The organism is Zhongshania sp. (assembly GCF_047636175.1).
Classification (GTDB): domain Bacteria; phylum Pseudomonadota; class Gammaproteobacteria; order Pseudomonadales; family Spongiibacteraceae; genus Spongiibacter.
In genome coordinates this window covers 1-57,671 of record NZ_JBLIKC010000002.1, presented here as the reverse complement: position 1 = coordinate 57,671, position 57,671 = coordinate 1, and the positions used below count along the sequence as shown (strand labels likewise).

At 48.2% G+C, this 57,671-nt stretch carries 42 protein-coding genes (1 of these 42 running past the window's edge); 22 read left to right on the top strand and 20 right to left on the bottom strand.

Going from position 1 to position 57,671, the window contains the following annotated elements; all coding sequences use genetic code 11:
- Positions 1-9, top strand: partial view of a helix-turn-helix domain-containing protein gene (locus ACI955_RS01315; protein ID WP_415241930.1) — the end only. 993 nt of this gene lie to the left of the window's left edge; 9 of the gene's 1,002 nt are visible here — the last part of the coding sequence; its start codon lies off the left edge, out of view; the stop codon is at positions 7-9.
- A gap of 146 nt (positions 10-155) precedes the next feature.
- On the opposite strand, the gene ACI955_RS01310 is transcribed toward ACI955_RS01315, so the two are convergent.
- The 7 genes from ACI955_RS01310 to ACI955_RS01280 form a co-directional block, all read right to left on the bottom strand.
- On the bottom strand, positions 156-782 hold the full coding sequence (locus ACI955_RS01310; protein WP_415241929.1) for a thrombospondin type 3 repeat-containing protein: 627 nt from the start codon (positions 780-782) through the stop codon (positions 156-158).
- Between the two features lie 22 nt (positions 783-804).
- A complete protein-coding gene (locus ACI955_RS01305; RefSeq protein WP_415241928.1) occupies positions 805-1,128 on the bottom strand; it encodes a hypothetical protein in 324 nt (107 codons plus the stop codon).
- Between the two features lie 15 nt (positions 1,129-1,143).
- Positions 1,144-3,207 (bottom strand): lipoxygenase family protein, encoded by a 2,064-nt coding sequence (locus tag ACI955_RS01300; protein WP_415241927.1) that lies wholly within the window; start codon positions 3,205-3,207, stop codon positions 1,144-1,146.
- Positions 3,208-3,375: 168 nt separating this feature from the next.
- On the bottom strand, positions 3,376-5,835 hold the full coding sequence (locus tag ACI955_RS01295) for a TonB-dependent receptor (RefSeq protein ID WP_415241926.1): 2,460 nt from the start codon (positions 5,833-5,835) through the stop codon (positions 3,376-3,378).
- A gap of 610 nt (positions 5,836-6,445) precedes the next feature.
- Entirely contained in the window at positions 6,446-7,015 is a 570-nt protein-coding gene (locus ACI955_RS01290) for a hypothetical protein (RefSeq protein WP_415241925.1), read from the bottom strand.
- A gap of 106 nt (positions 7,016-7,121) precedes the next feature.
- Positions 7,122-8,312, bottom strand: a complete 1,191-nt coding sequence (locus ACI955_RS01285; protein ID WP_415241924.1) for a hypothetical protein — start codon at positions 8,310-8,312, stop codon at positions 7,122-7,124.
- A gap of 122 nt (positions 8,313-8,434) precedes the next feature.
- A complete protein-coding gene (locus ACI955_RS01280) occupies positions 8,435-8,947 on the bottom strand; it encodes a hypothetical protein (protein WP_415241923.1) in 513 nt (170 codons plus the stop codon).
- Between the two features lie 664 nt (positions 8,948-9,611).
- Between ACI955_RS01280 and ACI955_RS01275 the strand changes: the two genes are divergently transcribed.
- Positions 9,612-12,077 (top strand): TonB-dependent receptor, encoded by a 2,466-nt coding sequence (locus tag ACI955_RS01275; RefSeq protein WP_415241922.1) that lies wholly within the window; start codon positions 9,612-9,614, stop codon positions 12,075-12,077.
- Positions 12,078-12,365: 288 nt separating this feature from the next.
- Here ACI955_RS01275 and ACI955_RS01270 read toward each other — a convergent pair whose 3' ends face one another.
- A complete protein-coding gene (locus tag ACI955_RS01270) occupies positions 12,366-12,827 on the bottom strand; it encodes an IS6 family transposase (protein WP_415242064.1) in 462 nt (153 codons plus the stop codon).
- A gap of 374 nt (positions 12,828-13,201) precedes the next feature.
- On the opposite strand from ACI955_RS01270, the gene ACI955_RS01265 reads away from it, so the two are divergent.
- Positions 13,202-14,893 carry an AMP-binding protein gene (locus ACI955_RS01265; protein WP_415241921.1) on the top strand — a complete coding sequence of 564 codons (1,692 nt, stop codon included), beginning with the start codon at positions 13,202-13,204 and terminating at the stop codon, positions 14,891-14,893.
- Between the two features lie 586 nt (positions 14,894-15,479).
- Positions 15,480-16,784, top strand: a complete 1,305-nt coding sequence (hflX, locus tag ACI955_RS01260) for a GTPase HflX (RefSeq protein WP_415241920.1) — start codon at positions 15,480-15,482, stop codon at positions 16,782-16,784.
- 138 nt (positions 16,785-16,922) lie between these two features.
- On the opposite strand, the gene ACI955_RS01255 is transcribed toward hflX, so the two are convergent.
- From ACI955_RS01255 to ACI955_RS01245, 3 genes are all read right to left on the bottom strand, one after another.
- Positions 16,923-17,552, bottom strand: a complete 630-nt coding sequence (locus tag ACI955_RS01255; protein WP_415241919.1) for a class I SAM-dependent methyltransferase — start codon at positions 17,550-17,552, stop codon at positions 16,923-16,925.
- Positions 17,553-17,557: 5 nt separating this feature from the next.
- Entirely contained in the window at positions 17,558-17,728 is a 171-nt protein-coding gene (locus ACI955_RS01250; RefSeq protein ID WP_415241918.1) for a hypothetical protein, read from the bottom strand.
- A 227-nt stretch (positions 17,729-17,955) separates the two neighbouring features.
- Complete coding sequence (locus tag ACI955_RS01245; protein ID WP_415241917.1) at positions 17,956-18,882, bottom strand: LysR family transcriptional regulator; 927 nt, start codon at positions 18,880-18,882, stop codon at positions 17,956-17,958.
- A 198-nt stretch (positions 18,883-19,080) separates the two neighbouring features.
- Between ACI955_RS01245 and ACI955_RS01240 the strand changes: the two genes are divergently transcribed.
- From ACI955_RS01240 to ACI955_RS01220, 5 genes are all read left to right on the top strand, one after another.
- A complete protein-coding gene (locus ACI955_RS01240) occupies positions 19,081-20,523 on the top strand; it encodes an NADP-dependent isocitrate dehydrogenase (protein ID WP_415241916.1) in 1,443 nt (480 codons plus the stop codon).
- Positions 20,524-21,109: 586 nt separating this feature from the next.
- Positions 21,110-21,685: an HD domain-containing protein gene (locus ACI955_RS01235; protein WP_415241915.1), complete on the top strand. Its 576-nt coding sequence runs from the start codon at positions 21,110-21,112 to the stop codon at positions 21,683-21,685.
- 121 nt (positions 21,686-21,806) lie between these two features.
- Entirely contained in the window at positions 21,807-24,419 is a 2,613-nt protein-coding gene (locus ACI955_RS01230; protein WP_415241914.1) for a flavin-containing monooxygenase, read from the top strand.
- A gap of 44 nt (positions 24,420-24,463) precedes the next feature.
- Complete coding sequence (locus tag ACI955_RS01225) at positions 24,464-24,646, top strand: hypothetical protein (protein WP_415241913.1); 183 nt, start codon at positions 24,464-24,466, stop codon at positions 24,644-24,646.
- A gap of 496 nt (positions 24,647-25,142) precedes the next feature.
- Entirely contained in the window at positions 25,143-26,372 is a 1,230-nt protein-coding gene (locus ACI955_RS01220) for an NAD(P)/FAD-dependent oxidoreductase (RefSeq protein ID WP_415241912.1), read from the top strand.
- A 187-nt stretch (positions 26,373-26,559) separates the two neighbouring features.
- Here the strand turns inward: ACI955_RS01220 and ACI955_RS01215 are convergent, their stop codons facing one another.
- The 6 genes from ACI955_RS01215 to gabT all read right to left on the bottom strand — a co-directional run bounded on the left by ACI955_RS01215 (position 26,560) and on the right by gabT (position 37,284).
- On the bottom strand, positions 26,560-27,552 hold the full coding sequence (locus tag ACI955_RS01215) for a 1-acyl-sn-glycerol-3-phosphate acyltransferase (RefSeq protein ID WP_415241911.1): 993 nt from the start codon (positions 27,550-27,552) through the stop codon (positions 26,560-26,562).
- A gap of 122 nt (positions 27,553-27,674) precedes the next feature.
- Positions 27,675-29,639, bottom strand: coding sequence for a pyrroloquinoline quinone-dependent dehydrogenase (locus ACI955_RS01210; RefSeq protein WP_415241910.1), 1,965 nt, complete (start codon positions 29,637-29,639; stop codon positions 27,675-27,677).
- Entirely contained in the window at positions 29,636-31,405 is a 1,770-nt protein-coding gene (locus tag ACI955_RS01205) for a lyase (protein WP_415241909.1), read from the bottom strand. Before ACI955_RS01205 ends, ACI955_RS01210 begins: the two co-directional genes overlap by 4 nt.
- 19 nt (positions 31,406-31,424) lie before the next feature.
- The gene (locus ACI955_RS01200) at positions 31,425-33,746 is read right to left on the bottom strand and encodes a TonB-dependent receptor (RefSeq protein ID WP_415241908.1); all 2,322 of its coding nucleotides are present in this window, start codon (positions 33,744-33,746) and stop codon (positions 31,425-31,427) included.
- A 62-nt stretch (positions 33,747-33,808) separates the two neighbouring features.
- Positions 33,809-35,761: a PQQ-binding-like beta-propeller repeat protein gene (locus ACI955_RS01195; protein WP_415241907.1), complete on the bottom strand. Its 1,953-nt coding sequence runs from the start codon at positions 35,759-35,761 to the stop codon at positions 33,809-33,811.
- A gap of 245 nt (positions 35,762-36,006) precedes the next feature.
- Positions 36,007-37,284, bottom strand: a complete 1,278-nt coding sequence (gene gabT, locus ACI955_RS01190; protein ID WP_415241906.1) for a 4-aminobutyrate--2-oxoglutarate transaminase — start codon at positions 37,282-37,284, stop codon at positions 36,007-36,009.
- Positions 37,285-37,950: 666 nt separating this feature from the next.
- Here gabT and ACI955_RS01185 point away from each other — a divergent pair.
- Complete coding sequence (locus ACI955_RS01185) at positions 37,951-38,799, top strand: histone deacetylase (RefSeq protein WP_415241905.1); 849 nt, start codon at positions 37,951-37,953, stop codon at positions 38,797-38,799.
- Positions 38,800-38,906: 107 nt separating this feature from the next.
- Here ACI955_RS01185 and ACI955_RS01180 read toward each other — a convergent pair whose 3' ends face one another.
- Together ACI955_RS01180 and ACI955_RS01175 are read right to left on the bottom strand one after the other, a co-directional pair.
- A complete protein-coding gene (locus ACI955_RS01180; protein WP_415241904.1) occupies positions 38,907-41,351 on the bottom strand; it encodes a penicillin acylase family protein in 2,445 nt (814 codons plus the stop codon).
- Positions 41,352-41,382: 31 nt separating this feature from the next.
- Positions 41,383-43,173, bottom strand: coding sequence for a hypothetical protein (locus ACI955_RS01175; protein WP_415241903.1), 1,791 nt, complete (start codon positions 43,171-43,173; stop codon positions 41,383-41,385).
- Between the two features lie 430 nt (positions 43,174-43,603).
- Between ACI955_RS01175 and ACI955_RS01170 the strand changes: the two genes are divergently transcribed.
- Positions 43,604-44,458 carry a phytanoyl-CoA dioxygenase family protein gene (locus ACI955_RS01170; protein ID WP_415241902.1) on the top strand — a complete coding sequence of 285 codons (855 nt, stop codon included), beginning with the start codon at positions 43,604-43,606 and terminating at the stop codon, positions 44,456-44,458.
- A 9-nt stretch (positions 44,459-44,467) separates the two neighbouring features.
- Complete coding sequence (locus ACI955_RS01165) at positions 44,468-45,310, top strand: FkbM family methyltransferase (protein ID WP_415241901.1); 843 nt, start codon at positions 44,468-44,470, stop codon at positions 45,308-45,310.
- A gap of 1,292 nt (positions 45,311-46,602) precedes the next feature.
- On the opposite strand, the gene ACI955_RS01160 is transcribed toward ACI955_RS01165, so the two are convergent.
- Positions 46,603-47,931 carry an MFS transporter gene (locus ACI955_RS01160; protein ID WP_415241900.1) on the bottom strand — a complete coding sequence of 443 codons (1,329 nt, stop codon included), beginning with the start codon at positions 47,929-47,931 and terminating at the stop codon, positions 46,603-46,605.
- Between the two features lie 146 nt (positions 47,932-48,077).
- Here ACI955_RS01160 and cyoA point away from each other — a divergent pair, with 146 nt between their 5' ends.
- The 10 genes from cyoA (at position 48,078) to ACI955_RS01110 (ending at position 57,282) form a co-directional block, all read left to right on the top strand.
- Positions 48,078-49,040 (top strand): ubiquinol oxidase subunit II, encoded by a 963-nt coding sequence (cyoA, locus tag ACI955_RS01155; RefSeq protein WP_415241899.1) that lies wholly within the window; start codon positions 48,078-48,080, stop codon positions 49,038-49,040.
- Between the two features lie 77 nt (positions 49,041-49,117).
- Positions 49,118-51,124, top strand: coding sequence for a cytochrome o ubiquinol oxidase subunit I (gene cyoB / locus ACI955_RS01150; RefSeq protein WP_415241898.1), 2,007 nt, complete (start codon positions 49,118-49,120; stop codon positions 51,122-51,124).
- A 1-nt stretch (position 51,125) separates the two neighbouring features.
- Positions 51,126-51,755 (top strand): cytochrome o ubiquinol oxidase subunit III, encoded by a 630-nt coding sequence (gene cyoC / locus ACI955_RS01145; protein ID WP_415241897.1) that lies wholly within the window; start codon positions 51,126-51,128, stop codon positions 51,753-51,755.
- A complete protein-coding gene (gene cyoD / locus ACI955_RS01140; protein ID WP_415241896.1) occupies positions 51,752-52,105 on the top strand; it encodes a cytochrome o ubiquinol oxidase subunit IV in 354 nt (117 codons plus the stop codon). The genes cyoC and cyoD overlap by 4 nt, the downstream gene beginning before the upstream one ends.
- A gap of 49 nt (positions 52,106-52,154) precedes the next feature.
- The gene (locus tag ACI955_RS01135) at positions 52,155-52,889 is read left to right on the top strand and encodes an SURF1 family protein (protein ID WP_415241895.1); all 735 of its coding nucleotides are present in this window, start codon (positions 52,155-52,157) and stop codon (positions 52,887-52,889) included.
- 77 nt (positions 52,890-52,966) lie between these two features.
- Positions 52,967-54,271: an ATP-binding protein gene (locus ACI955_RS01130; RefSeq protein ID WP_415241894.1), complete on the top strand. Its 1,305-nt coding sequence runs from the start codon at positions 52,967-52,969 to the stop codon at positions 54,269-54,271.
- A 4-nt stretch (positions 54,272-54,275) separates the two neighbouring features.
- A complete protein-coding gene (locus tag ACI955_RS01125) occupies positions 54,276-54,827 on the top strand; it encodes a response regulator transcription factor (RefSeq protein WP_415241893.1) in 552 nt (183 codons plus the stop codon).
- Positions 54,828-55,369: 542 nt separating this feature from the next.
- Complete coding sequence (locus ACI955_RS01120) at positions 55,370-56,518, top strand: PAS domain S-box protein (RefSeq protein WP_415241892.1); 1,149 nt, start codon at positions 55,370-55,372, stop codon at positions 56,516-56,518.
- Positions 56,511-56,918, top strand: a complete 408-nt coding sequence (locus ACI955_RS01115; RefSeq protein ID WP_415241891.1) for a response regulator — start codon at positions 56,511-56,513, stop codon at positions 56,916-56,918. Before ACI955_RS01120 ends, ACI955_RS01115 begins: the two co-directional genes overlap by 8 nt.
- Positions 56,899-57,282 (top strand): Hpt domain-containing protein, encoded by a 384-nt coding sequence (locus ACI955_RS01110; RefSeq protein WP_415241890.1) that lies wholly within the window; start codon positions 56,899-56,901, stop codon positions 57,280-57,282. Before ACI955_RS01115 ends, ACI955_RS01110 begins: the two co-directional genes overlap by 20 nt.
- Positions 57,283-57,671 lie beyond the last annotated feature (389 nt).

The following is a 57,671-nucleotide window of genomic DNA, read 5'->3' as shown; positions in this document are numbered from 1 at the left end:
GATAAATAATATGACGGCTAAAATCGTTGTCACTTCTTAAAAAGTTTGGTGATAATATGTTGCTTCTAGCTGCGTAAATAGTGTGCTTTTACAGCATTAATGGGATTAGTTAATGCCTCCGAGGTAGCTATCTCGAAGGCTAATATCAACTGGATTTAACCGTTACTTTCTGTTTCACAGACATCGCCAATGGCGTTCCCGTTTTGGTCGGACTGATCTATATTTGAGTCAAAGGGGCAGTTGTCATCCGCATCGGATAGACCGTCTTTGTCGAGATCAGGGATCACTCTAGCCAATTCGATATTAAACACACCTTCTGCGGGGTTCCCTGCTTGTTTGCCAAATCCTATTAGATTTGCCTGAAAATAACCTTTGATATACTCATCGTTTGCTTGGCTCACGGTTAATTCACAATTTTCACTGCGTAGGGGAGTTTCACCATCACGTTGCAGGATGAGTTCAAGCTCGCCATTATTGCAGCTATAGCTGCCTGTTTGGGGAGTAAGAGATCGTATTTCCCAATAGCTGTCGTCACTATCCCTACTAACAACTTTCAAATTACGTCGCATTTCCGTTCCCGCGGCGGTGTAGCGCATGTCGCCATTGTAGTGATGGTTAACGTTAGCAACATCGCCACTAATTCCATCAGCACTGTCAGAGTTGCTTTTTCGCAGTTGCTGATTGTTAGACGATGCTTTATCCCCGCTTCCTCCATCTCCACCACATGCAGAAAGCATGGCAAGTACTGTAGTGACTAAAAATGGTGTAATTAGATATTTCATTTATAACTCCTGCTCAGCTTAATTAGACCGATAAATGGGCGCTTCTGACGAAAAGTCGGGTGAGCCGATATTCGCCGGCAAGGCCGCTGTACATGGTTTTGTAATCCACTTCGCCATACTGATCAGTAAATCGCTTAGCAAAAACTTGAACGTGTTTTTGATGTAATTTCTTTGATTTTTTAGTGTGCTTTAAGAGCACTGTTTCGATATAAACTCTTTGCGCATATGCGCCGGAGGTATCCCCACTATTTCCTTTTAAAAAGGAAATAGTGGGGATTAGCATCAGACTCGCTGCACCAGTTGAGCCCACAATAAACCGTCTACGACTGATCATTTTATTATTCATTCTGTTCTCCTGATACTAATTCCATGGACTACAAGTAAGCGTTGATGGCAGCCTCATACCGTAACCCCACCGACGTCCTAAATTTCTTTCCTGTAAATGCATGTCAAAAGAAAATAGCTCTTGCTGAAATTTTTTCAAATGCGGGTAGATGCGTTGGTCATGTATAAAATGGCCGTCTGGAAACCGGCCTAATGATCGATACCAATCGTGGGGTAAATCAACAAAAAACCGGGATGCGCAAAATACGGCCAGACCGACATTTATCGGTGGATTAATATTGAGCCAGTCTTGTTCCGACTTGGTTTCATCATTTCGCGGCACGCTGTCTGACCAATAACTGATCGGTACCATTTTATTGCATCCAAGGGTTGCTTCCAAAGCGTGATTGGCTGACATCCAGTAAATGATACGTGCTGCCATGTCGACTAGCTCCTTGAAGGAATTAATCGCTACGGGGAATCCATTTACCCGTCCTGCGACAGCCGTTTCACTAGCAAAATATTGCAATTCATGATCACCGCGCACGTCGTCGTCGGAGCGGTAATATTCACCTAAGTAGTTGCCTACCCATCTTTCAATTATGGGGAGTAGGTCGTCATCGTCATGCAGTGGAAAGTCTGTAATAGCGCTAAAGATATTCTGGCCGCTACGATCCAGCGGTGTACTTTGTTCAACAAAGTGGTAGAACGCTGATCTGTCGACCACTGCGTCGAGGAAAGTTTTTCCAGTCCAGCCAGAGACCTTATCCATCATACCAGTGAGCAAACCTTGATCGCTGCGACCATAGGTGTCGGCTTCTTGCGTGCCAGTGTCCCAGAATATGCCAGTATGGTTGTTGGCGATGAGCGTCATCAGATGCGGCTCCAGTAAAGCCCGGAGCGGGTGTTGTCTGGAGATGTTGCGATAAAAACTGATGGCGATGGGGGCGACATATACATGCATAGAAAGATGGTCAACTACGCTGCTCATTGCGTACATACTCATGAACAGTGACTTGGCCATTTGCCACGACCAGTAGTCATCGCTTGGCGTCATAATATCTGAGAGCGGGCGCTCTGGGTTTTGCTTATTCGATGTTTCCCAAGCGGTTCTCTCATCGGCCGTTTCGGCTGTGTGTTGAGTACTTTGTATGGCAATAAGTTTAAGTGGGCCACCCTTCTTTGGCACAGCAAACAAGGCAATCGGGGTGTAAAACCGTCCTCCCGCGGAGTTCTCTGCCGGAGGACGGATGTTGAACTGCTGGTATTCCTTATAATCAACAATAAATGTGCGGCCTTCTGCCATCGCTTGATCTATATCATCGAATCTAAAGTCGTTAGTTCGGCGGAATATATCGTTGTTCACCTTGAAGTTAATCTGGTGTTGGGTATATAGCACAAGACGTGTAAACGGCGATGAGTGTGCGACTTGGGTCCAAGCAATTACATCGTCGTCACGGAAATCACTGTCAAAAGGTTGTCTTGGGTAACGCTCAGGCAGTGGCGGATAGAAGTCTAGGGTGTCGACAGCTTGCGCCTTGGTCGCTGGTGCCAAAGTTAAAATTGGGTCGAGAAGATTGACTCGGAAAAAGAACGGGCCATCGCCGTCAGTGAGGTTTTCAGTGACCACTGACAGTAACCTAGTAATATTATTGAGTACCTCTGTATTTTCTGTCCAGAGTAGCCAGTTGCGGTCGAAGTAATAAAAAAGTGGTTCGTAGATGTCAATGCCGTCTTCACCTGGGTCGGAGTCGTCACTGTCGAACTGATCTTCTTGAGCGAACTTCTGCCGATTACCTTCGCTACCGCGTAATGTCCACACTGAATTTTGGTTGACCTGACTTGCACCGCGATTGCCGTGCACAACGGCACCCGGGATTAAATCGTAGTTATACCAGTTGTCGGCTTTGGCGGCGGCTAGCTCTTCGTCACGCAACAGCTGCTGCTTAACATTGGCTCGTTGATGGATTTTTGGAAATGGATAAACGGGCTGCTCATCATGACCATAACCGGTACCTATCTCGGCACCACCGGCTCGATCGTAAATCGCACCGACACCAAGGGGAACGGGAGTTATTCCTTCGTTTTCTACATGAGACACTAGCGGTACTCCTTATTATTTTGTAGAGATAGGGGCTTTTGTTATCGCGCCATTTTTCCTGTTTGTAATATTGGCTCTTAGGTCGGTAATTTGCGAGGGCTGGAGGTGCCAAAACACTAGGCCTTCTGCGCCAACTTAAGCTGGCGCACCACGATGTACTCCAGGCAATTAAAAACTGACACTAACCTCTAGGCCGAAGCTACGCGGTTCCGCAGCGATGTATTCGTCGTAGCCAAAGCTGGCTTGTAGGTTAAGTGCATACACGTGGTATTCCTCGTTCAGCAGGTTTTTGCCCCACACGCTAATCTGGTAACTGCCGTCGTTGGCGTACCAAGCGAGGCGGCCGTTGTAGAGCCAATATGCATCCTGTCTGATTTCACCGTAACCGTACTGGTCGTTGTATGCGCTGAACCACTGGTCGTCTTGGAAGCTAGCGTTGGCATTAACACTGAGGTAACCGTATTCGGTGATTAATACGTCGTAATCTATCGAAAAGCTTAAATTTAGCTTGGGGGCAGATATTAGCTCGTTGCCCGACAGGTCAACACGGTCGCTGGGTTCGCCTATCGTTTGGGTGTTAGCCAAGTTTAATTCCGAATATTCGGTGTCGAGATAGCCCGCGGTAGCTTGAATTGTTAGGCGCTCGGTCAGTCTTGCCCAGAGTTCAGCTTCGGCGCCCTGTATGCTTGATGCGCCGGCATTCTCTAGAAAGTTCGAGATACCGACCACGTTAATAAATTGTTGATCGGTATAATCATAGGAAAATACTGCCATATTTAATCGCAGGCTGTTATCTAATAGATCTGCTTTAACGCCAACCTCAGTGGCATCGATGTATTCCGGGGCTGCATAGGCGGTTTCAACCGGCCGTTCCACATAGTAGACCCCGCCGTTGTAGCTACCGGCACGATAGCCTCTACTGACGCTGGCATAGACCATCCAATCGTCGTTAAAACGATAATCGAGGCCAATTTTTCCTGTCCATTCGTTCTCGACAACCTCTAGCTCTGGTGCGGAATTTTGCGTGAACGCGCCATGAGTAAAGCCGCCATTAGTAAACGCACTGAGCGCCGAGGGGTTGGCCAGCAAGTCTGATAATGCGGTAGGGCTCAGTGGCGCCCGAAACCACGCATTATCGATGCCGGTGGAATTGCCTGGCACCCAGCTTCCAACGGGTTCTCCGTCGTCGGTATAGCGAGACAGATTTAGGTAGGTCAAAGCATTACTGTCACGTGTGTAGCGCAGGCCGATATCAATGCCGAATGTTGCCGTCAGATCAAAACGCATTTGGCTGTAGGCAGCAACGCTCTCTTTTTCTGTTGCCAAGCGCTGCACAACTTGACCGACATCAATCAGGAATGGCGCATCGCTGATGGTGTCTGGTTTGGCGACCACGACTCGGGGGTCGGGTAAATCTTTAAATATCAAATAGGTGTTGTTCATCGACAACTCTTCATAGCCGTAGTAAAGCCCACCGATGAAATTGAACATACCGTCGAAATTGGACGTAAAACGTAGATCTTGACTGTAACTCTTTGATTCTGAAGACCAGAGAATCTCGAGTAGACCTTTGGGACCGCCATCGGTATCCTGCGCTTGATAATAGTCCGCCCCAAGATGGGATGTCACCGATGTCAGGGTGTAATTATCCGCACTGTAATTGACAGAAAGCACTGTTAAATCGACGTGGGTGACTAGCTTGCCGGACGCATCGGATTCAACTTGATGGAAATCGAGATGGTCAGGTCTGAAATAGCCCACATAGTCGATAAACCCATTAGAGTCGCCTTCTAAACCTGTGCCACGTAGGTCTGTCCGCGCTTCACTTTTGGGCGGGGTACTACTGCCGTCATTCGTCGAGGATGTCAATTTAAGTACGGCGCCCCAGCGTTCATTAATACGCCAATTTAACGCTAGGCGAGCACCTCTAAAATCTGCTTCGGCACCATTGCTTTCCTTTCCTTCAATTTCCATCCAGCCGTCATTTTTCTTCATGCTGCCAGAAATTCTTGCGGACAGCACATTACTAATGAGCTCCGATTCCACCGCGCCCTCCACCGAAGTGGCACCGAAATTACCCCCCCCGACCTTAAGATACTGCCGACCCTTTTCCTCAAACCCTGGCGTTCGCGTAATTATGTTGATAGCGCCGCCAGTAGTGTTTTTGCCATAAAGCGTACCCTGAGGGCCACGTAGTACTTCGAGCCGTTCAATGTCAAAAAAACTGGAGCCGTGACTGTAGGTGGGGCCTAGGTAGGATTCATCTACGTATACCCCGATAGGACTCGCTTGATTGGAACTGTAGTCCGACATGCTGACGCCGCGAATAGAAAAAATTGGCTGTACTTCCCCATAGGCGCCACTGACTTGCATGTTTGGTACTTGTGCACCGATATCAGTTGCATTGTCAAAACCAAGTTTTTCTAATGTATCGCCTCCAAGGCCGGTAACAGCGACGGGAATATCTTGGGTACTTTGACTCCGTTTTTGAGCAGTTACCAATACTTCTTCGAGCGCGGGTGCCGTATACGCGCTTGTACTGTTTAGTATCAGCGCCCCACCTATTGCGGTAGCAAGCGAGCGCGAGAGCCATGAAATAGGTGTTGTAGGCTTTATTCTGAATGGCATAGTAGTCTCCATAGTATGGCAATTGAGTGCATCGGGAATAAATAGTTCAGCGATAGAGCCGCGGACTTTTAACCAGTGGCAAGGTGATATTTTCGAGAAAATTAGGGCTAAGCTGAGAGGTACAGACCTCGGTGAACGCTGGTGATCGCTACTCGTTTAGCGACTTCTCCCTTTGGCAGTATGGCTTGAGAAACCTCTAGAAAATTACTCATGTCAACATATTGAACAGTCATAGACATCGCGTCCTGATTTTTATCGTTATTAGTAAATTTGAATATCATTCGCAGCTGCAATGCAGTATCGCCACTCACCTATTATTGATTTTAAAGAGCTATAAACCTATAGTTCGACCCGCCACTTACATAGGCAATTTGCGCCAATGTGTTGTTATCACTATAGGAATTGATCTCATTTCTAATCCGCAAATTGATATTTAGATAATTAAAAATATTCATGCCCTGGACTTCCTAGGGATTGTTAGATTGTTGATGATTTGAACCCACAGTAATAAGCGGACGGTCAAAATTACGTATTTTGATGAAAGTCGTATGCTTATCTACGACCTTAACGCCAAAAGAAGCGGCAGTTTACTGTCCGCTTGCTTGTTTTGTTATGAGTTTTCAATGAAGTTCTCCAGTGCGCCTTCAAATTCCTTACTCTCATCAAGGGTTAGAAATGTAACCCAAAATACTGGAAACAACACAAGATGATTAAATGACACGTTATCAATTGAATATTCGTGAATAGCACCATTCGAGATATTACTAAATGTGTAAGTGTACTCATTTGGTCGTGTGCCCCAGCTTGGAATTAAACCAAATGACAGCCCAGTTAGCCACTCTTGGCCTAGCGCACTGTTAAAGGGGGAGATCTTAACCTTGATGATGAAATTTGCATTCTCTTTCAATGCGGTTTGATTTGCAGAACACCCTGCAAAATCGAGAACACTTTCGGTACTGGAAATATATTTCGCCCGTGCATTTTTAGCCCACTCTGCTCTTTCATTTGTTCCAGTGGTACGTTGACGCTGCTCAGCACTTATTTCTAGGTAATAGTCGATATTACAGTTTCCGCTTACCTTGCTTACACTTGCGGAGGATAACTGATCATCAGTTTTGTAATATGCAACAGTGCATCCTTGAAGGATCAGAACAGTCGCAACGAAAAAGGCTACTCGCACATTACTCTCCTAGACTTATAACGCCCTGTTAAGGGGCAAAAAATTGTTTGCTGAAATGTTGAGGAACGAAACAGCAAACTGTTTTTTAGCCCTCTTGAACAGCTTGTTATATTTTTTCATCTTCGATTTTCTTAATCGTTTCAAGCACATAACCAGCAGACTGAATAGTCTTTCTAATCTCGTCTAATACACTGTCAAGTGAGCGGATGACCACCCGTTTGGCTTTGTTAATTTGAATAGTTAGTCTAGGCAAATCGGCTACACTTTCTCTAAATGAGGATAAACCGTCTCTTGCAATATTTGCGGATAGCTGCATATCACTCAGGCTTTGCTTTAGCTCTTCAAGACCTTCTTCTTCTGCAGATAACTCAATTGAAATCGAAATCCCCTTACTAAGCGCATCAAAAGCTTCTGTTCTTGATGAAGTTGCAATGCTTACTTGAGAGTTAAGAATTTCAGAGTATCTTGTGAGGTCTTCGCTTGTTAGCTTTATGAATTTTCGAGTTTTCTTCTGATCATAAGACCCATCAGCACTCGCAGATGTCAGTTCCGCTATGTCGGCTGTACGGCGCGTAAATTGAGTTCCAATTTTGACTGTTGCATCAGATATCAATTCTAGTGCAGAAGTCATATCTGACATTCGGTCTTCGTAAATATCAATATAGTCAAACAGCCCATAATCATCATCACTTGCATCGATTACATTATCAAATATTTGATTATCATTTACCGATTCTATTATTACTTTTTCTGTAGAAATTAACTTTTGAGCCCAAGATTGTGCGACTCGACTTAGGTGACCTCTGATCAGTGTTTCAAAATCTTCAGTATTGTCGAACGGCCAGTATAAACCACCTTTATCACCTAACTTCTCTTTCAAAGATTGCAGTTTTTGTAACTGTACGAAATCCATTTTAGAAGGGGGAATTGCTTGGTCTTTGAAATAGACCATAATATCTACGGATTTTGGATCGTTTTGGTACTTTTGGTAAGCTCTATCGAACTCTTCGATAGTTCCAGATTCAGCGATCTCAGTTGGTGAGCCGACTTTACTCCAAAATAATGCAATAAAAACATCATACTCATCATTTAATTGCTTATTGATCACATCTTGGGGATATGCGCCAAAACTAGGATGTATATCTGTCTCCCATTTGATGAGTTCTAATCGTAAATTAAGTGTTCGACTCCAAGTTCGATTCAATTCCGAGATGATCGATTCTAAAGCCTTTCGTTCGTCAATAACATCTCCAGGAGATGCAACAAACACACTAATAATCGTTTCATTTCTAGCCATGTTACTTCCAATTTACAGTCTGATGTTCCGCGAAAAAAATATAACGCCTTGCTTCAGGGGCGATTTTTGGAACGGAGTGCCGAAGGCCGTAGTGGAAAAAATTGTCCCGCTGCAAGCAATTGTTAGAGGGCTGCGGCATAAACTTTATACTTTGCATCTTTTGTGGGGTTTACGGACATATAGTAAGACCTGAAATTCCCCCTCACGTTGTGCTTCCTGAACCTTTCAGCTGATAGCAGCTCATGCCAAGGGTAGAGCCACATCGAGTTCACGACATATTCATGGTTTAGGTGAACGAACATTAGATGGCTTGGTACGCCTTCGCCTTCAATTTTTGGTATTGCACTGCTTCTAGTCCAGCCACTATTGATTCCTCGACGGGTTTTTACTGAGACAGTTAAGCCGCTTGAAGTCTCGACATCATGCTCGAAGCTATCATCTACCATGAATCCATCTAGTGCTATTTTTGTATAAATCTCGCCAAGCCATCCTACCAGCTCATCTCCTTTCAACACCTTCCCATCAGAGTATTCTGCTAGCAACTCTCTGATTTTTTTCTGTGTCATGGACAGCGTAATGAAAAGGCCAGCGAAGTCTTTTTCGATGCGATCCATTCGGTCAAAGTCAAAGTTCATTCTGCCCTCTAACAGTTTATTATAACGACTCAGGCCATATATCACTTTGGCCCCCTTATCACGGAACTGGCTTTTACGTTGATTGAAAAATTTTTTGGAAATTCAATGAGATAGCGGCCTAGCTATTAGCGAGTGCCAGTCAAACGAAGACTAATTCCCTTTATTTCTGCCAAATATTCCTTTCCCTTGATCATATCGCATTTTTTATAAATTTCAATGGGTTAAGTGATTCCCCAATGTGTTAATGGGAAGTGCTCTCTTGTTCAATTGTCTCGACGACGCGGAAACAGCGACTGACCGCTAATGTGACGCTAGAGCCAAACACACCCAGTATCTAGGGGCCGCCTCCTAAACTGGTAGAAAGCGGACGGTTTAAAACATATCCAATTGCATCCACTAGCCGCTGACACCGCCTCCCGTGACTAAGTATTCCGGTCAAAGCAGAGCACCCTGCCGGTAACGCTCAGAATATCAAGTCACTTAGATTCAAAGCGCTTATTGGATTCATAGCAGTAACGCTTAGCGTTCCAATTATAATAAGACTGGACTTCCCAGAGTTTGTTAGACACCAAATGACGTATTGACTACGCAGCCTCAAACCTACAATTTGACACCTCCAGACTGTTGAAAATTATAATTAAAGCTCTGCACGGGTAGTCAAAATATGAAGAAGCTAAGATGCACACAGCTATTGTCTGCAATCATTATGAGTTGCATGGTGCCGGCAGTATTGGCTGAAAAAAAGCCAATCGCCCTCGAAGAAGTGGTGGTTACCGCCCAAAAGAAACAATCCACTTTGCAAGACACTCCCATCGCGCTTGATGCCTTTAATGAAGATGCGCTCCAGCGAGAGGGTATAGGCAATGTTGGTGATCTGGCTAACAACGTACCGGCGATGACCATTCAACCTTTTCCTATTAACACCACGACTTTGCGTATTTATATTCGCGGTATTGGTTTGATTGACCCGCAAATAACCCAGGATGCGCCAGTTGGGGTTTATCTTGATGGCGGTTATATTGCTCGATCTTCCGCACTGGCCACCGATCTTGCTGATTTGCAGCGTATTGAAGTCTTGCGCGGCCCGCAGGGGACCTTATATGGGCGTAATTCCACCGGTGGTGCTGTCAACCTGATAACTCGTCGCCCGAATGTAGATGAAAGAGAGTTTCGTCAGTCGCTGACCTTTGGTGATCGTAATCTTTTTACCAGCAAGACCATGTTTAATACGCCACTGTGGGACGGTGCGGCCGGCAAAATTTCCTACTTCCGCAAGAGTGTTGACGGCTATATCAAGAATTCTGGCTTGGGCGGTGATTTTGGAGATAATGAAACCGAAGGTTATCGCGTCGATTTTGCCTGGGATGTGACGGCTACGGTGCATGTGGATTACGCCTATGACAAGGCCGAAGTCAATAACACCAATATGACGTATTCTCAGGCCAGACCCAAGTCGCCTTTGAGTGGCACGAGTTCCGGTGTTGCATTTAACAACCTCATTAATAATGGCGCACAACAGTTTTTTGATTATAACCCTTCTGAAAGTCTGCCTGATGAGATTTTCTCTGCGGTGGAAATCCCCGAAGCTCGAAATGTGATTGAAGGCCACCAGTTGAGTGTTGACTGGCTGCTGGATGAAGTCACTGCAGTGAAGTACATTTTTGCGATGCGTGACTTGCTGGACAGTACACCGACCAACCTAAGTACTGGGGCGAAAACCGATGGTTATCGTTTGGATAATGAACCTCTCTTTGGTTTTCCTGTGGCTGTTGTCCCTGGCGGCGCTGCGCCATGCACACCGCTATGTGTGGGTCGTAGTGTGATGCACGACGGATTTATTCCCGATATTTTGCAAGACCAGTACTCACATGAGCTGCAGTTATCTGGAGATATGTTTGACAGCAGTGTTAGCTACATAACCGGCTTATATTACTTTAATGAGACGGCCACTTTCGGTGCGGACAAGGTTGGCCATTTATTGTCCGCACCTTTGGGCAGCACAGCCACTCGGGACAATACCACAAGGCGTATTGAGGTGATGACCCAGGCTAAATACGCTATTGAAAACTCCGCGGCAGCGATTTTCGCGCAAATGACCTGGCGGCCACCGGTTCTTGATGACCGTTTGAGATTCACATTGGGTGCTCGTCACTCAGAAGACAATCGCAAAGCGCGTTCTGCACGACGTCAGATCTCCTTCATTGTGACTCCCGGTGATGGTGATAACCTTGATCGTGATGACCTTGATTCGGCCACGCAGCTCCCAGAAGCCTTTTATGATGAAACTGGGGATAAAGATTTCAGCGATGATTCATTCACTTTTATCAGTGAATTTGAAATCAGTGATGATGTTAATGCTTACTACAAAATGTCTGAAGCTTATAAAAGTGGTGGTTTTAATATTCGTGAAGAAATTACGGCCGCTGGTGCTGAACGCTTTCGCAATGGCTTTAATGAAGAAAAAGTCACAGCTCATGAACTGGGTTTGAAGTCGCGGTTTTTTCAGAATCGCTTCCAATTTAATGCCGATATCTTCCGCCAAGAATTTGAAAATCAACAGCTCAATTTTGTTGTGCCAGGCGCGGTAAGTGACACCACGGTTGCCAATGCTGGTTCCTCAGTGTTGCAGGGTTTTGAGATGGATAGCACTTGGCTGGTGAGTGAAGGCCTATTGCTAGTATTGAATTACGCTTTTCTCGATGCAGAAATCAACCCCAGCCGCAACCCATTGTCGGGAGAAGTAGAAGACAATTTTGTGTTTGATTCTGCGCCTAAGCACGCCTATACCGCTGCCTTGGATTGGACGCTTTTTGATAGCGTAAACTATGGACGCTGGGCCTTTAATGCCACCTACTCCTTTACTGATGAGCGCAATGGCGGTGGACTTGCTACCGCCTCAACTTACCAACAAGATAAAATGCATTCTTTTGCCGTGTTGAATGCTCGCTTGGGCGCTTATGAGGTTGAAGCCTTTGATGGACGGTTGAATATTGCTGTTTGGAGTAAGAATGTGCTGAACGAAGAATACAGTGTTAATAATATCCATAATCTTCCTCAAGCCGATCGGTCGGTGATGTTTGGCGAACCCCGCAGCTATGGTTTAGACCTAATTTATAACTGGGGTAGTTAAGGCGATAGTTACGGCAAATACTACATTCGCTGGTTATCGCGGTTGTAGTGGTCAAGTAAGCTTAGTATTAGCCGAGTCGCTCCGCAGCTCTCCCAACATTTTTCAAAAAGGTCTCTCGGTGAAATCCTGAGAGGCCTTTTTTGATATTTACTTAGCAAGCTGTCTCAATAAAAAAATCGCTAGTTTGCCAGCAAGGTTGCCAGAGCACATCGAAAAGGCTGACGCGAATATTGCTGAAGGTACTGACAAGTTAACTTTCTGAGTTGCAATGAATGACATCGTGCCAACTCAAGCAACCGCCCTTTTCCATTCTGCAAACGCACCTTCCCTAAGATGACCAAACGTTTCAGCACGAATCAAATGACGACCAACATTGAATACATTTGAAATCGCCGCATGAGCCGTCAAAAATTGTTGAGCCTGCCAAGCCGACTTGAATTTCCGCATACCCCACTCCCTCATCCTAGTCGATTCGTGCGATTGCTCGGCGCGGTTATTCTCATATACTTTGGTGCTGTGCAGCGCCTCCGGTATCAATTCCCGATGAGCAACACCGTAGCTCCGCAATTTGTCTGTCAGAATCTTCCGCGGCCCGTCGCCGTGGCGATTCAATAATCGGCGAAAAAAGCGCTTAGTTGCCGCCCCATCCCTTTTTACCTGAAGGTAGACATCGACAACTTCGCCGTCTTGATCCACGGCTTGCCAAAGGTAATGCCGTTTTACATTGATCGATATAAAAACTTCGTCAATGTAGAACGTATCACCGTACCCCCGGTGATTCCGTCATAATCGGCGTGTGTAAATAGCGCCGAATTTGATGCCCCAGAGCCTGATAGCCTCACGACTAACAATGATCCCGCGCTCGGCCAGTAAATCCTCTATATCGCGGGGAAATCGGTGGCGCTTGTATATATTCATACCCCTACATTAGCAGAAACTGTGAATTAACTTGGTAATACCCAATCCCCGGTGCAAGCAAGAGTTTTGATAGCCATATTGTGAATACCGCATCAAAGAACAGTCTGATAAAGTGTGCAAACAATAATTGTATCTGTCGACTCTATTTATTCAGTATATAGATATCACTTAAACAGGATCTGCTACGCAGAAGGTAGGGAGAAAGCATGACGCTTACTAACACATCCACCGGCCTTGACGGTCTATATCATTGGGAAAAAACTCTACCTAATAAGGTATATCTGACCCAACCCCATAGTGGCGGACAGACCACTGACTACACTTGGGCAGAAGTTGATACCGAAGCACGGCGCATGGCGACTTATCTCAAATCGCTCAACTATCCCGCCGGTAGCAATATTGCTCTGATATCCAAAAATTGCGCGCACTGGATTATTACTGATCTGGCGATCTGGCTCGCAGGGCATGTCAGCGTCCCGCTCTACCCCACATTGAATTCCGAAACGGTAAAATACATACTCGATCATAGTGACGCTAAGCTGCTGTTTATCGGCAAGCTGGATGACTGGGACATGATGAAGGCCGGTATTTCAGCCGACATACCTAAGATCAATTTCCCGCTTTCGCCGGCTCAGGGCGACCTGCCAGCAGATTGCCAGAAATGGTATGACGTCATCCAGAGTGTTGAGCCCATGACCGAAAGCCCAGCGCGCGGGCAGGACGAGATGGCGACTATTGTCTACACCTCAGGCAGTACCGGCCGCCCAAAAGGGGTGATGATCAGTTTTGGCGCCATTGCTGCGTCAGCCAGCTTCCTTGCCAATATTACTGACGTGAGCCCTGATTCTCGAATGATCTCTTACTTGCCACTTGCGCATGTGTATGAGCGCATGGGCATTGAAGCCAATTCGCTCCGTTATGGCGCACATGTTTTCTTCGCAGAAGAGCTGAACACCTTTCCGGCCGACCTGCGCCGAGCACGTCCCACCTTCTTCCATTCCGTTCCTCGCCTTTGGGTAAAATTCCAGCTGGGTGTTATGGGTAAAATAGGTGAGAAAAAGTTTAACCGTCTCATGAAACTGCCCATTATTCGCGGCATCATCAAGAAAAAGATTCTTATCCAACTTGGGCTTGAGAATGTAAAGATTGCTTCAACAGGCTCAGCACCTCTTCCGTCAAGCGTCGTCGCCTGGTATCGCAGCCTTGGCCTTGAACTTCTCGAGGGCTATGGCATGACCGAGAATTTCGCCTATTCACATTGCTCTTTACCTGGCCGCAGTCGTGTCGGTTATGTAGGTCATTCGCAAGAAGGCGTAATCACCAAGATCGCAGATAACAGCGAGATTCTGATAAAGAGCCCCGGCAACATGATTGGCTACTATAAGAATCCTGAAAAAACCGCCGAAGACCTTACAGAAGATGGCTTCCTGAAAACTGGCGATATGGGCGAGCTTGATGAAGACGGTCGCCTGAAAATTACTGGTCGTATAAAAGAACTGTTCAAAACTAGTAAAGGCAAATACGTTGCTCCTGTGCCAATTGAGAACAAGCTTTGCGTCCACCGCAGTATAGAAGCGGTCTGTATAACCGGTGCCAACCAAACTCAACCCTATGGCCTAGTACTGCTCTCTGATGACGATCTTGCCGCCCGCGCAAAAGGCAATCTTGATGAAGCAGCCCTGACCGAGGGATTTACCAAGTTAATTGAAGAGGTGAATACCACACTCGATCCACATGAACATGTGAAATTTCTTGTTATCGTCAAGGATACCTGGGCTATAGAAAACGGCTTCCTGACCCCAACCATGAAGATCAAGCGTAATGTTATTGAAGACAATTACGCACCAGAGGTCGACGCGTGGTACAGCGCCAAGAAAAAGGTTATCTGGGAAAGCTAATTTTACTAGCACCGAAAACTGCGCAAATAAAGGCTTCTTATATGGAAAAACCATATAGGCAGCCTTTTCAACCCAAATCATTAAACTTACATGTTGCAAGGCGCTCTCGCCGTCATTTTAGCCTGAACTGACGCCTTAGATCGGCTATGCCCGTTTGAATAAACCCTTTCAAGTGCGCATTACTGATAAGCCTGATAACAATATCTTCACGGCAACTCCATTCGAGTCTCTCGCTGGGGCTGCACAGTGAAACGTTCACACATCGGTTGTCGCTATTTCGGGTCGCCCAACTACGTCAGACATGGAAGATGTCGGCGATTGCAGTGCTAAAAACTACGCTACTAATAAGCCCCGAGGCTCGGAATAAACACTCAAGACTAACCATTGCCAAGTGCGGCGGATTTAGCCTTAAACAGCAGTTAGCAATCTAACGCTGCCATTACCAGGGCGACTAAGCATGTTATGGCTTGGGCGCAAACGCGCGTGTCCGCCTATACTCAAGAACTCGGCCACGCTTGTGTGTACACTCCACCGCTTGCGACGCTATTTTTAAGGTCCGCGCCCCAACTCCACGAGAAGTAAGCTAATGTTAAATGCCGAAAAACCAAGCCTGCCACGCGCGCTGATCATCGCCGTGCAATTAGACAATGTTAGCGACATAGAATTTGAGTCCTCATTGACTGAACTGGGTGATCTGGCAAAGACCTTAGGACTGCAGGTGGTGGGTAAGTTTACCCAAAAGCGTTCGTCCTTCGACTCCACAGCTTACATGGGAGTGGGTAAGCGTGAGGAAATACGCCAATTCCTTGAAGACCAGCAAGCTGATGAGGTTGAGTTTGTGCTTGTCGACCATGAAATCTCGCCGTCGCAGGCACTCAATCTAGAAAATGAGATTGGTTGTGAGGTGATGGATCGCACGGTGGTCATTCTCGAGATTTTCCATCGCAATGCCCGCTCGCACGCCGCGCGGGTGCAGGTAGAGATTGCACGCTTAACCTATATGGCGCCGCGCCTGCGAGAGGCGGCCAAGCGCGCCGGCCCGCTAGGCAGGCAGCGCAGCGGCACCGGCGGCCGCGGCACCGGGCAGTCGCGCAGCCAAATGGATAGTCGTAAGGTTCGCGATCGGATTGCCGAGCTCCAAAAAGAGATTGATGCTATGGAAGCCAGACGCGATACCCAGCGGTCTCGGCGTCAAGAACAATCAGGGCTAGAGCAGGTGGCGCTGGTCGGTTATACCAACGCCGGCAAATCTACCTTGATGCGCGCATTGACCGGCAGTGACGAGTTAGTGGCCAACCAATTGTTTGCCACCCTGGACACCAAGGTCCGTACCTTGCACCCAGAAAGTGTGCCGCGGGTATTGGTGAGCGACACCGTTGGTTTTATCAAGAACTTACCCCACGGCTTGGTTGCCTCGTTCAAGTCAACTTTGGACGAAGCTCTTAACGCATCACTGCTGCTGCATATTATTGATGCGGGCGACCCCGGCTTTGAGATGCAAATTGAAGTGACCGATAAAGTATTGGCCGAGATTGGCGCCGATGTTGTGCCTCGTATTCGGGTGTTTAATAAAATTGACTACCTAGAAGATGAAGCAGCACAAACACAGCGTAGTGAAGAGCTGCAAGCCAAGTATCCCGGCTGCATTGTTCTTAGCGCACACCGCAAGGACGATATAACAGCGCTGCATCAGGCGGTTGTGCATGTTTTCCAACAACAGCTAATTGAATCGGAAATCTTTTTACCCTGGTCGGCGCAGGAATTACGCGGCGAGATTTTTGCGTCTTGCGAAGTACTTGAAGAGCGCGCCGACAGCGATGGTGCTTTTTTCCGCTTCCGCGCTGCACCTGATGTGGTTGCAAGGCTATCTGAGCTTGCAGCAAACGCCTAATGATGTTGCGCTACTGAGACTAGAGCCATGCCTCAAATCAATGTGAGTTGGGGCTTTTAGTGGTATTTGGCTAGCTATTTTATCGCAATATATCTTTCCACTTACAGGTTAAGCACCGTTAGAAAATGTAGACCTCACTCAACACTTTTTAGACACTATCGCTAGCCAAGGTTGCTGCTCTCTAGGCAGCCCTTTGGGCCGGTAGTAATGAGACAGCAGCTCAAAACCAGCATCCTGCAAATACCTACTCGCCACATCAAGCTCCATAAAGTGACCATATCGCTCGCCAGACCAGCCTTCATAACTGCCCCGCGGATTAGAGCTAAACAAAAAACCATCCGCTCTCAAGCTCGCATGTAGTTCAGCGAGGACACGAGGCAGTTCCTGACTGGGTATATGGAACAGCGATGCATTGGCAAATATGGCGTCAAAAGCTAATGGCGGTAAATCTAGGGATAGGAAGTCCTGACAGAGAATTTCACAACCACTGAACTGCCTGGCCATGGCACAGAATTGTGCGCTGCCATCTAAACCCACGGGACGGTGACCTAAGGATTTAAAGTAGCCAACATCACGGCCGGGACCGCAGCCAAAGTCTAAAATATCCAGAAGGTCATCCGGTGTAAACTGGGATAATAGCGCAGCATAATTTTGCGACACATTGTAATCTTTGGTGCCCTCCCAAAACGATTGGGCCTTGTCATCGTAATGGCCCACAGTAGCTTTTTCGATATGCCCGAGCTGCTCAGCAGACAGTTGATTTTGCATTAGAATTAATCTTTCTTTTCAATGGTGATTGAGAGATTCTTAGTGGAACCAGCATACCATTTTTGCACATATAGCGAGCCGACTATCGGTGCTTGGCCATCAACTGAAACTTCTTTATAACGCACGCTGTTTTTGGTTTCTTTTTCAAACTCAAAATTGACGGTAGTAGATGACATAAAAATTCCTGTAAAACGAAGTGGGTATATTAAAGCCGCTATTGTGGGGGCTCAGCGGCGGCTTCACAACAAGGCCCTCTCACGGTAAATAGCGCCAAGCACAACTATTTAAGTATTTAGTAAGCTAAAGTAAAAAAGCCCTACTTGTCTCAGGGCTATTGGCCAGCAGCTCACAAGATATCAATGAGCTGGCAAAATAGGCAAAGCTTAGGTTTTGCACCAAGCCATCATTTGGCTATTTTTGAAGACAGACCTTTTGTCACATGTTCGCGAAAAGCCATCGCTGCATTTGAAACATGCTTTCCTTTTGGTAACACCCAGTACCAGCTATTGGGTATTGGGAAGTCTTTTACTGGTAGCTCGATAAGATTACCCAGGGCCATATGACTCAGGGCATGCTGACTAATAATGGAGATGCCCAAACCCGCCATCACCGATTCTTTTATCGCTTCGTTGCTAGCAATGGTAATTGGGCTTTGCATTTCCATCCCGTTTTGTCTGAAAAAAGCTTCAATAGCGTATCGAGTACCAGAGCCTTTTTCGCGCATCAGTAAACGCTCACCATGGAGCTCACTCCATAAGATAGATTTTTTATCTTTTAGGCGGTGATCTTGCTTTGCTATTACCACCAAAGGGTTCTTGGTTATGAAATCAGTGGTGATATCTAGCTCTCTCGGTGGGTTACTAAATACATACAAGTCATCTAGGTTCTGCTTTAAGCGCTGAATGATTTCGGCGCGATTACCTACTTGAAATTCAGGCTCAATATTAGGATATGCCTGGCAAAACTCCCCAAGTAAATTCGGAATCAGATACTTAGCCGTCGTCACAACGCTAATTTTTAAACGCCCTACAGATAAGCCGTCCCTTGCTGCCAGAGCCATCTCCAAGTTATCCATAACATCAAACATAGAGCGTGTTGCGTCAAGTACCTCACGACCGGTATCGGTTAAATAGAGCTTTTTGGAGACCAGTTCGAATAATTGACAATCCAAAGCCTGAGCTAACTTTGAGATTTGCGTCGACACGGTTGGCTGGGCGAGATGCAATGCTTGCGCCGCCAAGGTAACACTGGAGTATTCGGCCACCGCCATAAAGATCTCAAGCTGGCGAAAGGTAGTTTGCCTAGTATGTAAACGACGGGTCCAAGTCATACATCTATTAAAACCTATGCATAAAACTAATTTAATCTATTATTAACTATGGGATATATCATTACAATCTTATCTGACTTAACTAAGCCCTTAATTTCTAGCCCATCGCTAGACTCGCCTTAAGGACCTTGGCTCAGTGCGCAAGGCCGCATTAGATGACTACATGCTCTTGCTACCTAATTTAATGATGGAGTTTTTATGACGCACCCTATTGTTCCTATCACAGTCGCCTACGGTGACGGTATTGGCCCTGAGATTATGGAAGCAACGCTGAAGATCTTAGACGCCGCCGGGGCGAAAATCGCACCTGAAGCTATAGAAATCGGTGAAAAAGTCTATTTGATCGGCCAAACTAACGGCATTCAGGCGAGCTCATGGGAGTCGTTGAGGAGAACTAAGGTTTTCCTGAAAGCGCCCATCACCACCCCGCAAGGTGGCGGCTATAAAAGCCTAAACGTCAGCATGCGTAAAGCGCTGGGTCTATACGCTAATATTCGCCCATGTATTTCCTACGCACCCTTTGTAAAAACCAAGCACCCGATTATGGATCTGGTGATAGTTCGAGAAAACGAAGAAGATTTGTATGCAGGTATTGAACATAGACAGACTGAGGACGTTTATCAGTGCCTAAAGCTCATTACGCGACCTGGTTGTGAGCGCATTGTCCGCTATGCGTTCGAATACGCAAAGCAACAAAACCGTAAGCGAGTAACCTGCTTTGTTAAGGACAATATCATGAAGCTGACCGACGGCCTGTTTCATCAAATCTTTAATGATATCGCCACAGAATACCCCGACATTCAGCATGACAGTATGATTGTCGACATTGGCGCGGCCAGAATCGCCGATACGCCGGAAAATTTCGATGTTCTCGTTATGCCAAATCTCTATGGGGACATCATTTCTGATATCGCCGCTCAAATTGCAGGGTCCGTCGGCATGGCTGGTTCAGCAAACATCGGCGACCAATGTGCCATGTTTGAGGCAATTCATGGCTCAGCGCCCGATATTTCCGGAAAAAATATCGCCAACCCGTCGGCCTTATTGCACGGCGCCATTCAAATGCTGGTGCATATTGGCCAAAATGATATTGCTGAAAAAATTCACCACGCTTGGTTAGCCACACTTGAGCAGGGCTTTCATACCGCCGATATTTATGAGGAAGGTAGGAGCAAAGTGCTATTGGGCACCGCCGAGTTTGCCAATGCCGTCATTGCCAATTTAGGTCAATCACCAAAGCAACTTAAAGCCCCTTCATATGAGGGCAGCAAACCTCTTAAATTACCGGTAGTTGGATATAAAAAGCCCTGTAAAAAAGAGTTGGTTGGGATTGATATCTTTCTGCAGTGGCAGGACGGGATACCTAAGACGCTCGGCGATAAACTCGTGACGTACGGCACGTCGGAGCTGGAGTTAAAGTTAATTACTAATCGGGGCGTAAAGGTATGGCCAGATGGCTTCCCTGAAACCTATTGTGTGGACCATTGGCGCTGCCGCTTTATGTCCCCCACCATGCAATTGAGCTTTGATGAGATCCTTGATGTCCAATCGCGACTTCACGAAGCGGGATTTGACGTCGTTAAAACCGAAAATCTCTATAATTTTAATGGCCAACCAGGGTATGCGGCGGTGCATGGTTAAGTTGCTCAGCAGACCATTTCAACAAGAAATATTCTTATAAAAGCCTCACCTTAAGAAATCTAAGGGCTCTCAAGTCACTAAATGTGCGGAATTTGAGAGCCTCAACATCACTAGCCTCAATAATTACACCTACTTTTTTAAGCTCACTTCAAACCCAGCCCAGACGCCTAGATAAGACACCTAGACCACAAAGTAAATATGTTGCTTTACGCAGTCTATGGAAGTAACGTGTATTTCAAATAAAAATGCTTAAAGTAGGCTTACAAGTTGTTATTACAGGCTTTCCACACACACTATCAATATGACGTGAGATCACACTCATAAAGAGCTATAAAATCAGCCGAGGGTGTGAAATCCAAGCATTTAAAAACAGAAAAATAAGTATTTATTTTCTGGCTTTAAACTATTTCACCCGATAGAAATCTATGTCTGCGACATATGAGCCCGCGCAGAATACAACATTATTAGTCAAAGAATAATATAAAAAATATTTAATTAAAAATGAACTTATTAGTAACCGAGCATTATCATCGCCCGATACAACTAATCTTACGTTAATTCAAATAACCAAATAACGAGCATTGTAATGAAGACATCATTTTCAAGAATATCAGAAAGTTCAGCCGACGACTGGAAGCTGATCATGAACGAACAGCTAACTTATGTCTCAAAATTACCCGACCGCATTTTAACTCACTTAGAACTATTGAGGGGCGACTACGGCGGCTTCCCGATAGATCGATTAGAGCACTGCTTACAAACTGCGAAACTGGCAGCAGAAGCAGGAGAGGACGAGGAATATATTGTTTGCGCCTTGCTGCACGATATCGGGGACACACTAGGCAGCGCCAATCACGCGGATGTGTCGGCGGCGATTTTACAGCCTTTTGTAAGTGAAGCGAATCACTGGATGATAAAGCATCACGCTATATTTCAAGGCTATAATTTCTTTCACCTGTTAGGTATGGATCGCAATATGCGCGATCAATACAAAGGCAGTGAACACTTTGACCGCACCGCCAAATTTATTGAAATGTATGATAATCCGGCCTTTGACAATAAGGCCCCTAAAATCCCCCTGGCGTCATTTGAACCCATGATAAGAAGAGTATTCTGTGAACCAAAGAACAGCATGTACAAAAAAGCTTTTGGTTTTGAATAAAAAAATCAGAGCAACACTACCTTAGTAAGCACAGTATTTAAAATAACTTCGCGGGCTACCAGGTGGCTAAAGATAGATTTTATGCCCCTAATTATTTAGCAAAAATTAAAGAGAAAATGACATGAGCGATAACAATACCATTGATGTTGACGTAGTTATCGTCGGCGCCGGATTTGCCGGCATGTATCAATTAGTGCAAATGCGACGCGCCGGCCTATCTGCGGTGGTGCTCGAGACCGCTGATGACGTTGGCGGCACTTGGTACTGGAATCGGTACCCCGGCGCTCGATGCGACATCCTCACGGTAGACTACTCCTACAGCTGGGACCCCGAACTTGAGAAAGATTGGATCTGGTCAGAACGCTATGCGACCCAGCCGGAGATTCTCCGTTACGCACAATTCGTCGCCGACAAACACGACCTCCGCCGCGACATTCGCTTCAACACCAAGGTCACCTCGGCGCAGTGGAATAACGACGCCAAACGCTGGCGCATTCATACTGACAGCGGCGATGATGTCACCGCGCAGTTCTACGTAATGGCGACCGGCTGCCTGTCGATGCCTAAGGTTCCCGATATTGAGGGCACTGACCGCTTCAAAGGCGAGGTCTACTTCACCAATAGCTGGCCCCACGACGGCGTCGACTTTAGCGGCAAGCGCGTCGCCGTGATTGGCACCGGTTCATCCGGTATTCAATCAATTCCGCTTATCGCGTCACAGGCCGATCAGCTCACGGTATTCCAGCGGACGCCCAACTTTTCGGTCCCTGCGCACAACGGCCCTATAGCCGACGAGCGACTCGTCGCGTATCGCCAAGATCCTGCGGCCTACCGCGAGGAAGCCCGTCACTCCGGCATAGGGGTGCCAACCACTCCGGCTGATGTCAGCGCCCTTGAGGTATCACCGCAAGAGCGTGAGGCGACCTACGAAGAGGTCTGGCGACGCGGTGAGCTCGCCCACCTACTAGAGCCTTATAACGACTTGAGAATCAGCGCCGAATCGAACGATACGATACGCTGCTTTATACACAATAAGATCCGAGAGATCGTAAAAGACCCGGACGTCGCAGATCTGCTGTGCCCCACCAATCATTACTTTGCCACCAAGCGCCCCTGCCTGGACTCTGGCTACTACGCCACCTACAACTTACCGCAGGTTCGCCTCGTGGATTTGCAAAAGCAAGCCATCGAGACCATAACCGAGTCCGGCATCAACATTGTGGACTCAGCAATTAGCGCCAAGGAAAAGACCGAGTCGATAGACTTCGATGCCATTGTCTTCGCCACCGGTTTCGATGCGATGACCGGCGCAATCGTCGGTGTCGATATCACCGGTCGTAACGATGAATCGCTTCGCGACGCCTGGGCGCATGGCCCGCAGACCTACCTCGGGCTAATGACCGTCGGCTTCCCCAATCTCTTTATGATCACCGGTCCGGGCAGCCCGTCGGTGCTGTCTAATATGATGGTATCGATCGAGCAGCACGTCGATCTGATCACTGACACGATCAAGCACCTTCGCACCAGCGGCATCGACACTATCGAGCCGACGGAGCTAGCACAAAGACGGTGGGTACAGCACAGCAACGAGATCGCTGATCTTACCCTGCTACCCACCGCGAACTCCTGGTATATGGGCGCCAACGTGCCAGGTAAACCGCAGGTCTTCCTACCCTACCCCGGCGGCGTCGGTGAATACCGCAAGATTTGTGATGAGATGGTGGTACAAGGCTACTTGGGGTTTACGCTCACCGGTGCTAATGGAACGCAAAACAACGATGGTGTCATCCGGCCCTTGAAGCCTGACGTGCAAGAGATGCTATCAATCATGGCCGAGATGGCGCTCCCGCCTCTAGAGACCATGGGCGTCGAGGGTGCCCGAGCATTTATGGCTGCCTCTGGAGCCAATATGCCACCGGGTCCAGAGGTGGGTGAGATCATCGACGGCACACTGCCGGGTGCTGACGGCACATCGCTAGACTACCGCCTATATAGACCGGCAACTGCCGGACCGCACCCAATGGTCGTCTATTACCACGGTGGCGGCTGGGTAGTGGGCAGCGCCACCTCAGACGACCCGCTGTGCCGCTACCTGTGTGTCGAATCCGAGTCGATCATTATATCGGTGAACTACCGCCACGCCCCTGAAGCGCGCTTCCCGGCCGCAGCCGATGACGGCCTTGCCGCGGCAAACTGGATTAGCGACCACGCCGAGGAACTCGGAGGTAGGCCCGGCCAACTCGCCGTCGCCGGATGGAGCGCTGGCGCGAATATCGCGGCGGTGACCACGCAGCAAGCGAAGTTGGCTGGGACGCCTACAATTAGCGGTCAGGTACTCTTAAACCCGGTCACCGACGTGAGTACCGTCCGCCAGTCGTACATCGACAACGCCGAGGGCTATGTCCTGACTACACCTCTGATGAGCTGGTTCTGTGACCAGTACTGCAACCCGGCTGACCGTCTCAACCCAAAGGTATCTCCACTGCTTGCCGACACGCTGTCGGGCCTGCCACCGGCGCTGGTAATCACTTGCGAGTTCGACCCACTGCGTGATGAAGGCGACGCATACGCCGAGGCTCTGGCCGCCGCCGGCGTTCAGGTACAGCACCTGCAGTGTCCCGGCCAGATCCACACTGCCATTCCAGCTGTCGATGCCATGGTGACCTCAGAGTATGCCAGAGCGGCGATGGCCGACGCACTGCGCAAATTTTCTAGCGCAGCAGTCGGTCATTAATAAGACTGGCACTAGAACGGCTCCGGAGAGACCTAGTGTAAAAAATGAGCGCAGGAGTTAAAAACCTCCGCTTTTTAACTATTATTCAGCTATTTAAGCGCCGTCACAACTTGCTACCTTGTATGTTCATCGTTACGGAGATCAAATACATGGAAGAAGAATACGGCCTTAACCCTGCCACGACTATAAGCCTTGCTGAGGCTGACGAAACTGCATTTTCGCCATGAGTAAAAGCCATGGGACTGACAGAGCTAACTCTCGGCGAAAACAGCGCATCAGGCCTGCTTCCTCAAGATCGCAGTTTACAGCGAGCTAACGGCGCAATTTGCAGGCAGGCAATAATGGCTGCCATAGATACAATAGTGGCACTGGTTATTTCAACTGGAGAAAAGGTATCAAAAGGTACTGCACGCCCAAATACCCAATTCCTCAGGTCTGCAATAGGCGAAGATTTGCTCATTGCGTCGAACGTCATTAAATTTGGACGGACGATAGCTTACGCCGAAACCCACATTTTTTTGCTAAGTCAGGCAAGCTAGCAGCACACTCAACAAATGAATTCGTTTATTGATCGCATAACAAGGCCACCATCGATACTATTATTTTAAACAAACTACTGCGCGGTCAAATAAGGATATCGATCTAAACTTATTTCAAACACGTATTATGGCTCTCTATTGGCCACCACACATTCATCCACGTCACTTGCTCAGGTAACCTCTTTTGATACTCAATAAAACCAAGCCTCATATCATCATTGTCGGCGCCAATTTCTCTGGCCTTACTGCGGCCAGCAAACTGAGAAAATCTTATGAAGTGACCGTTATTGCCCCGACTCAGGATTTTCAATGGACTCCCAATATCCACGAAATTTTGTCAGACGTGAAAAAGCAAACCAGTATTAGCTTAAATCTAGAAACAATGATTACAAGGTTGGGACATCGTTTTATTAATCAGGCAGTAAGCGCCATTGACGGCCGACTTCAAACCGTCACCCTGGATGACCAGCAAACCCTAAACTACGATGTTCTATTGATCGCATCTGGTCATGCGCGATCTAACTATGGCATTAAAGGCGCCGACGAATACGCCCGCGGATTTCGCACTGCTGATAATGTAATACAAGTGCATCGCGATATTACTGCGGCGATTGACAGCGGAAAACGCGCTATTAACATCAATATTGTTGGCGGTGGATTTACCGGTGTAGAAGTATTGGGCGAGCTATTACGCAAATATTCTGATGACAAACGCCTACATATAAACGTAATCGACCGCGCACCCAGATTGGTACAAGCACTGCCAGAAAAACTATCATCCGATATTGTAGAGCAATGTAAAAACTATCAGATTAATTTCCACTTTAATAAAAAAATTACGGAAGTAAAAAAAGATAGCATTCTCTTCAGCAACCAAGAATCGCTTGATTCAGATATCACGATTTGGTCAGCAGGCACCAAGCTGCCTGACTATCTTGACAAGATTGATACCGAGAAGAGTGCCAACGGCCTAGCCGTGAATACCTATTTGCAAGCCAAAAGCTTCAGTAATATTTTTATTGCCGGTGATTCTGCGACGTTTCCAAAACCGCTTCCCAAGCAAGCCAGCGTCGCCATGGACATGGGTAGCCATGCCGCCGCTAACATTGTGAGATTTTGCGCAAGCAAAGCCTTAAAGCCGTTTAAAGTCAGCGCAACACCCGTGCTGCTATCACTGGGCGATATCAATACTTACTTTATTCAAGGCAAGCTAGTGTTAGCGAGCCCCATGCTTGCTGCAGCCAAAGAAGCGGTATATCAGGTTTATATGGCAAGGCTGTCGACCCTATTACCCTTGGAACAAAGCTGCTCAAGCCTGGCTAGCAGAGTCACTCTATCCGCTGAAAAGCTGTTACTTGCTGAAGTTTTTAAGTTGCGACCCAAGGTGCTACTGCAGCGCAGTAAAATCTTGTAAGGTTTTACTCAAACCTTACCACTTGAGCACGGTAGGGCGAAAATATTGAGAAGCGTCGTCATTAGGTCTATGCGATAACCCACTCTTCCCATGGCTTAAATTAAGCGGCAGGGCATGTTATTTAATGCGTGGGCTTTGGCTTTTGGGTTTGAATTGCGGCCCCTAGCGCTCAGCGATCGCACTCCACTCAGCTCATATCGACCACAGCCAAGTTCATTTTATCCCAATGTGCTAATAGCAAGGCGCGACGGCCTTCGTCGTCTGCCGGTATATCCGCTGCCGCCACTCGCCAAAAGCGCAGCCGCACCGTGGTATCCATCCAACCGCCGTTAAAGAGTTTGGCAAAGCTGGCAGAACCTTCAAAACCTGTGTGGGCGCAAAATAATAGGTCTTTCTGTGGCGCACCACGCATCAGCGCTAAAACACCCGCGGGCCTAGGGGGCAAAACACTCGTCAAACGCTCAGCGCGCTGCAAGGCATCACTATTTCCGCTTGCCGCCAATGAGCGAATAATACGCTGACGCTTTTGCAGCGAAAAGCGTGTGCCCTCAATATAAATCACCAAGCTTTCACGCTCGCTAGCCTCTGCTGCCAAACGCTGTAAAGAAGCTAATTCAGCAGTCATATCTTCAGCAACACGATCTAGGAAAACATTCGGCAAACGATTACCGACTATATCTAAACAAGGATCTAAGAGCAGTTCTTTCTTCAGGACGTAGCGAACTTGAAAACTGCGGGGAATGGCGTAAAACGACATAGGTAGAACGGTGTCGCCAATACTGCTGTGGCGGGGCAAAAGAATCGCCCCGGGGCCGGCTAGCGACGCCTGCCCTTCAACAACAAAGTTAAGACGAAATAGTTTTTGCGCCGCAAACTTTAGTGTATCAGCCCACCAAAACTGTAGACGGCTATTTGTATTTAAGTAGTCTTTACCGTCCCCGCCAGCGAGGCGGTATTTTAGCCACAAGTAAAAACTGGCCACAATTCCTGCCCATTCACAGGCCAAATACACCGTGATAAAACACAAACAGCGCGTCGCCGACTGTGCACTCTTAAGGAAGAGACCTAAGAAAAAACTGATGGGCAGCCACAAAAAAGCGGTAGCCACCATAAATGGGAATACGGTGAGAACCAGCGGTATCGATACTAGCCTGCGCCACAGAGGATTATTCATTTTCATAACAATGCTTGATCCGAAATTCCATAACAAGGAAAGCAAAGGCTTCAATTGGCCGCTTTATTTTTGTTAGAATAATAAGTCAAAGCAAAGTATACGAAAAGCTGTCGGATTAGATTTATCCATCAATCCGAGGAGGATTGCCGTCCTTCTGGTTCAGCTAGTGCAAAGGCAATCAGGGAATCTCCCATCTCGCGCTGATACATATGATGTCCACCGGCAGCGATTACTACGTACTGCCGACCACCGCGTCGATAGGTCATTGGCGAGGCAACCGCGTCGGCCGGCAAATTGTGTTGCCATAAGACCTTGCCACTGTCTGCGGAAAATGCACGAAAGCGTCTATCCATGGTCGCGCCAATAAATACCAGCTTGCCGGCCGTCATCAGAGCGCCACCAAGATTCGGCGTTCCCCAATTGATATCGAAGGGCAGCGGCACTGGCACCATTTGGTGTACAGAACCTAATGGACTTTGCCACTTCATTTCGCCCGAGGCCAAATCTATCGCCAACAGCTTTCCCCAAGGCGGAGCGCTGCAGGGAATACCCAGTGGCGACAATAAACTTTCTACCACCACGGTGTATGGTGTACCCGCCATGCTAATACGCATGGTGCGGCCAGCGGGGGGAATATGCTCGCCCCTCTCTTCACGAACTGTAGGTTTTAAATAACCCATAAACGGCGTGGCATTCACGTTCACTACCAATTGCTGACGCTCAGGCCAGAATACCCCTCCGCCCCAGTTGGCGCCGCCAAGACTGCCGGGCATCATTAATGTGGGCTGCTCCTGCAGTGCCGTAAATAGACCATCATTGTGTAAGCCCGCAATTTTTCTCCGACAAGCACTGCGATCAAAGGGCGTTAGACCCCAGGCATCCTCGGCGCGCAGTTGTTGCGCCATAAGGCGCGGCAAGGCCGGTGACGAGGGCTGAGTAGCCGACAGCTGCTCGCCAGCGACCGAACGCTGCGACACCGCCGTCTCAATAATAGGAAATAGTGGTTTGCCGGTCTCGCGATGAAAAACAAACACAAAACCCTGCTTGGTCAGTTGCACAACCGCTGGAATCATTTTTCTATCGCGGCGTAGATCAATCAGCATTGGCTGGGCGGGCGTGTCGTAATCCCAAACATCGTGATGCACAAACTGGTAATGCCAAACCATTTCACCGCTACTGCCGCGCAGTACCACCAGAGAATTTGCATAGCGGTTATCGCCGGGCCGCAGTGCGCCGTAATAATCTGGCGAGGGCGCACCAGTGGGTATAAACACTAGATCACGCGCCTCGTCGACAGAGAGCGGGGCCCATGCATTGGCCCCGCCCGACACTGCCACCGCGTCCTCTGGCCACTGATCCGCATTCGCCGCCTGGCCATCGACGGGTATAGGTTCGAACTGCCAACGCGGCGCGCCACTGCGCACATCGAAGGCTTTTATAGTTCCGCGCGGAGTGTGGGCACGCACAAAATCCACCACTGCCGAACCGACCACAATGGTGTCATTTACAATCACCGGCGGCGACACACTGCCGATATCACCGGGCACAAAACCTTCGTCTATGCTGTACAGTTTAACGGTCCCGCCATCACCAAAATCTTTACACAGGCTGCCATCTTTAGCGTTTAAAGTAATGAGGCGACGGTCGTGTGTCGCGGTTAAAATACGGTGGGGGCAACTGCCCGCTGGGTTTCTCTGATCTGACCACCACGCCACACCTCGACACTTAAACGGTCTCTCACCCGCAAGTGAAATACGCGGATTAAAACGCCACTGCTCAACACCGGTTTCTGGGTTCAGAGCAATAACTTGATTAAATGCCGTGCAAAAAACCAAATACCCACCGGCCGCCTCGGGCAATAAAATCGGTGTTGTCTCCATTGCGCTACGAGGTAACTGTTCAGCAAACTCTTGTGCCTCACCGCTGCGATATTGCCAGGCCATCTGTAGATCCGACACATTATCGCTATTAATTTGCTGCAGCGCGGAGAAGCCACTGCCGCCCTGGTCGCCTCGGTAGTAAGGCCAGTCCTGCGCCGCCGCGCCCTGCGCAAGTCCGGCGCAAACAATCAGTAGCTGCCGCCAATACCTCATTGCGAATAAGGTTGTATATGAATGAGGGTTGGCTGGGCATCTTCAATCTGCCAACTCGGGAAGTGGGAATTACTGGTAAACACCGACCCATCCTCGGCAATTTCAATATCACGGGTGAACGTGCGCTGGCGCGACATGGGATAGACCTGCCAAGTCTCGGTGTCGATATCAAAACGCAAAATGGTATCTGACTGGTTGCCATTTACCCAAACCGCGCGGCGCTGACGATCAACATTTAATGCGTAGGGAATTTCACTGCGCAATGGCAATGGGTACTTGCTCAACACGCCAGAATCGGGATCGTATTTCGCCACCAATCCATCTTGAAAGGCGACCATCCACACCATGTTGTCGCCATCCACCCGCAGGCGGCGCGGGCCATTGACCGTCACATCAATCATGGTCAATTCGCCGCTCGGCGGATCGATATAGCCGATGTCATTGGCGTACAAGCGTGCAAACCACACTCGTCCATCTGGAGCGACGTCGATTCCATAGGGCATAGGCAAACCGCTGGACTCGCGATCCACCGACGGCATGGGGCGATACTCTGGGTTGATAAAAAAGATCAGTGGCAACAATTTAATTGTTAGCCACTCTTTAAAAGAGCGCGCCGGAATATCGTAGTAAGTGAAGATTTTAGTCACGCGATCAAACATGGCAATCTGCGACGACAATGCCAGCGTGAACCACACCCGATCTTTAGCATCGGTGCGAATAGTATGCGGGTAGAAGCCCTTTTTCATCGGATGACGGATAAAGGTTTTACTGTGGGGATCAAACTCCAATAATGCGCGCTGCATAGAGGGCGTAATAAATATATGGCCATCTTTTGGCGACACCGCAAAAGAGTGCACACCCACATAATTATTGACCTTGCCATAGCTTTTAAATCGATTCCCCAAAAAACCACCGAGCTCATCACTCTCGTCATGAGGCACTTTATAGACCGTATATTCACCCGTTATTGGATTCACCTCATAAATCCGGTCTTGCAGATTATCGCCGACATAGACCATGCCATTGGGGTGCAAAATAAAATCATGCATCTGCGAAAATCCATCGCCTATTGGCCACTCGCGATAGCTCGCCGCAGCCAATTTTGCATCCCATTCACGGGGTGCGGGCAATGTGTCAAAGCTGGCATTCAATTTAGCAAAGCCAGATGCCAAACCTTCGGCCAAGGGTTGTTTTAAATCGTCGGCTATACGCGCGCCGTATCCACCCATACGTTCGATAACGCCTAGCCACTCAGTGGGTGTGCGCTCAACGCGCATAAACGGGGATGCCTGCTGATGACAAAAGGCGCAGTTCAGAAAAAAGTGCTTTCGCAATTCAGGGCCACCGCCAAGATCCAATTGCGAAAGCCAAACATTCGAGGCCTTTTGAGCCGCGAGTGCAAGGGGGTCGAGCTCCCGCGTCATTTGCAGCTCGCCAAGATTATCACTGCCCGGTGAGTGCAAATCTTTATAGCCGGGTTTACGCAAGCGGTAACGATACATATCACCGCCATTGGCAAAGGACACCAAACCCTGTTCATTGCTAAAGCGAGTACTTTCCAGCGCCGCGACATTGCTGACGCCATTGGGCGGGTAGCCATCATCGCTTAAATCCTGAACCGGCGCGGTGATTAGCCGCTGGGTCACCATCACGGTTGCCAGTGGCTTGCGGTCTTCACCCGTCACCAACAAGTCCATTGCCACAAGCTGGCCAGCTGGCAATAACAAGAGCCACAAGCATAGGGATTTATTTACTAGCTTTTGCATAATGTCCTCCAGCCCAAAATCAATAGTTCAAACGCAGGCTGATGCCAACGCTGCGCGGATCACCCAAAAAGGTCTGATAAGAGCCTTCGCTGGAGCCGACATTGGCATCAAATACCGCATGAAATGTTGCCGGCCCAATTGCTGACGCATACTGCTCATCACTGAGGTTTTTTCCCCACACCGCAACATCAACATTACTGCCGCGCCAGCCGAGACGTGCATCGATAATGCCGTAGGCCGGCTCGTAATGCCGAGGATCAAGATCTGGAATATAGGCTGTAGAACCTTGGTAGCGATAAGCTAGACGGCTGTAAAGATCGCCACCGAATAAGGGCTGGGTATAGCGCAGCGAGGCATTGGCCGCCAAACTCGGCGTAAAAGGCAGTTTCTCACCGCTGAGATCACACTGGCCGTATTCATTGTCAGGTTCGCGACCGTAATAGCATTGGCCGCCGTCATAGCTCTCGTACACCACATCCAAGACCGTGGCGCTGATGCTGGCGGTAAACCGATCCGACAATAACAACAGCGCTTCTATTTCTGCGCCGTCCATAATCACCTGCTCCGCGCTATTTACCACAAAACTCAAACCGATAAACGACGCGTTTTGCTGACCGTCGTAGACGGTGTGAAATATTGCCCCGTTGAGACGAGCGCGCTGATCCCAAAATTCGGCCTTCCAGCCCAACTCAAAGTTTTGCACGTCTTCTGGTTCAAAGGTGCGCAGCTCCTCTGGCACGGTACCAGACTCCAAATTATAGCCACCGGCTTTAAACCCCGTTGAGTACGTTAGGTACAACATGATGTCTGGCGTTGGGAAATAACTTAGACTGGCCTTGCCGGTGGTGGCCGACCAACTATCATCCGCACTATAGGGGTCAACATTGGGGGCTACAGAGCAAACGGGATTGGTATCAAAGGGCGCAGAGCAACCATTTTGAGCGGTATTATAGGTAGCAATATAACCCTGTTTTTCCTCATCTGAATAACGCAGACCAAGACTCAGATTCCACTTTTCACTAAGATCAAAGTCGGCCTGAGCAAAGATGCCGTAACTCGTGGTTTGTTGATCGGCGCGATAATAGCCCTCGTCACCCTCTACCCCTAATATGGGTATTTGCACAGGGAGAGGTACTGGTAGAGGAACGGCAGCGCCAACAAAATACTGTGCAACAATAGTGCCGTATTCCTCAACCTGATCTTCCATACGCAAAAACGGCTTATCCCAATCACCGCGCTGAAAATCATTGTAGTAATAGTAAACGCCAGTCATCCATCGCAGACTATCACTACCTTCTGACGCAATACGAAACTCTTGGGAAATCGATTCGCCCGCGTGTTTGTCAAAATTACTGGCAATATTGATCGGCATAAGCTCGACGTTATACATATACTTTTTGGAATCGTAGATATCATAACTACTAATCGAGGTAAAACTGTAAGACTCTCCGCTGTATTGCACATTGAGTATCGCATCACTGGAATCTTGCTTAATAATCGGCTTTAAATTATGTTCAACCACGTGATCAAGAGGGTCATTATTACTAATATCATAGCCGGCCTGACTGATCATTTCACGGGTGCGTTCGCTGTAGTAAACGTCCGCCGCCATGGCGTTCATATCACGGTCCAACCAACCGGCTATTAAGCGTGCCGTCCATCTATCAGAAAAATCGTATTGCAGCTGGCCGCGCAGCGCGATGTCATCTAAATCTCCGCTATCTGGGCCACTTATATTTTTCGTTAGGTTTTCACGGCGGGTAGTACTGCCACTTAATCTACCTGCCAACCTTTCGCTTAAAGGTCCGCTAAGATAGCCTTTGACTTGATGGAGATCATCACTGGCGTAGGTGAATTCCAGCATCGTTTCAAGCTCGCGACTGGGCCTTGCCGAAGACACCGCAATCAATCCCGCCGAGGCATTCTTACCGTATAGGGTACTCTGCGGCCCCTTCAGTACTTCGATAGATTGCACGTCAACGATATCGCCTAAACCAATGCCGGAGCGCGAGCGAAAGGCACCGTCAATATAGAGCGCAACCGCCGGTTCAAAGGTCGGCACATTGGCCGCGTTGCCAATGCCGCGAATGCGGACCGCTGTGCTCATAGGTTGGTCGGTAGTGAGAATATACAAAGACGGCACTAAGGCCGAGACATCACTGATATCTCTAAAGCCCGACTCCTGCAGATCGCCAGCCGATAAGGCGGATACGGCGACCGGGACGTCCTGCAAACTCTCACTGCGTTTCTGCGCAGTGACAAGCACTTCTTCAAGCACTGGCGCGGCAATAGCCGGGGCAATAAAACAAAAGGTGAGTAACAACGGCGATATTCTTTTCATATTTTGCTCCTTGCGACCATCAATCATTCATGGTCATTATTTTTATTATTAAAGGGCTTTATTTATCGGACAATTTTATACGCTAGCAATACATTGCCGGGCAGCTGCCCGAACATACTGTAGCCAGAACTGACATAGAGCCAATCCCCCACAATAATCTGGCCGCCGACATCTATTGCGCCGCCATGCCCGTCTATGTTGTTGCTCGCAAAAATAGGCTGAGCGGTATTTTTCGACCACAGCAGCTCACCATTAAAGCGATCAAAAGCCCGAATTTCACCATCTAGCCCTGCACTGAACACCAACTCAGCGGTCGCTGTTACCGCTGCCGAAAGACCGTAGTAAAAACTGCACTGGTACAATTCTGAGAGATCCACTTTGCCGCCAGCGCGATTATTATTTAAACCTACTAAAGGCCGTTTGCTGTAATTGAAATCGCAATTACGGGTGACCGTGTGCTGCCAAAGCAACTCACCGCTGTCGCCATTTAGAGCGTACAAACCTGGCCGTGGTGTATATCCTGCTTGCTCCCGTTCAGGGTCGGACACCGGCACATACAAGCTGTCACCGGCCAAGGCCATTCCCCAGTGAATACCACCATTACTGGTACCCTGACTTAAACGCTGACGCCACAGCACCCGGTTCGCATCATCAGCGTCTGGGTCCAGCGCAAACACTTCACCGGATTTTTGGCCGGCGAATAGCACCTGCTTACCACTGCTTAATGTCGCCAAGATCACCGAGGCGCCAAAGTCGAAGTCCTCACCCGGATCTCTCGGGCAATTGGCGCCACCGTTCAAACAGCCGGCATTCCAAACATCGCCGCTGATGGCCTGAAACTTCCACACCACTTCACCGCTGTCTAAATCTAGGGCAATGATGGCATCACTGGTGTCGGTCGCTGGCCGGGTGAGGTTTTCACCAGTGCCAAAGTAGAGCCGGTTGCGCTTTGCATCAATGGTTGGGCTTGACCACACCGCCGCACCCGAGGGCCCATAGCGATCTTGGCCGGCGCGATTCGTCCCTTGCAAGATCGCTTCATCGGTCGCATGCCAGGTCCACACTGTACTGCCAGTCTCTGCATTTAAGGTGATAACACCGCCGTGAGACGTACAACAAACATGGCTTTCACTACCCGCGGCGGCAACCTCAAATAAGGATACCGGCACATATAATTTATTATTGTGAAAACTGATAGAACCGGAGATAACCGAGAAATCATTTAGTCTTGCCGACTTCTGCCATACGATGTCTAAGGTATTGGGATCCACTGCATAAATAGTGGCAAGTGAGTCTGCAAAAATCAGTAATTTCCTCGAGTCACCCAAGGTAGCCACGGTGATCGCAGAGCGTATGCCGCTTATCATTTTCCGATGCGCGATAACGCAGCCGCTGCGACGATCGAGCACAAACAACTTGCCCGCCTTATCGCCGATAAAAATCCGCTCGCCGATCACAGCCGGTTGGGAGCGCATATCACTGACGCGAGGAAAGGCAAAACTCCACGCTAGAGTTAAACTCGCGACGTTATCTTTACGTATCGCGGTTTGTTGATCTGAGACAAAACGACGATTTTCAAGCCCAACTCCCCAGCTACCCATAACGGGGCTGCGACTTCGCGCTGGCTCGGGGTCACACATCGCACTAGCTAACCAGTCGTATTGGCCGCTGGCACTGCCCGCCAGATAGTGTGCAATCAAACCGCGCTGTTGCTTACTGAGATGAGCAGCCATAGGCTGCATTTTCCCAAATTCTAAGGCAATCATCAGATCTTCTTTGGCGAGCAGTGATAAAGCCTGCCGCGTTGGTGCGTTCATCGCAGGATTGTCGTGGCAGTCAGCGCAGTGCTTATCAAATAGATACTCGCCGGCGCGGGCCAAAGGAAGGTGATCGGCATTTCGCAGCACCCAGGCTTCGCCATGCTGCATAAGCCAAGCTTTTATCTCGTGACGATTGAGCGCGCCAGCGATAACAAGCACCACCAGCACTACGCCAAGGACGAACCGTTTTTTCATTGCAGTCTCTTTATTATTATTTAGGTAGCGCTGTCAGTAATGACGGCTGGCAAACAGCAATAATATTTGCCTTATTCGCTTAAACTCGCACGGCTTAATATGATCTAGATATTGGGGTGATCACCACCATTAAGTGCCATGATAGTAGCCAGCGGTAGACTTACTCCATACTCCTAATGGCATTATGTATCTCAACGCTGCCGGGAGCGATTAAACACTCCCGGCGAGTGATGTTTAGCAGGTGCTCAGACAGTCAACTCACTGAGCACTTTATCGATAATAGCCAAACCTTCTTCTAGCACTTCATCCTCAATGGTTACTGGCATCAAGAAGCGAATTGAATTTCCATGCATGCCACAAGCCAGCAGTATTAGCCCATGCTCCTTGGCCTTGGCGGTGATCGCTGCGGCCAGATCGGCACGCGGTTCGCGGCAGGCTTTGTCGGTCACCAACTCAAATGCGGCCATCGCGCCAACGTTCCGCGAGTTATCAACAAACTCAAACTTTTCCTGCCAAACCGCGAATCGTTTGGCGAGCTTGTCACCAAGGCGATTAGCCGCGCCTAGGATGTCTTCAGTCTCGAAGATGTCCATCACTGCCAGCACTGCGGCGCAGGACACAGGGCTACCGGTGTAGGTACCGCCGAGTGAATTCGGTCCCGAGCTGTCCATCAATTTATCAGTACCCACTATCGCGGAGATAGGCATGCCATCGCCCATACTCTTGGCCATAGTCATCATATCGGGCTCGACGCCGCTGTGCTCAATCGCGAACATTTTGCCGGTGCGGCCAAAGCCACTTTGAACTTCATCAATAATCATTAGAATGCCGTGCTCATCGCAAATCTCGCGAATAGCCTTGAGGAAGGCCGGCGAAGCCGCATAGAAACCACCCTCGCCCAGTATTGGCTCAATAAATATGGCTGCGGTGTTCGCTGGATCAGCGTCAGTCCGCAGTGTCATCTGCAGCCCCCGCAGAGCTTCTTCTTCACTCACACCATGGTATGCCACCGGGTAAGGGGCGCGGAATACCGTGCCTGGCATGGGGCCGAAATCGCCCTGATAGGGCTTTACTTTGCCGTTCATAGCCATAGTCATAAAGGTGCGGCCGTGATAGCCACCGTCAAAGCAAATGATATTAGTTCGGCCGGTTGCCGCGCGGGCAATCTTCACCGCATTCTCCAAGGCTTCAGCACCGGAATTAGCCAGCATTACCTTGGCGTGACCGCGCACTGGACTGATTTCACTTAGCTTCTGCGCCACTCTGACGTATCCCTCATAGGGCATAACTGTCTGACAGGTGTGCATAAGCTGGTCAAGCTGGGCTTTTACCGCAGCAACGACCTTGGGGTGACGATGACCGACGTTTAATACGCCGATACCCCCAGCAAAATCGATCATACGCTTGCCATCTGCGTCCCAGACTTCAGCATTGCTCGCGTGAGCAGCAAATTGTTCATTCGAGCTGGCCGCGCCAGCGGCTACATACCGTTCTTTTAATGCTTGCAGTTCTAAATTATTCACGTTTTGGTTTCCGTAAGTTGAAACTATTCGAGTGGGATCGAAGCCGATCCACCGGGGATACGCCAGCCTAGCGCTGGACGCGGGTGACTCTGAGCCAAACTTGTGCCTTGAATAACCCGCCACAGCAAATATTCTGACAGGCAAAAGTAGGGTAAGACTCGTCAGAAGGCGGGCTTGTGGCTAGTCGGCGATCATCGTTTGAAAAGCTATGATAAACGAAGCTCGGCCAATGAACAAAATTTTAGCCTATTAAAAACAAGTGGCTATCATTAAAGTTATAAAGGGCAGCGCACGCTGCAACTGTATATTAACTAAATGTAGACCCAGTATTTTGTATTTACAAATATTATTCATTTTTACCTAAAAAAATAAAGTCTGATAATTTATTTTCGACGTAAAATAAGGTTACGCTAAAGAAATATCTTTTATCTCGCAAACCGATAAACCAAGATTTCTGTAACTTAAAAACCCGATAACCATTACTCTAATTTAGTAAGCATGCTTTTTTGGAATTGACCAATGAATTTATACAGCATGGTTTTTTACTCGTCGGCACTCTAAAATCACCACCACTCTCACCACAACTTGGCATGACATTTTCCTATGCTTCCCTTGGTTTATCACAAAAATTACTCATGCGCCTTTGCGGAAGATCATCGTTTTGTAATGAGTAAATTTCGGCGCCTGCATGACATCCTACTGAAACGCGGCTTGATTGACGCTGACCAGGCTAATGTTTTTACGCCAGTCATGGGCAAACCAGAAGACTTTGCCATTGCGCACAGCCCTAACTATCTACAAAATTTGCTGGGTAATCACATTTGTCCAAAGGAGTGGCGACGAGTCGGCCTGCCCTGGAGCCAAGGTCTTGTTGATCGAACCTTAACTGCACCCAACGGAACTTTGCTAACAGCACGTTTGGCATTGCAATATGGCGTGGCCTGCCACTTAGCGGGTGGCACTCATCACGCGCATCGTGATTTTGGTAGTGGGTTTTGCATGATCAATGACCTTGCTTACACCGCGCTAAAAATGCTTAAAACCAAGGAACTTAATCGTATTCTCATATTTGATTGCGACGTGCATCAAGGTGATGGCAGCGCCACCATTCTTTCAGGTAAACCCGGCGTGTTCACCTGCTCTATTCATTGTGAAAAGAATTTTCCATTTAGAAAAGCACAGAGTGATCTGGACGTAGGCTTAGCTTTTGATATGGAAGACGATGACTATATAGACATTGTAGATAGCACCCTGAAAAAGCTATTGCGTGAGTTTCAACCCGATCTTGTTCTTTACGACGCGGGCGTTGACGTTTGGGAACATGATGAGTTGGGCAAACTCAATATTAGCTGGAAAGGCATCGAAGGCCGTGATCGCCTAGTAATTGAAACCTGTCTGAAGCAAGGCATTCCAATTGCTACCGTAATCGGTGGGGGCTACGACAAAGACCACGAGCGTCTGGCGCAGCGACACGCTATTGTGATTGAACAAGCGCACGCGCTTATTAATAAATAATCGACACAACATATTCAGTATTTATTGCAGCCTTCCATTGTAGAAGGCCCACACGGTGAGCAGTCACGGTGCGGGCCAAATCACTATCCACCACCGCTGCTACTAGCTTATTCGCTTAAATTGAGAACGCTTAAACTCGGGTCAGCCTGCACGGCATCGGCGCAAAAACGTCCCGGCACCCATTCTTTGCGCGAATACATTTCGGTCTGATCCGCAAAGTATGGCGACTCGCTGCTCGCCGACTGCGAGTAGGTTAAAATGGTCTGGGTATCCGGGCACTCGTCCTCATCGAACGACACTACCTGTACGAAGCTAGCGCCGTGAACGACATCGTTGTAGCCCTCCGCAGAATCACTCCACTTGCTGCGAATGGCATTAAATAAGCCGAAGGTACCGTTCCCGCCATGTATGGGAATCAAACGATCGCCACGTGCCTCTTTGGAATAATTGCGCAGACTGGCATCGAGTGGGATGTTGTTGCCCTCCAAATCACTGATTGCAGAGGCCAGTGCAAACTGCACATGGGGATTGGCAATATTCAGGCCCCGCGGCGTATTGACTGGATCGTTAACGTCAAAGGGCGTTGCCCAGGCGTCGGCAAAACCAAAAGCACTTGCCGCAGTGCCAGTCGGCACGTCTTCTATAAATAAATTTGTGACAAATCGGCGAAACAACACCGCACCCGGGGCATCCAGGTCATCACGACGCGTCCACGCGGCCAATACGGTGCAGGCTTCCGCTGTTTGCACCGGACCACCGGCGCCAATCATGCCCGGCGTTATCGCGCACAGCTGCAATAAATCGTCTAACCACAAATCTGCTGCCATATGACGATTATTGAATATCAAATCCTGTAATTGCTGGCGACTAAATTTATTTCCTGGCAAGCCATCACTGCCGGCTAGACGCTCCTCAGTCATCACTAGACCCAAGCGAGTACGCATGCGACGCTCACTGCGTTCATCACCAATAATGCGATAAAAACCTTCCAAGGGCTCGTTTGGACTAGAAAGCCAATAGCTATCATTCGAGTTGGTCACATAGTCGCGGCGAATCAACCAAGGCATATTTCCCGGACCGATAATACCCGGCTGCGCGGCATCGGCGTCGGTATCCCATGCGCAGGCATTGCGAGAGCCATCAAGCACAGGCAAACCCAGAGTATTAGCCGTGACCGCGCCCAGCGGCAGACCGCACTCCACCGCCTTCTGATCGGAGACATTGGGTGTAACCGAAATATCAGCGTATAAGGCCTCGCCACTGCTATCGGCGGCAATGGTGTTAACCCATGGAATACCTTGATTGCGCTGCAGTATATCGAGTAATTCACGCACACTTTGGGCGCGGTTGGCTTCAACAAAATGATTTATATAGCGGAAATTACTGGCATTGGCATCGGCGAGTGCAAAGCCGACTGCGGGAGTCCACGGAAATATTGGCAAACCCAATATCGCGGTCACCATCGGCCCCCAGCGCGTGGTATACAAGGTGCGAGATACCGATGAGCCGTCAGCCAAGTCGACACTAAGCTCATACGGGATCATGGCTTCTGGCTGGCCATCCACTAGATACGAGGTCGGATCGCCGGGCACCAATGCCAATTGATAGGGTGTGAAACGCCAGGCAGATGAGACCGTGTGACTCCAGGCCATGTTTTCGGTGTGGCCAATCAAGATCAGGGGCACACCAAATAATGCAGACCCAGTGACGTCTAACTCACCGGTAATAGTGAGGTGCGCCTGATGAAAGCGCTCGGCGCCATCCCAGGGAAAGTGGGGATTGCCCAATAACATGCCTTTGCCGTTCTGGGTTGCCTCTGAGCCAAGCGCAATCGCATTGCTACCGATTTGAATACCCTGCCACGCCTGATCAAGATCCAGCGCGAATTGCTCCGGACTGGACATCGCCGCAGTGAGTGAGCCTGGACCCGGTGGTTGCGCACCGCCTATGCCGTCAATCGCCACTGCAGAGCTGCCCAATAAAGCCAACTGATAAAAACGTCGATATACATCCAGTTCGGTAATAGGTCTCACCCAGTCAGCACCGCGACAAGCAGGATCAGGAATATTGTCGACACCGGTATCTTGTAAGTAACGGTTATAACCTACGACATAACCCTTCACTAATTCCCGCGCCTCAGGCAAAGGTCCCAGCGGGGGCAGCTCCGCAACGAGCTGTTCTATGCGCTGCTCAGCATTAATGAGTTTAAAAAAGAAATCCGAATTTAAATTATTATTGATGGTGCCATTGCCAGTCATCTCCCAGCTTTCATCAGCACCAAAGTATTTGGATCTCTCGCCAGACACGGTCACGTATACATCGGCGATCGTACAAATATTATCCCGCGCAAAAGAGTGACTATAGCCGTAACCAATACCGGCGTAATCGCTGGCTTTGATGTGCACCATTCCAAGTTCACCACGGCTAATTTCCGCATTGTAAACATTATTATTGGCAGGTGGCTGCGCTGGCAAAGTCGTATTGACATTGCTGTCACCACAGGAGGCAACTAGCACCCCACATAAGATCAAACTTGTATTACGGTATTTCATTAAATATTCCAGCTGGATCAAGAGTAAAAAATTAAAACCGCGGCATCGAAAAAATCAGTTCCACATTGCGATCCTCTGGACGGCCTTCTCGCTGTCCGCCTTGAGTACACAGCGCGTCTAGATTTGCCTCGCTAATGGCCGCCTGTACTGCGGCAGGATCGGTAAGATAAAGCGCGCAGCGGTCGTCGGCCGCTGCCAAGCGTTGAGGATTAGTCAGGCTATGGCTTAACACCGGGCCACGAATAGTGCCGCTGCCGTCGCCGTTATCAAATACCTCAATCAGCCGCTGCTGCTGGGGATGATCGATAAGTGAGGCCGTTTCAATTTGCCAAAAACCACCGCAGTGTTGACCGTGACAATCACTCACCGGCGCCGAGATTTCACCGTTGCTGCCCACCCCATCGTCAACCGCAAAGGCACGAACACGATGTACATGGGTGTGGCCTGCCACCCAGGCAATCATATTGGGCCAAGATGCCAATTCCGCATTTAATTCAATAGCACTTACTTCTAACGTTAGTAAGTCTGCGAACATCCCGTACTCGGCAAACGTTAAATCAGGATGATGGGAAAACACCATCACCAGCTGCTGCTTTGCATGGGCTGCAGCCAACTCAGTTTTTAACCAATCGAATTGAGCGAGGTCCAGACTCCCGTCCGAGAGTGCAAAGGGGTTGCGCAACATGGCGGTGGGAACACGTGGGTCGCGACCATCAATAATGGTGTTGAGAACAATCATGCGAAAACGCTGCTCGCCAGCGTCAAACGCGTAGTAGCCATCGTTGCGATCGTCTTCATCCTCGAGACGCGCGGCATCGACAAAACCAAATCCGTGACCGAGGGGTTGCGACGAAGACTTAAAAAACTCCTGAATAAAATCACGCTGGCCGAACATATAGCGACGACCGGTAAGCTGAGATACTTCGTTCAAGGGTACATCGGCCGCGACCGTGCCACGGGTATAACCATCGTGATTGCCAAAGGCCACAAACCACGGCATGGCGATAGTCTGATTAATACAGCCGTCAGCACCGTCGTCACAGCGCAAAATCTCTGGCAGACCGGGCGAGCGGGTCACCGTTTGTCGCGCAGGATCAACAGAACCGTCAGCAGCGCGGCCACTAGTAGCCGCTTGCTGGGTATTTTTTACTTGCAGCACTGTGCGCGTGGGTAAAAACTGATATGCCGGATCGTCAATATCCGGATCAATAGTTTGGGTATCAGCCGTGCCCCGACCAGTAAAGCGAGTACAGGACAAATCGATCTGCTCAGTGGGAGCGTCAGCACCCAAGGCAAGTGCGCAGGCTTCTTCAAAGGCGCTCATCTGATCGAAGCGGCCATCCAGATTATCAATAAAACGCCGAGTCTCTGCGACGGTTGTCAGGTCTGCAGAATCACCGGTGACTATCGCAAATTCAGCAGGGTATTGCGCATGGCAATTGTTCAGCGCCGAAATCAAATCGTTCAGCACTTCGTCTGAATACTCTTCCTGAAAGCGCTGCGCGGACTCAAAGCTAGTGTAAAGCGGATCTAGCGCACTGGCGCCATTTAACAACTGACCGTCGTCATCAATAATGTGATCGTCAGTCAGGTGCACAAATCGCAGCAATAAGTCCGCGCCAGCGGGCCGACTTCCCGTCGCCAGGTCATTGCGAGTCACAAAGGCCTCGGAGCTCATATTGTCGCAGACAGCTGGGCCAAGCTTTTGGCTGGGCGCGACATCATTGTCCACTGCTCCGGCCGTATTGCCTGAATCTGTGTGATTACAGGCAAGCAAGGTGAGCGCGCTGATCAATAGCAGGGCTTTTGAAATGTGATTCATTCTTATGTCCAGATAGGTATTATTGTTAGTTGGCGCAGTAACGATACATGGTACATCTTACGTGACATAACATCTAACTAGGCCCCGTTGTTACGCGCCCAACTGTCTCAAGCCGATAATGGCAGTCTGTGATCGCTAAAATCGGTAACGGGGTTTTGGCTCATAGCTGGCCGCGGGGTAGGCACCACCAAAGTGGGTGTCGCGAAAGGCCCGCATTTCAGGCGTAAAGGGTTAAAAAAGTGGGCAATCATCTGCTAACTTGGCTATAAAGTCGCATTAGCGTTCAGTGGCTGACTTTTCTAAGCTGTAGATGTATCAGGTCAGATATGGGCTTTTAAGATAAATATTGGCGTTCCAATCCGGTGTTGCGTAACATTGATGCGATTCATTTTTCCAACCATTCCCTTACCCTAATTTGGCATCCAACCCTATGCCCAGTGATCAAGCACTTATTACGTCAGACGCCAATGAGGCGCCAGATATTCTTCGCAGCCGTTTTCAGGAATGGGGTTATCTCTATTTCAAGCACTATGCGGCTTCCACAAAATGCGCCGCCTTGCTAAAGGATATCCTCTCCCGCTTGTCGCCTTATGTAACGTTGGATGAATCTCGGCAGTTACCGGTAATGACCGGGGAAGCTTTCGTAGAAACCGATGCAATTTGGGACGAGGTCTATCCAAAAATTCAAGCATTGGAATCCTTTCACGGGCTCTTCCATGACCCACATCTACTAAAGCTGATGCAGATGGTCAGTAACAGTGAAGTATTTGTATATCCCATGAAAATGGCGCGAATATCAACGCCAAGAATGGTGGGCTATGAAACCCCACCCCATCAGGATGCCCGCTCTCATGTCGCCCCCAGTTCCATGGCTGGTATCTGGGTTGCATTGCATGACATTTCAACCGAGATGGGACGCCTCAAAATACTACCAGCATCGCACAAGCGCGGCATGCGGGAAATAATACAATCCCCTGGCGTGGGCAATGTTCAGTGCGAGATTTATCCAGACGAAACCACTTGGCACGTCTCTGATGTGGCCCAAGGGGACGTTATTATATTTAACGCTTTTACCGTACACGCCGCTCAACCAAACACCAGCGACTCGGTTGTGCGAATGAGTGTAGACACCCGCTTTTGCGACTACGGCGCACCGGTATTTTCCAGCAATCTAGAGCCACATCACGGCTGGCGTATAGATCAGTTAAGCTGGCCACAAATATATGCAAACTGGCAGAAGACAGACCTGCAATACTATTGGGCTGACTACCCGAACTTCACTTAGGCTACAGGTATGGCTCAAATTAAACAGACTAACGCTTTTGATCCCACGCAGCTGGTTGAACTCAATATAGAGGGTGTGAGTAAACGGCTGAAGATGAATGTTCACGGATCAAAAGACACCATCATTTCTGAAAAACTGCGTACCGAGCAGTCCTGGGAGCCCTACGAAACCCAACTAGTTATCACGCACTTTAAAGCCGGTGGCGTATTCGTCGATGTCGGTGCCAATATTGGTTACTACACACTGCTGGCAAGCGCGATGGCAGGGCCGAACGGTAAGGTTCTTTGTTACGAGCCGGATGTACAGAACTTCGTACTACTGCAGGAAAATATCAGGCTGAATGACCTGCACAATGTGACGCTACATGCCCTGGCACTAAGTGACCGCAACGAAGACGGCGAATTGTTTCTTTCAACTGACAACTTCGGTGACCATCGCATTTATTCAGACGGCGGCGAGCGCAATAGCCGCCCTATTCAATTGGTGCACGGCGACCAACACCTCGAACCCCAAACTCAGCACATCGACTTCCTGAAAATAGACACTCAGGGCGCCGAGTATTTTGTGGTGAATGGGCTACGGAAACTGATCGCGGCCAACAGTGCGCATTTATGTATGATTCTGGAATTTTGCCCCTACGGAATTCGCCATTCGGGCGCTGATGGCCATCAGCTTATTGAACTGCTCGAGAGTTTTGGCATGCAATATCACATTATTGACCATATCGAGCACCGCCTGATTCCGGCGCAAGCTAAGGACTTAAGCGACTGGGTTAACGAGTTGGCGCAAGAGCCAAACAACGAGGGCTTTATTAACTTGTTCGTAACACCACGAGCGTACACCACATTTTAAGCCGCCAGCACAGAGTCGGAAATGAAAGCCATTAGCGCTGCGGAAGTTTTGGTATTCTCTTAAGAGCAGGCTATGTGTTGCTCGACCCATTACCAGCTAAAAAAATAGCGCCTCAACAAAAATGTGTGAGGCTCTAGCGTCACATTAGCGGCCTGTCGATGTCTTTTCTGATCCTCGTACTCGGCTTAACAAGCCTTTCCCGCCACTGTGTGCGCTGCTTAAAAATCACTTATTTTGGCTATTTCTGCACCTTTAACCGAGGTGAACACTAGCGTTAATACCATGACCTCGATAACGGGCTGTGCGACACATTGTGATTTATAAAAAACGCGATATGATCAGCGAAGGGAAATTTGACAGAACTAAAGGGAATTAGTCTTCGTTTGACCTGTGCTCGCTAATTGCGAAGCCACCATCTCATTGAATCCCCTTATATTTTTTCATCCATAATGACGCCCCAACTTTGATAAGCGGGCTAAAGTAACGGGGGTAGCGAGTCTCCATCACTAGCTGTCATGAAAAAAATGACAGCTATAATGAAGTTCTTTAGCATTTTTTTAATTGTAATATTAATCGGTTGCTGTTCGACTGCTCTCGTGAGGTGCAATCCTGATTACAAAGGTCAGAATAACTCAGGGTTGGGTGTGGATGAACTGCTAAATCAATTTAAATCATATCCAGAAGTTGATGTTGGGATTGAGTGTGGCTGGCAAGTTTCTGAAGTAAATCTGCGTGTGCTCTTTATTCGTTTACACCGCAATCGCACCCGCTCATAAATCTTATATTAAGCAGGCAGTTGTTAAAAAAGACGGGGGCATTTGCATCTAAAAAATCGCTAGATACGGTAGAAAAAAGACGTCTGAGATCAACTTATCAGAGGTTTCACTGCGCCAAATAATAAAATCAAAGGAAATTTCAGTGCTGAGTAATGCATAACAAAAAAAGGAATTAAAAGATGAATAAATTATGTTTTCTTTGTGGTGAGAAGATTTCTGACAAGAGCACGAAGGAACATATTATAGGAGACTCATTTCTTACTCGGCTGAACCTAAAAAACCAAACATACACGTTTAATCTCGGAAGTGTAGTGGCATAGTGAATATGGCCACCTGATTAGAGGTGATATGATTGTGGGTTCAAATGCTCAAGGCAACGCTCTCATCTGTTGAAGTAAAGCACCCATGCATTGCTAAAAAGCGCAGCACGCGGCTTTCTCGGCATCTTGCATTAGCTGGGGCAACGCCATAGCGAGCTAGCATTAAAGACCACCACCGCCGAGAAAGCAGTTTTGGCTATTCAGTTGTCGCTAACTGTTTACTAATCCGCAGGGCCAACAAGGTACATAGCACGCCAGATAGCAGATAGAAGGTCACCGCGATTAGCCCAAAATGCATCGACAAACCCAAGGCAATTAGTGGCGCAAACGCCGCACCAAACAACCACGCTAAATCTGAGGTTAAGGCTGCACCGGAATAGCGAAAACGCCGGTCCAAATTGGTTGTGACGATGCCGGAGGCTTGACCATAGGTAACACCCAATAGCGCAAAGCCAATCAATATAAAGGCGTCTTGCATAATGGGCGTTCCGCTGATTAGCATTGGTGCAAATAATGCAAAAATGGCAATCAATACCGCCATCAGCGAGATAGTAGTACGCTTGCCAATGCGATCAGCGATCAGTCCAGAGGCAATGGTTGCCGCAATCCCTATACAGGCGCCGATGCATTGAACAATTAGCACATCGCCGATCAGCTGCGACTCTTCAAGGTAGATCCAAGACAACGGGAAGATGGTGACAATGTGGAAAAGTGCGTAGCTTGCTAGTGCGGCAAAGGCGCCCAAGAAAATAATTGGGCCTTGTTTGTCGAGCATTTCACGAGTGCTGATGGGTTCTAGCTCACTTTCTTCTAGGGCGAGGGTATATTCCTCGGTCATTACTAAGCGCAGGCGGGCAAAGAGCGCCACCACGTTAATGGCAAAGGCGACAAAGAAGGGATAACGCCAAGCCCACGCCTGAAAATCTTCGGCACTGACACTGTTAATTAAGTATAAGAACAATAGGTTAGCAATCAAAAAGCCTATTGGCGCGCCAGTCTGACCAATCATGGCATACCAGCTACGCTTAGCCTTCGGGGCATTCAAAACTAGTAAAGACGGTAAACCGTCCCATGAGCCGCCAAGGGCAAAGCCCTGTAGGGCTCGAAACATAGCAAGGAAGAAAATAGACGTGCCGCCCAAGGTATTATAACTCGGTAAAAATGCGATACCGGCTGTGGCCGTCCCCAGTAAAAGTAATGAAGTGGTAAGTTTTACACTGCGGCCCCAGCGACGCTGAATAGTCATAAACAACGCGGTGCCAAAAGGTCTGGCTATAAATGCTATCGAAAATATCGCAAAACCGTAGAGCATGCCCTCAAGTGTGCTGACAAAGGGGAAGAACACACTGGGGAACACCAAAACGCAGGCGATACCAAACACAAAGAAGTCGAAATGTTCTGATGCTCGACCAATAACAACACCGATAGCAATTTCTCCGGGGGCTACAGGAGAATGACCCGGCGGGGTTTGCATTTCTATGGCCGTGGAGCCACTATCTGTATTAGACTTGGTTGTACTAGTCATAGCGCAATTAATATCCAAATTTAGTGATTGGTTAAAGACTACTCTCATTGTGACGACCCAGCCATAGGACAAATTGTCCAATTCTCTCAGCCATCTATTTAGCTTAAAGTCACACTCTATTCTTACACTTGAATTTGTGAGTGCCGATGTTGACTCTTAAAACGATACACAAGATTTTCTTTACGGCCACCGCTACATTGCTGGCGGGCTGCGATACCGTCGTGATGTCTCCGTCTGGTGATATTGCCGCTCAGCAAGCAAATCTGATTGTCTGGGCGACGGGCCTGATGCTGATTATCGTCGTGCCAGTCATTTTCTTCATATTGCTATTTGCTTGGCGTTACCGTGCCAGCAATAAAGAAGCTGTATATGAACCCGACTGGGATCACTCGACCAGCCTAGAATTACTTATCTGGGCTGCGCCGCTGGCCATCGTCATCGCCTTGGGTGCGCTAACTTGGGTAAGCACCCACCAGCTCGATCCATATCGCCCTCTAGATCGTATCAGTGAAGGTAGGCCAATTCCCGAGGGGCAAGAACCCCTAATCGTCGAAGTGGTGGCAATGGATTGGAAATGGCTATTCTTTTACCCGGAATACGGCATTGCGGTAGTTAACCAACTAGCAGCTCCGATAGACCGTGAAATCAAGTTTAAGATTACATCCACCACCATGATGAACTCATTTTTTATTCCGGCTCTAGCGGGTCAAATATATGCGATGGGCGGCATGGAAACCAAACTACACGCCGTTATTAACGAGCCTGGGATCTACGATGGCTTCTCTGCAAATTACTCTGGAGCCGGTTTTAACGGTATGCGCTTCAAATTCTTAGGCATGGCTGAGGAGGACTTCGAGCAATGGTTAGCCCAGGCAAAAACCGAGGGCGAAGTGCTTAGCCGCAGCGTATATCAAGAGCTAGCCAAACCCAGCGAATACAATCCTGTGCAGTACTACAGCGAGGTTGAACCAGCACTTTACGACTCTATTCTCAACCGCTGCGTAGAACCCGGCACACCATGCATGAAGGACTGGATGTCGCCAACTCATGGCGAACACCACAGTCAGGCTAGTGCCGACTCGCAGAGTGAGGCCGGCCACAAGCACTAATATATTACGCGCAGCCTGGTAATTGCTTCGCGTTCGTCCCATTCACTGACAATGCCCCACGGGCACTGGTAATTTTCATGACTGAACAGTTTGATCTAGGTAAGCTTATATTTGGCAGGCTCAGTTGGGACGCCATACCCTTCCATGACCCGATACTGCTAGGCACCTTCGCTCTGGTTGCCATTGGCGGAGGAGGACTGTTATCAGCACTAGTCCACTTCAAGGTTTTGGGCTATTTGTGGCGGGAATGGATCACCAGTATTGACCACAAGCGCATCGGCGTGATGTACATGATCCTAGGTTTTGTGATGTTGTTGCGGGGCTTTTCTGACGCCATCATGATGCGGATTCACCAAGCAATGGCATTTGGTGATTCTACGGGCTTTTTACCACCCGATCATTACGACCAAATCTTTACTGCGCATGGCGTTATCATGATTTTTTTCGTGGCGATGCCTTTCGTAGTCGGGTTAATGAACTACATAGTACCGCTCCAAATTGGTGCCCGCGACGTCGCATTTCCCTTCTTAAATAATTTAAGTTTCTGGATGACCGCGGCCGGTGCTGGTCTCATTATGGTGTCGCTATTTGTAGGGCAATTCGCCAAGACCGGGTGGCTCGCTTATCCGCCACTATCAGGGATACTACAAAGCCCTGGCGTGGGGGTGGATTATTACATTTGGGCTTTGCAGATCGCCGGGGTAGGCACGCTCTTGTCGGGCATTAACCTAGTGGTCACCATCGTTAAAATGCGCGCGCCGGGCATGAATTTGATGAAGATGCCGGTTTTTGTTTGGACTTCATTGTGCGCTAATATTTTGATTATCGCGGCCTTTCCAGTTTTGACCGCGGTGATGGGCATGCTTACCCTAGATCGCTACTTAGGAATGAATTTTTTCACCAACGATCTTGGCGGTAACTCCATGATGTACGTGAATTTAATTTGGATCTGGGGTCACCCAGAAGTCTATATCCTTATTCTGCCACTTTTTGGTGCGTTTTCTGAAATAGTTGCTACTTACAGCCGTAAGCGTCTGTTCGGCTACTCGTCGATGATTTACGCCACCGTCGTGATTACAGTACTAGCCTACATGGTATGGCTGCATCACTTCTTCACAATGGGCGCTGGCGCGACGGTGAACAGCTTCTTCGGCATTGCCACCATGATTATTTCCATACCTACCGGCGCGAAGTTGTTTAACTGGTTGTTTACTATGTACCGAGGCCGTATTCAGTTTGATGTGCCCATGTTATGGACCATAGGCTTTATGATCACGTTTGTAATTGGCGGCATGACTGGGGTGTTATTGGCAGTACCACCTGCAGACTTTGTACTGCATAACAGCCTTTTCCTCATTGCCCACTTTCATAACGTCATTATTGGTGGTGTGGTCTTTGGTACTTTTGCCGCTGTTACTTACTGGTACCCAAAAGTTACCGGCTACAAGCTCGATCCGTTCTGGGGTAAGACATCATTCTGGTGCTGGTTTATCGGTTTCTACCTAGCATTTATGCCACTCTATCTGCTGGGATTCATGGGTGTAACAAGGCGCATGAGTCGCTTCGATGATCCATCACTGCAGATTTGGTTCCAGATTGCGTTGGTTGGTGCGGTGCTAATTGCAATGGGTATTCTCTCCTTCATCATTCAACTTTATGTCAGCTACAAAAAACGTGATTCGCTGCGCGATGAAACCGGTGACCCATGGAATGGCCGCACGTTAGAGTGGTCAACCTCATCACCACCACCACCGTACAACTTTGCATTCACTCCGCGCGTTCATGACATAGATGCATGGTGGCAAATGAAGGCCAATGGCTTTGTACGCCCTACAGACGGCTTTGTGCAGATACATATGCCCAAGAATACTCCGGCGGGAATTATAATTGCAGGTATTAGCGGGGTGATCGGTTTTACTCTGATCTGGCATATGTGGTTGCTTGCTAGCATCGCTTTTGTCGGTCTAATGGCCATCATTATTGTTCATACCTTCAATTACAAACGCGATTACTACATACCAGTAGAGGAAGTGGAGAAGGTCGAGGCAGAATTTGCAGCTAAACAAATCGAGGTGCTTGCCTAAGATGTCTAATTCAACAGCAGTGCCGGCAGAACAGCCGGCTAAACTTGAGTTTTTAGTGCGCGAAGAAGATCACGTAGCCAACGGCACCTTATTGGGTTTTTGGATCTACTTAATGAGCGATTGCCTGATCTTTGCCGCGCTATTCGCAACCTATGGCGTATTAAGCCAAAGTTATGCTGGGGGACCAACCGGCGCAGATCTGTTTGACCTGAACCTTGTAGCAATAAACACCGGCTTTCTGTTGTTTTCGTCGATCACCTACGGCTTCGCTATGCTGCAAATACAGCAGGGCAAGTTGAACGGCGCAATGATTTGGCTGGCTCTCACCGGGTTGTTAGGTGCCGGGTTCTTGGGCTTAGAACTGTATGAGTTTTCTCATCTAATACACGAAGGCGCAGGTCCGCAGCGCAGTGCTTACTGGTCGGCATTCTTTGCACTAGTAGGTACCCACGGGCTACACGTTGCCTTTGGCATAATTTGGTTAGTGACTCTACTGGTACAACTTCGCAAACACGGCATTAACGTTGCCAACCGTCGCCGGCTATTTTGCCTATCAATGTTCTGGCATTTCCTTGATGTCGTCTGGATCGGCGTATTTACCATTGTTTACTTAATGGGGTCATTATCATGAGCGAACACGATCAACACAGCCTAGAGCACCACGAGGAAGCCGGCCCCCACAGCACCTTCAGCGGCTATATGATCGGCTTTATGGCGTCGGTGATCTTGACGACTATTCCTTTTTGGCTAGTGATGGCCGATGTACTTAGCTCTAGGAATGCGACCGTTATTGTCATCCTGGGCTTTGCATTGGTGCAAATTCTTGTGCATATGGTTTACTTTTTACACATGAATTTTCACTCAGAAGGGGGATGGAATATGCTTTCACTGATGTTCACTCTGCTTTTAGTGTTCATTACCCTAGCGGGATCACTGTGGGTGATGTACCACATGAACGTTAATATGATGCCCGGCATGTGAACTGGCAGCAGTTGATTATGGTGGCCCACGCAGCTGAGAGAAATCGCCGATGCAAAAACGTAGCACACTAACCAAATGGACTATTGCTGTTGCCGCTTTATTTTCCTTCGTCAGTTTGATTCTGCTCGGCAACTGGCAATTAGATCGTCGTATTTGGAAGCTAGATCTTATTGAGCGAGTTGAAACGCGGGTTCTTGCATCACCAAAATCAGCCCCAGCCGCTGGGCTGGCAGTTAGTAAGGATGCCGATGAGTACCAGCGAGTTTCAGTGACCGGTGAGTTCCTCAGCGGTAAAGATACCCTTGTCGTTACTGCCACTGGACTCGGCAGCGGTTACTGGGTAATGACGCCCTTTAAGCGTGTTGATCAGAGCATCGTTTTAATCAATCGAGGTTTCATCAATCAAGGTGTTCAAGCGGCACCTGCACTAACAGGCCAACAGCAAGTGGTGGGCTTGTTGCGAATGACCGAACCTAAAGGCAGCGTGGTACGATTAAATGATCCAGCTCTAGATCGCTGGTACTCACGAGATGTGACTGCGATTGCAGCTCGCCATGAGCTAACTGCCGCAGCCTATTTTATTGACGCTGAGAAGCGCGATTCTGCACAAAAGCCACTGCCATTGCCACTGGAAAAATCGCAGTATCCCGTTGGCGGACTTACGGTCGTCACTTTTTATAATAGCCACCTCGTTTACGCAGTCACTTGGTACGGCTTAGCACTTATGATTATTATTGCCGCGGTCATCGTTGTTCGAGAAGAGCGAAAATCAAAATCGAACTAAATCCGGCTGCGACTTAACGGTGCACATAGGTGTATTCTTTAGGTTACCGACAGTTAAAGATAATAAGCACCCCTATTATGACCGCCGATCTTACGCTACATATTCAAACGACAAGTAATGATACTGACACCCTTGGTAAGCACATGCGTCAACTTGTGCAACTGCGTTGGTTGGCGGTACTCGGTCAATTTCTAACTATTATCGTTACCCACTTCGGTTTTGGCGTAGACCTGCCAATGCAAGTAATGTTGACCGTGCTAGCTGGGCTCGTAGTATTCAATGCACTTAACGAGATTGCCCTGCGGTTTAGGCACCAGGTCCGCAACGCAGAGCTTTTTATGGGTCTGCTGGTCGACATGTCCACATTGACTATGCAGTTGTATCTCAGCGGTGGCGCGACAAACCCCTTTGTTTTCCTTTATTTATTACAAGTTGGACTAGCCGCGGTACTCTTGGCGCAGTCCTATGCATGGGTACTACTGGGCCTCGCTACAATGTGCTTTCTTTGGCTGGCCGAGGCGGCCCAACCACTTGATTTACCACATGATTATCACCTAGGTATAAAAAGTTACTATGTCGAGGGCATGCTAATCTGCTTCGTCCTTAATGCGGCTTTGCTGGTGGTTTTTATCAACCGTATAAACCGCACTCATCGCGAACACGACGCCCGTTTAGCCGAATTACGTCAGCGCGCGGCAGAGGAAGAACATATTCTTAGGATGGGCTTACTGGCCTCGGGTGCAGCCCACGAACTAGGTACACCGCTGGCCACCATTGCGGTTATTCTAGGTGACTGGCAGCGAATGTCCTTTCTTAAATCAGACCCAGATCTTGGTGAAGAAGTAACCGAGATGGAAACCCAGGTTAAACGCTGCAAAGCTATTGTTAGCGGCATACTTTTGTCTGCAGGTGAGACCCGCGGGGAATCTTCCGGCGAGACTACTGTATGTGAGTTTTTTGATGAACTGATCGAGGAATGGCAAGACACCCGCAAAGTTCGTGAATTCAGATTTCAAAATTTATTTGGCGAAGACATCGATATAGCGTCAGATATCGTACTGAAACAAACTATTTGTAATCTCTTGGATAATGCCTTGGAGGCATCTCCTGATTGGGTTGAGCTGGTGGTTTTACGCGAAAACGATGCGTTACTTGTGCGCGTCATCGATCGCGGCCCTGGATTCACCGACGATGTTTTTAGTCGCCTTGGGCAACCCTACCAATCTACCAAAGGCAGACCTGGCAGCGGTCTTGGCTTATTTCTGGTTTTCAACGTCGCGCGTATCTTAGGTGGCCAAGTAGGAGCCGGTAATCGCTTGGAAGGAGGCGCTGAAATAAGCCTTCGCCTGCCGTTAGAAGCACTCCGACTAAAAGAGGTTTAACGCGATGACAGATGACAGCATTAGCATTCCGCGCACCCTCATCCTCATCGAAGACGATGCCGCCTTTGCCCGAACATTAGGGCGATCATTAGAGCGACGCCAATATGCTGTTCTAAGTACCAATAGCCTAGAAGGTGCTAAGCGTATTTTGGAAGATCACTCCCCTGGCTATGCCGTGGTAGACCTGAAGTTAGATGGCCAAGCCTCCGGGCTTGCCTGTGTGCAGGCTCTGCACAAACACGACCCCGATATGCTCATTGTGGTGCTTACCGGTTACGCAAGTATTGCAACAGCAGTAGAGGCAGTAAAACTTGGCGCCTGCCACTATCTTGCAAAACCCTCAAATACCGATGACATTGAAGCGGCGTTTAATAGCGCTGGCGGTAATGTGGGAGTAGAAATTCGCGGCCGCGCGACCTCAATCAAAACTCTCGAGTGGGAACGTATTCACGAAACCCTTGCCGATACCGGTTTCAATATCTCAGAAACCGCAAGAAGGCTGGGTATGCACCGTCGAACCCTCGCCAGAAAACTCGCAAAGCAGCAGGTTAAGTAACTAATTTTATAATGATTAGTCATTTTATTGTGCCGCGAATTCAAATCCGAATTACATCATCTGATCCAGTAGACCAAGGGGCCAGCTAAAGATGATCGCCTTTTTTCTACAGCAGGAGATGAAGTAGTAATGGCAACTTATAAATAACTGCCTATAGCCAACGTTGCCCGTTAGCAGTCAAGACTAAAATAAATCCGAAATGGGATAGTCGACATTATTGCGGCAAGCCACTTAGAACTTTCTAGAAACGGCGGGGACACCGGGCATTGTCATTTAAGTTCACAAAGGACTGGGTATAAGGCGTGAAGCGAGAGGTAGATAAATTAAATTCTCGTTCAATATAAACTTAGCATTCAAAAAATCTGGTCAATTCACACATCAGCATAGAGCTGCGTCAGTAGCTTAAAATTCAATTCACTTCGAAATCAAATAAGCATAAGTATATTTCCCAATAAACTTATGTTTATTCACACCCTACAATCTTTGGTGTTTTATCATTAAGTCTTAAGCAACACCAAAAATAGAAATAATTAGGGCCAGAAATGAACGACAAAGATGCTGTTAATGACCTGCTGTCGCGCACCAAAGCAATCCTGCATACAATTGTAGATGGGGTAATCACAATCAGTGATCGAGGTCTTATTGAGACCGTGAATCCCGCCGCAGAAAAAATATTTGGTTACCGTATTGAGGAATTAACCGGGCATAACGTTTCTATGCTTATGCCTAACCCATACAAACATGGACATGATCAATATTTAAAGAATTACCTAGATACGGGTGAAAAGAAAATCATCGGTATCGGCCGACAGGTCACTGGCCAGCGCAAAAATGGCAGCACCTTCCCATTAGAACTCGCGATCAGTGAAATGGAAGTAAACGGCCAACGCATGTTCACCGGTATTGTTCGGGATATATCTGAGCGTAAAGAGACAGAAGAAAAATTGCGCAGCGCCATGCGTCGGGTTCACGAACAACAGATTAAAGATGAGTTCATTACTACGGTAAGTCATGAGCTTCGCACGCCATTAACATCGATAAAGGCATCGCTTGATCTTATAATTAGCGGCGCTATCGATTCAAACCCCGGCCAAGTAGAAATGTTAATCAATATTGCGCATAAAAACAGTGAGCGCTTACTTTTACTAATAAATGACATACTTGATATTTCTAAAATTGACTCAGAAAAGATGTTATTGAATCAAGAAAGAATCAAGCTAAAGCCGTTTATCGACACAGCAATCTTTGACAATCAAGTTTACGCCGAAAAGCATCGGGTTAAATTCGTATTAACACACTGTCCATTAGATATTTGCATTAACGCGGACCCTGATAGACTGATGCAGGTTATGAGTAATTTAATGTCTAACGCCGCTAAGTTTTCTCATAAAGATTCATTGGTTGAAATTAGTGCCCACATTATCGACGACAATATACGAATCGCAGTCTGCGATAAGGGACGGGGTATTCCTGTGGAGTTTCGAGACAAGGTCTTCGATAAGTTCACGCAAGCCGACAATTCGAACACCAGAGAAATGAGCGGTACTGGCTTAGGGTTGCATATATCTAAGTCCATTATTGAACAGCACAATGGCGCATTATCATTTATTTCTGAGCTCGATAATGGCAGCACGTTTTATATAGACCTAAAACAAGCCCAGCCCACAACAACGGCTGACAGCGATGAGTGAGATTACAGAGCTGACTAAATTAATGTATATCGAAGATGAGACAGACATACGCATTGTCGCTGAAATTGCGCTTTCTCAGATCGCCGGCTTCACGGTTAAAATATGTGCTAGTGGTAAAGAAGGCCTAGAGTCTCTTGAAAATTTTAGACCCCAACTGATTTTACTTGATGTCATGATGCCGGGTATGGACGGACCACAAGTACTTGAAAAAATCCAACAACTCCAGGAATTTTGTGAGACACCAGTGGTGTTTATCACCGCAAAGGCACAGATTGAAGAAATCAATAAATTAAAGACCTTGGGCGCTATCGATGTCATTACCAAGCCATTTAATCCAATGACGTTAGGCGACGAAATCAAAACTATTTGGCAGCGCCACCATGACAACTCAAAACGATAGTCATAACGCAGATACCGTTGATGATCAATTAGTCCAGTTGCAAATAAGCTATATTGCTAAGCTTGATCAAAAACTGCAGGATATACTTGATCTTTGGAATACTTTTAAGAGCGGCGATCAGCCTAAGGACGAGTTTCAAACACTATACCGTGCCGTGCACAGTATAGCGGGCACCTCTTCAACATTGAACATCACCGAAGTTAGCAGACTGTGTTCGGGCCTAGAAGAAGTCTTGTTGCCAATGTTAAAAGCCGATGTCTTTGACGCCAATGATATTTTAGGCATAGAACCCCAGATTTCTGAGCTAAGCACACTGCGTGAAAGCAAAGATTACAAGCCGAATCCAATTAAATTAAATGGCTGATGCGCTGAGATCTTAATGCAGATGTGGCATTCTACTTTCCATTAAAGCCCCGAGTAGTCAGACCTACCGGCGGTTTAGTTTTGTTTCCTCCAAAGTCCGTTTATCTAATTATATTTGGGTCCTTTTTTACAGTTCTGTGGCAAGGCTTTCCTAGCTGCTGTTTAACTATGGCCTACATTGAGCCGCAATCTCGACCTATCGTTTCTCAATCCCATAACCGGGCTTGTCGGCATACCCCTTCTATTTAGTTTGCACGTGCTGTTCGTGGCGACACCATCTTCGCTTAGCCATAAAAAGCCCCAATAGCGTTAGCTATTGGGGCTAGTATCTAGAATGCTGGCCAGGACCCGCCCCGCGAGCGCAGCGAGTGCGGCGGGTAAGTCGGCCCA

Excerpts from the sequence above, each read along its gene's own strand:
- ACI955_RS01170 (WP_415241902.1), top strand. The coding sequence starts at position 43,604 with ATGCCCAGTGATCAAGCACTTATTACGTCAGACGCCAATGAGGCGCCA.
- ACI955_RS01255 (WP_415241919.1), bottom strand. The coding sequence starts at position 17,552 with ATGCAAAATCAACTGTCTGCTGAGCAGCTCGGGCATATCGAAAAAGCT.
- ACI955_RS01235 (WP_415241915.1), top strand. The coding sequence starts at position 21,110 with ATGAAGACATCATTTTCAAGAATATCAGAAAGTTCAGCCGACGACTGG.
- ACI955_RS01175 (WP_415241903.1), bottom strand. The coding sequence starts at position 43,173 with ATGAATCACATTTCAAAAGCCCTGCTATTGATCAGCGCGCTCACCTTG.
- cyoD (WP_415241896.1), top strand. The coding sequence starts at position 51,752 with ATGAGCGAACACGATCAACACAGCCTAGAGCACCACGAGGAAGCCGGC.
- ACI955_RS01285 (WP_415241924.1), bottom strand. The coding sequence starts at position 8,312 with ATGGCTAGAAATGAAACGATTATTAGTGTGTTTGTTGCATCTCCTGGA.
- ACI955_RS01185 (WP_415241905.1), top strand. The coding sequence starts at position 37,951 with ATGAGTAAATTTCGGCGCCTGCATGACATCCTACTGAAACGCGGCTTG.
- ACI955_RS01210 (WP_415241910.1), bottom strand. The coding sequence starts at position 29,639 with ATGAGGTATTGGCGGCAGCTACTGATTGTTTGCGCCGGACTTGCGCAG.
- ACI955_RS01305 (WP_415241928.1), bottom strand. The coding sequence starts at position 1,128 with ATGAATAATAAAATGATCAGTCGTAGACGGTTTATTGTGGGCTCAACT.
- ACI955_RS01115 (WP_415241891.1), top strand. The coding sequence starts at position 56,511 with ATGAGTGAGATTACAGAGCTGACTAAATTAATGTATATCGAAGATGAG.
- ACI955_RS01120 (WP_415241892.1), top strand. The coding sequence starts at position 55,370 with ATGAACGACAAAGATGCTGTTAATGACCTGCTGTCGCGCACCAAAGCA.
- ACI955_RS01180 (WP_415241904.1), bottom strand. The coding sequence starts at position 41,351 with ATGAAATACCGTAATACAAGTTTGATCTTATGTGGGGTGCTAGTTGCC.
- cyoB (WP_415241898.1), top strand. The coding sequence starts at position 49,118 with ATGACTGAACAGTTTGATCTAGGTAAGCTTATATTTGGCAGGCTCAGT.
- ACI955_RS01130 (WP_415241894.1), top strand. The coding sequence starts at position 52,967 with ATGACCGCCGATCTTACGCTACATATTCAAACGACAAGTAATGATACT.
- ACI955_RS01245 (WP_415241917.1), bottom strand. The coding sequence starts at position 18,882 with ATGACTTGGACCCGTCGTTTACATACTAGGCAAACTACCTTTCGCCAG.
- ACI955_RS01275 (WP_415241922.1), top strand. The coding sequence starts at position 9,612 with ATGAAGAAGCTAAGATGCACACAGCTATTGTCTGCAATCATTATGAGT.
- ACI955_RS01240 (WP_415241916.1), top strand. The coding sequence starts at position 19,081 with ATGACGCACCCTATTGTTCCTATCACAGTCGCCTACGGTGACGGTATT.
- ACI955_RS01200 (WP_415241908.1), bottom strand. The coding sequence starts at position 33,746 with ATGAAAAGAATATCGCCGTTGTTACTCACCTTTTGTTTTATTGCCCCG.
- ACI955_RS01225 (WP_415241913.1), top strand. The coding sequence starts at position 24,464 with ATGAGCGCAGGAGTTAAAAACCTCCGCTTTTTAACTATTATTCAGCTA.
- ACI955_RS01110 (WP_415241890.1), top strand. The coding sequence starts at position 56,899 with ATGACAACTCAAAACGATAGTCATAACGCAGATACCGTTGATGATCAA.
- ACI955_RS01160 (WP_415241900.1), bottom strand. The coding sequence starts at position 47,931 with ATGACTAGTACAACCAAGTCTAATACAGATAGTGGCTCCACGGCCATA.
- cyoA (WP_415241899.1), top strand. The coding sequence starts at position 48,078 with ATGTTGACTCTTAAAACGATACACAAGATTTTCTTTACGGCCACCGCT.
- ACI955_RS01280 (WP_415241923.1), bottom strand. The coding sequence starts at position 8,947 with ATGAACTTTGACTTTGACCGAATGGATCGCATCGAAAAAGACTTCGCT.
- ACI955_RS01125 (WP_415241893.1), top strand. The coding sequence starts at position 54,276 with ATGACAGATGACAGCATTAGCATTCCGCGCACCCTCATCCTCATCGAA.
- ACI955_RS01135 (WP_415241895.1), top strand. The coding sequence starts at position 52,155 with ATGCAAAAACGTAGCACACTAACCAAATGGACTATTGCTGTTGCCGCT.
- cyoC (WP_415241897.1), top strand. The coding sequence starts at position 51,126 with ATGTCTAATTCAACAGCAGTGCCGGCAGAACAGCCGGCTAAACTTGAG.
- ACI955_RS01215 (WP_415241911.1), bottom strand. The coding sequence starts at position 27,552 with ATGAAAATGAATAATCCTCTGTGGCGCAGGCTAGTATCGATACCGCTG.
- ACI955_RS01310 (WP_415241929.1), bottom strand. The coding sequence starts at position 782 with ATGAAATATCTAATTACACCATTTTTAGTCACTACAGTACTTGCCATG.
- hflX (WP_415241920.1), top strand. The coding sequence starts at position 15,480 with ATGTTAAATGCCGAAAAACCAAGCCTGCCACGCGCGCTGATCATCGCC.
- ACI955_RS01230 (WP_415241914.1), top strand. The coding sequence starts at position 21,807 with ATGAGCGATAACAATACCATTGATGTTGACGTAGTTATCGTCGGCGCC.
- ACI955_RS01195 (WP_415241907.1), bottom strand. The coding sequence starts at position 35,761 with ATGAAAAAACGGTTCGTCCTTGGCGTAGTGCTGGTGGTGCTTGTTATC.
- ACI955_RS01265 (WP_415241921.1), top strand. The coding sequence starts at position 13,202 with ATGACGCTTACTAACACATCCACCGGCCTTGACGGTCTATATCATTGG.
- ACI955_RS01165 (WP_415241901.1), top strand. The coding sequence starts at position 44,468 with ATGGCTCAAATTAAACAGACTAACGCTTTTGATCCCACGCAGCTGGTT.
- ACI955_RS01205 (WP_415241909.1), bottom strand. The coding sequence starts at position 31,405 with ATGCAAAAGCTAGTAAATAAATCCCTATGCTTGTGGCTCTTGTTATTG.
- ACI955_RS01295 (WP_415241926.1), bottom strand. The coding sequence starts at position 5,835 with ATGCCATTCAGAATAAAGCCTACAACACCTATTTCATGGCTCTCGCGC.
- ACI955_RS01250 (WP_415241918.1), bottom strand. The coding sequence starts at position 17,728 with ATGTCATCTACTACCGTCAATTTTGAGTTTGAAAAAGAAACCAAAAAC.